Genomic DNA, 57,158 nt, shown 5'->3' on the forward strand with positions numbered 1-57,158 from the left:
GTTCGGCGATGAGCCGCGTATTCCCGGCAAGACCGTCGCCGCGCGTCTCACGACGCGCAAAAGCCGTCCCTCCGGGCGCGCCCCACGCGTCCGCCTTCGCCATAAATGGCACTCCCCGAATTTGCCTATGCTGCTTGGTGATCCGGCAAACGCCGCACATCCGAATCGTCAGTAAAGAATCAAAGGTGATTCGCCTTGTCCAGTGGTCCGGCCAAAAAAGATTAAAAATCGACTAAAATAATCGCTTTTACCGACGCTATGCCAGGCGCCGGTAGCTAGGAAAGGCTCCTACGCCAGCGTGCGCTCGACAATATCCCGCAGATCCGCCGACAGGTTTTCGGCGCCGGCGATCGACAGCAGCGCTTCCCTGGCCTTGGCCTGCCGCAAAGGTTCGAGCGAACGCCACGATCTGAGCGCCGTCGCCAGCCTGGCCGCCACTTGCGGGTTGCGCTTTTCAACCTCGAGCACAGTCTGAGCAAAGAACCAGTAGCCTTCGCCGTCAGCACGATGGAAGCCGGTCTGGTTGGCGCTGGAGAAGGTGCCGATCAGCGAGCGAACCCGGTTCGGATTGCCCATCGAGAAGGCCGGGTGGTTGGTCAGGGCCTTCACGGTGTCGACGGTTTGCGGCCCCGGAACGCTGGCCTGGATCTGGAACCATTTGTCCATGACCAGCGGGTCGGACCCATAGGTCGTCTCGAAAGCCGCCAGCGCCTCGACCGCCTCGGGCGAACCGTGGTGACGATGCGCGAGCACGGCAAGTGCTGCCGCGCGGTCGGTCATGTTGGTCGCCGACTGGAAATGCCTGGCGGCGAGTGCTGCTCCACCCGGCTGCAGCGACAGATAATCCAGCAAGGTGTTGCGCAAGGCGCGTCGTCCGGCGCTCGCCGCGTCGGGGCTGAACGCTGCTTTGTCGGCAAGGCTGCGGTAAAGGCCCGAAAAAACGTCCCGGTTCGCAGTGCCGATCGCCAACGCCAGTGCCTCGCGAGCCGCATAGATAGCATCGGGGTCGATGTTCCGGCCGATGTCGCGGGCGATGTCGGCTTCGCTGGGCAATGCCAGCGCCAGTGCTCGATAGGCCGGCTCCAGCGTCTCGTCGCCGGCGATGCTGCCGGCGAGTTCGATCAGCCGCGGTGCAAAGGCCGGCTGCTTGCCGCCGAGGGTCTCGCGGAAGGCGGTGATCAGTGCATCAGTCAGCAATGTATTGAAGGCCTGCCAGCGCGAAAAGGCGTCGCTGTCATGGCGGGCGAGAAAGAATTGGTCGTCGGCTTTCTGCTCGACGGACAATGTCACCGGCGCCGAAAAGCCGCGGTTGAGCGACACGGCCGGGCGCTCGGTGACGCCTGAAAACCGCACCATGTGGCGACGCTTGCGGATATGGATGACGCCGTCCTCGACGCTGGCGCCTTCGACGCCGCTATACGGCACAGGCTTGCCGCCGGCGCCGATCAGGCCGAAAGCCAGCGGGATGTGCATCAGCCGCTTGCGGCTTTCGGACGGTGTCGGCGGCACCGACTGCTCGATTTCGAGCGTGAATTCCTGCGCGGCCGGATTGTGCGTCGAACTGATCGTCAGGTTCGGCGTGCCTGCCTGATGATACCAGAGCGCGAACTGCGACAGGTCGCGGCCGGACGCATCCTCGAACACCTTGATGAAATCCTCGATCGTCGCCGCGTCACCGTCGTGTCGCTCGAAATAGAGGTCCATGCCGGCGCGAAAGACGTCGGCACCGAGAATTGTGCGGATCATCCGCACCACTTCGGAGCCTTTCTCGTAGACCGTCGCGGTGTAGAAATTGTTGATCTCGCGGTAGCGGCGCGGCCGCACTGGATGCGCCAGTGGGCCCTGGTCCTCGGGAAACTGGTGGGCGCGCAAGGTGCGCACTTCGGCGATGCGCTTGACCGCGCGCGAGCGCTGGTCGGCGGAGAATTCGTGGTCGCGGAAAACCGTCAGGCCTTCCTTCAGGCAGAGCTGGAACCAGTCGCGGCAAGTGATTCTGTTGCCTGTCCAATTGTGGAAATACTCATGCGCGATGATCGCCTCGATATTGGCGAAATCGGCGTCCGTCGCGGTCTCCCGATCGGCCAGCACATATTTGTCGTTGAAGATGTTGAGGCCCTTGTTCTCCATCGCTCCCATGTTGAAGTCTGACACGGCGACGATGTTGAAGACGTCGAGATCGTATTCGCGGCCGAATGCCTCTTCGTCCCATTTCATCGACCGCTTCAGGGCATCCATCGCGTAGCCGGCCAGCTTCTCCTTGCCGGGCTCGACATAGATGCCGAGTTCGACCGTGCGGCCCGACAGCGTGACGAAACTGTCCGCAAGCTGGCCGAGATTGCCGGCCACCAGCGCGAACAAATAGGATGGCTTGGGGAAGGGGTCGTGCCACACTGCATAGTGCCAGCCGTCGCCGAGGTCGCCCCTGTCGACCAGGTTGCCGTTGGACAGGAGCAGCGGCGCTTCGTCACGCATTGCTTCTATGCGCACCGTGTAGACGGACAGGATGTCGGGACGATCGAGGAAATAGGTGATGCGGCGAAAGCCCTCGGCTTCGCATTGCGTGCAGTAGACATGGCTCGAGCGGTAGAGGCCCATCAGGGCTTCGTTGCCGGCCGGCGCCACCTCGGTCTCTATGAGCAACTGGAAGCGACGTGCCGCCGGAGGCTTGAGGATTGTCAACCGGTCAGGCGTCGCCAGCAGATCCGCCGGTTTTACCTTCTTGCCGTCGATCTCGATGCGCTTGAGCGTCAGCCCGTCGCCGTCGAGCACCAACGGTGCCGACAGGGAGACGTCGTCACGACGCTCTATCGTGAGGACGGCGGTGACACGCGTTGCGTCTGGCGAAAGGCGGAAGGTAAGGTCGGTTTTCGGAATGAGGTAGTCGTTGGGGCGATAGTCTTCGAGTTTGAAGACCTGGCCGGTGTCCGTGCGCATTCCGTGGGTTTTCCTGTCGATTGCGTTGGCGGCGGATTGTGTCCGCTGGTCCAAGAAATTTGAAGTCCGCGCTCTTTACACGAAACGGCCCCTCGACAAAACTGAGGCAATGCCTATTTCAGGCGTTCCTTCTCCTGTCATCATCACGAGGCACCCATGACCGTCGTCACACCGAAATTCGGCATGGGCGCATCCGTGCTGCGGCGCGAGGATGCCGCCTTCATCCAGGGCCAGGGCCGCTATACCGACGACATCCAGCCGGCTGGCGTCCTGCATGGCTATCTCCTGCGCTCGCCGGTCGCCAAGGCCAGCTTCACCATCGGTTCGACCGAGGCGGCGAAGACGGCACCTGGCGTCCATCTGGTGCTGACCGGCAAGGATCTTGCCCATCTCGGCGATCTGAAATCCGGCGTCATGCAGGAACAGCCGGACGGCACCAAGGCTCCGACGCGCGACATCCCGATCCTGTGCGGCGACCGCGTCAACTATGTCGGCGATGCCGTTGCCTTCGTCGTCGCCGACAGCCGAGCCTTGGCGCAGGATGCCGCCGAACTGATCGATGTCGACTATGACGGCGAAGATGCGGCCTCCGGGACGGCAACGGCATTGGCCGAAGGCACGCCGCTGGTCTGGCCGGAGCTTGGTTCCAACCGCGCCTTCAGCTACCACATGGGCGACAAGAAAAAGAGCGAAGCGGCTTTCGCCAAAGCCGCCCATGTCACCCGCATCGAGTTCGTCAACAACCGGCTGGTGTGCAACTACATGGAGCCGCGCTCCGCGATCGGCGAATGGAACGTCGAGGAGAAGCGCTTCGTGCTGACCACCGGGTCGCAAGGCGTGCACTCCATGCAGTATATCCTGGCCAGCGTGTTCAAGATCAAGAAGGACCAGCTGCGCGTCATCACGCCTGATGTCGGCGGTGGTTTCGGGCCGAAGAGCTTCGTCTACCGCGAATATCCGCTGGTGCTGGAAGCGGCAAAGCGGCTTGGCCGCCCGGTGAAATGGGCCGGTGACCGCACGGAGCACTTCCTGACCGACGCGCAAGGCCGCGACAATTTCGTCACGGCTGAGATGGCGCTGGACAAGGACGGCCGCTTTCTCGGCATGAAGGTGGACCTGCTCGCCAACATCGGCGCCTATATCTCGCAATACGGCCCGTTCATCCCCTATATCGGCGTCACCATGTCGACCGGTGTCTACGATATCCAGGCGCTCGACGTCTCGGTGACCGGCCTCTACACCAACACCTGCCCGGTCGATGCCTATCGCGGTGCCGGCCGTCCGGAAGCAGCCTTCCTGCTGGAAAAGCTGGTCGATGCCTGCGCCCATGATCTCGGCCTGCCTGTCGAGGAGATCCGCCGCCGCAACTTCATCCGGCCGGAGCAATTTCCCTACCGGACGCAAACCGGCCGCCTCTACGACACCGGTGAATTCGAAGGCCATATGGAGCGTGCTATTGAGCAATCCGAATGGAAAGCGTTTCCCGAGCGGCTGGCGCAATCGAAGGCCGGCGGAAAAATCCGCGGCCTCGGCATGGCGACCTATATCGAGGCCTGTGCCTTTCCGGGCTCCGAACCGGCCTTCGTCGAACTCAACGGCGATGGCACGGTGACGCTGAAGATCGGCACCCAGACCAACGGACAGGGGCACGCCACCGCCTATGCCCAGTTCCTGTCGGAAAAGCTCAATCTCGACATCGACAAGATCCATGTCCGCCAGGGCGATACCGATGAATTGAAAGCCGGCGGCGGCACCGGCGGCTCGCGCTCCATACCGCTGGGGGGTGTATCGGCTTCCCGCGCGGGCGAGGATCTGGCCAACAAGATCAAGCGCATCGCCGCCGACGAGCTTGAAGCCTCGGCCGGCGACATTGAGCTGTCTGATGGTGTTGCCCGCATCGTCGGCACCGATCGCTCGATCGATTTTTCCGCCATCGCCAAGGCCGCCAAGACGCCGGATGATCTCAAGGGCTTTGGCGAGTTCGTGCAGGACGAATGCACCTATCCCAACGGCACTCATATCTGCGAGGTCGAGATCGATCCCGACACCGGCGCGACCGAGATCGTCCGCTACACCATCGTCGACGATTTCGGCGTCACCGTGAACCCGATCCTGCTCGCCGGCCAGGTGCATGGCGGCGTCGTGCAAGGTATCGGCCAGGCACTGACCGAGGACACCATCTATGGCGAGGACGGACAGCTTTTGACGGCGAGCTTCATGGATTACGCCATGCCGCGCGCCGACAATTTCCCGTTCTTCCATTTCGAGACCCGTAACGTGCCTTCGACCACCAATGCACTCGGCATCAAGGGCGCGGGCGAGGCCGGCACCATCGGCTCGACGCCGGCGGCACTCAATGCGGTGACTGACGCGATCTGGCGCGCCTATGGCGTCAAGCACATCGACATGCCGGCAACGCCGGCGCGTATCTGGGCGACCATCCGAGAAGCGTCGGGAGCGTGACAGCAGGCCCCGGCAGCCCCCCGGCCACAGCCAGCGGTGATGCCGGCGGGCACGACACGCTAACCGGCATCATGTTCAAGATCGTGTCGGTGGCGGTCTTCGTCGGCATGCAGACCTGCATCAAAGCCGCAGGCACGGTTCCGGCCGGCCAGATTGTCTTCTTCCGCTCTTTCTTCGCTATCTTCCCGATCATCGCCTTCCTGGCCTTCAGGAAAGAACTCGGCACTGCCTTCACCACCAACCGTCCGTTCAACCACATCGCCCGCGGCCTGGTCGGCGTCTGCGCCATGGGGCTCGGCTTTTTTGCGTTGACCCGGCTGCCGCTGCCGGAAGCGATCACGCTGAATTACGCGCAGCCGCTGCTGGTGGTGGTGTTCAGCTCCATCTTCCTCGGCGAGGCCATCCGTGTCTATCGCTGGAGTGCGGTCGCGGTCGGCCTGGTCGGCGTGCTGATCATCTCCTGGCCGGAACTGACGCTGCTGAGTTCCGACGAGGCGCTCGACGATCAGGAAGTGCTTGGCGTCATCGCCGCTCTTGTCGCCGCGGCGATCTCGGCCGTCGCCATGCTCTTGGTGCGCAATCTCGTGCAAAGCGAGCGCACAGCGACCATCGTGCTGTGGTTTTCGGTGACGGCGAGCGTCATGTCGCTGCTGTCGCTGCCATTCGGCTGGCAGGCGCTGACGCCGCTCCAGGCGGCTCTTCTTGTTGCCGCCGGCTTCTGCGGCGGCCTCGGCCAGATCCTGATGACGGCAGCCTATCGCCATGCCGAAGCCTCGGTCGTGGCGCCGTTCGAATATACGTCGATGATCCTCGGCGTCGTCGTCGGCTATCTCGTCTTCGGCGACGTCGCCACGCTCCATATGCTTGTCGGCGGCCTGATCGTCGTCGCCGCCGGCATTTTCATCATCTGGCGCGAACGCCAGCTTGGCCTGGAGCGCACCCGCACGCGCAAGGCATCTTTGCCTGAAGGGTGATTACGACAGCTCGGCCCGCTCCTTCGCCAACCGCACCAACACCGTTCTCGTCTGCTCGTCGGCTGGAAAAAACGATTCGATCGCCAGTTCCGACAGGGTCACGTCGAGCGGCGTGCCGAAGACGGTGATGGTGCTGATGAACGACAGCACCTGGTCGCCGTGCGCAAGCCTGAGCGGGTGCACGATGGGGTTCGGCTCTACCGACACCGGCCGACTGCCTTTCAAGCCGGACGGATAAGTCCTCAGCTCACGCTCGAGTTCGATCAGCACCGCGTCGCCGCTCGCGTCATTCTGGTGTTTCAGGCGCTCGAGCAGATGCGTCCGCCATTCCTGGAGATTGACGATGCGTGGCGCGATGCCGCCGGGATGAAGGCTGAGGCGAAGTACGTTGACCGGCGGCGTCAGCAGCGAAGCCTCGCTGACATCGGCAAGGAAGGGGGCAATGGCGGCATTGGCCGAAATTAGGTTCCAGTGGCGGTCGACGGCGAGTGCCGGGAACGGCTCGTGGCCTTTGAGGACGATCTCGACCGCCGCCATCGCCGGCGCCATCGTGGTGTCGGTCAATGAGCGCTCGCCGAAGCTCGGCGCAAAGCCGGCGGCGAGCAGCAACTGGTTGCGCTGCCTCAGCGGCATCGACAATTGCTCGGCCAGATGCAGCACCATGTCGCGTGAGGGCGCGGCGCGGCCGCTTTCGACGAAGCTCAGATGCCGCTGCGAGATTTCGGCCTCCATGGCGAGGTCGAGTTGAGACATGCGGCGGCGGGTGCGCCACTCGCGAATGAGGCTGCCAGCGGAGGTTTGGGCTGTTGTCATGAGGGCATGGTTAGACCGGGGGAAGGGGCATTTCAATTACGTCTGAGGTCATAGTTCTTGCCGGCGTTCGCCTATCCACATTGGAGATTGGCGAAAGCGGAGATGACAGCCAATTTCCCCCCCCTCGTGGAGGAGATTGGCCAATCACCCAAGTGCGCGCAGCTTCGCCTTGACTTCGAGAAAATCCCGCCACGCCAGCTTCTTGTGCGACGGGGTTCGCAGGAGATAGGCCGGATGCAGCGTCGGCATGGCCGGGATGGCGATGCCGGACGCCGTCGTGTGGGCGCGCCAGTTGCCGCGCAGCCGCAATATGCCTTCCGAGGTGTTGAGCAAGGTCTTGGCTGACGGGCCGCCAAGGTTGATCAGCACCTTCGGATTGACCAGTTCGATCTGCCGCTCGATGAACGGCCGGCAGATCTCGGTTTCGTGCGGCGTCGGCGTGCGATTGCCCGGCGGCCGCCAGGGAATGACATTGGCGATATAGACTGAAGTACGGTCGAGCCCGATCGCCGCCAGCATGCGGTCGAGCAGCCGGCCCGATCGGCCGACGAAGGGCAGGCCCTCGATGTCCTCGTCGCGGCCGGGTGCCTCGCCGACCAGCATCACGGCGGCTTCCGGGTTGCCGTCGGCGAACACCAGGCTCTTGGCGGTGGCCTTGAGATTGCAGCCTTCGAATGCCGCCATGTGCTGGCGAAGCTCGTCCAGCGTCGTTGCTGTGGTCGCCAATTGGCGGGCAAGTGCCGCCTGCGCTTCGTCGGGAACGGTGGCCGACGTTGGGCGCGCAACCGGCGGCGCACTTGATCTGTCACCTGGTTCGGGGCGAGACATATTCGTCGAACGCTGCGGTGCGGCGATATCGCCCGAAGACGCCGCCGCGCGCTCCATGGGCTTTGGCGCAACCTCGGCAAACCGGTTCACGGGCTGGTCTTCAAGCGCCTCGTCGACGCCCACGCTGGCATAAAAGGCCAGCAAGTCGGCGATGTCAGGTCTGTTGTTTGGGAAAGCGGCAGTCATGCCGGCACATTCATCCGCGCGAGCACGATTTGCAAGTTTGTGATTGGCGAAAGCGGTGATGACAGCCAATCTCCCTCCTTGAGGGGGAGATGGCCGGCAGGCCAGAGGGGGTCGTCGCGCGTAGAGCGTCAACCTCCTCTGTCGGCGAAGGGGAGTCGCGTCCGGTCGTGCCGCCCCTCGAGGGGGGAGAGCGCGCCCCGCATCCGCGCCTCATCCCGTCGGTATGCGTGGATCCTGCACGAGGTAAAACGTCCAGCGCGGCGTGTAATCAGTCATCAGGAATTCGAACCTGGCGGTTTTCAGCGGGTCGACCTTGCCATTCCTGAACAGCAGCCGGTCATAGGGTTCGAAATCGCGATCGAAATCGGCGAAATTGCTCGACAAGATATTGTCTGGCGTCTTGTTGCGCTGGTCGAAGGAAAGCCCGTCGCCGAACACGCTCGGCCGATTCAGGATCTCCTGCAATTCGAACTGGAATTCGACCCAGGCCTGGCCGCTGTTGTTGAGCACCTCGATGCGCATATACATCATACCGTTGGCGAATTCGCCGGCCTTGCCGAAGGCCTGGATCGGCTTTGTCGTGCGGATCGTCAGCGTCACCGGTGTTGACGAATTCAGCTCTTCGGTGATGACGAACGGATCGTCCTTCGTTCCGATGCCCGAGGCGCCGGTGATTTGGAAGCCGCCAAGCTCGTCGGAGAAGGAGTAGGCGCCTGCCGCCCAGACCTTCACTTCGTCAGCGGCAGCGTGATGCGGCGCCAGCATCAGAAGGGTCAAAAGGAGCGCCCGGCGGATCCGGCCGGGCGGGAAAAGAAAGCGCGTCGATGAAAAGCCGGCTGGCCCAGGAATGCGCATGGCGTGAAGTATGGCCGATAAGCAAGCCGTCGAACAATTAAAAACGCGCGCCTCGCAGGCAATGCCGGGCGAAAAGCAGTCTTCCAGCCTCGCAATGCGCGACTTTTTGGCCAAAACGGCATTGTCACGTATGCGCCGGTTTCCTGTCGTCAATTGATGCGCTATGCAGCGCGGGAGCCAGCAAGATACCCGAATGGGATAAGCCAGTGCGGAGGGGTTGATGAGCGACATCGAACGCGAAAGCATGGAATTCGACGTGGTTATCGTCGGCGCCGGCCCTGCCGGCCTCGCCGCAGCCATCCGCCTCAAGCAGGTCAATCCCGAGCTTTCGGTCGTCGTCCTGGAGAAGGGCGGTGAGGTCGGCGCCCATATTCTCTCCGGCGCCGTTGTCGATCCGATCGGCATCGACCGGCTCTTGCCGGGCTGGCGCGACGAGGACGGCCATCCCTTCAAGACGCCGGTCACATCAGACCATTTCCTGGTCCTTGGTCCCGCCGGCTCGTTTCGCCTGCCCAACATTTTCATGCCGCCGCTGATGAACAATCACGGCAACTACATCGTCTCGCTCGGCAATGTCTGCCGCTGGCTGGCGACCAAGGCCGAAGCGCTCGGCGTCGAGATCTATCCGGGCTTTGCCGCTGCCGGCCTGCTCTACAATGAGCAAGGCGCCGTCACCGGCGTCGTCACCGGCGACATGGGCATCGAGAAGGACGGAACGCACGGTCCGGGTTTCGCACCCGGCATGGCGCTGATGGGCAAATATGTGCTGATCGGGGAGGGCGCTCGCGGCTCGCTCGCCAAGCAGTTGATCGCCAGATACAAGCTTTCCGATGGCCGCGAACCGGGCAAATACGGCATCGGCCTGAAGGAACTCTGGCAGGTCAAGCCGGAGAACCACCGTCCGGGCCTGGTCCAGCATTCCTTCGGCTGGCCGCTTGACTTGAAGACCGGCGGCGGCTCGTTCCTCTACCATCTCGAGGACAATCAGGTGGCGGTCGGCTTCGTCCTCCACCTCAATTACAAGAACCCCTGGCTGTCGCCCTTCGAGGAATTCCAGCGCTTCAAGACCCATCCGGCGATCAGCGGGACTTTCGACGGCGCCAAGCGCCTCGGCTATGGCGCGCGCGCCATCACCGAGGGCGGCTGGCAGTCAGTGCCGAAACTCTCCTTCCCCGGTGGTGCGCTAATGGGATGTGCGGCGGGCTTCGTCAACGTGCCGCGCATCAAGGGCTCGCACAATGCCGTGCTGTCCGGCATGCTGGCGGCCGAGCATGTCGCAGAGGCGATCGGTGCCGGGCGCGCCAACGACGAACTCGCTTCCTACGAGGAAGCCTGGCGCGCGACCGACATCGGCAAGGATTTGAAGAAGGTGCGCAACGTCAAGCCGCTGTGGTCGCGCTTCGGCACGATCGTCGGTGTCGGCCTCGGCGGCCTCGACATGTGGCTGAACACGCTGTTCGGTGTCTCGCCCTTCGGCACGCTGAAGCATGGCAAGGCCGACTATGCGACGCTCGAGCCTGCCGCCCGGCACAAGAAGATCGCCTATCCGAAGCCCGATGGCGTGCTGACCTTCGACAGGCTGTCCTCGGTGTTCCTGTCCAACACCAATCACGAGGAAAACGAGCCGGTCCACCTGCTTGTCGGCGACATGGAACTGCAGAAGCGGTCCGAGCACGATGTCTTTGCGGGGCCCTCGACGCGTTACTGTCCGGCCGGGGTTTACGAGTGGGTCGACAAGGACGGCAATGCCGCCGCCGATCCCACGGCCAAGGATGTGCGCTTCGTCATCAACGCGCAGAACTGCGTCCACTGCAAGACATGCGACATCAAGGACCCGAACCAGAACATCAACTGGGTGCCGCCGCAAGGCGGAGAAGGCCCGGTCTACCAGGGCATGTAGGCCCGCGCCGGCCACAGCGTGCAAAGGACCCGACGACGGCTCGGGTCTCCCGTCGCATGTGAAACATTAGGACTGTTGAAACTGCCGCGCGCTTATGGTTCCATTCCTTGACGATAAGGAGATGGCCAATGCGCCTGGCGGTTCTGGCATGCCTTGTGACGATCGCTGCGCTGTTCGGTTCGGCTTCGGCGGCCTCGGCCGGCACCAGGGTGGTGGTCAAGACGCGGACCTACGACATCACCGGGAATACGGGGCTGGCGCTGATGCAGGCTATGGACCGCAAGGGGCCGAAGCACGGCTTCATGACGCACGCCATCGCGTTGACCGGCTACGCAGTGGATTGGGACCTTGACACCAGCCAGGACAATGGCGTTTGCCGCTTGCGGCGCGCCAACGGCACGCTCAATCTCTTCTATACGTTTCCGCGTGTCGCCTCGGCCACCACGCCGACGCTCCGGAAGCGATGGACGCGGTTCTTCGCCGGCGTCCGCGCCCATGAGGAAACCCATGGCCGCATCGCCAGGGAGATGATGCGGGCCACGGAAAGATCGATCTCCGGCCTCAGGATTGCCGACGACCGGTTCTGCTACAAGACACGTCGCGAGGCACAGCGACGTATCAAGGCCACCAATGCCGCATATGAGGCCAAGCAACTCGCTTTCGATGCGCGCGAGCATCGCGATGGCGGCCATGTCCAGCATCTCGTCATCGCTTTGGTCAGGCCCTGATCCTTCAGCCTGGCGTCTTGCCGGTCTGGCTTATGGCCGCGGTCGCGGTTTCATGTTCGTCGAGCGGCTTTTGCTGGTTCAGCCTGAGTGAGAACTCCACCACGACCGGAAGGTGATCCGAGCCGGTGTCTTCCAGCCGTGTCGCGGAATGGATGGTCACGCCGCCCTTGCTGAAAACCTGGTCGATCGGCAGGCCGGCGAAGCGCCGCAGGAAGTCCGGCAGCTTGATGTGGATCCAGGTCGGGCCGGCGGACGGCATCACGGTCAGCCCGCCAAGCGCCGCGACCCGCCGCACGGCGGCACTCCATGGCGCGGCATTGCAGTCGCCCGCCATGATGGCCGTCTCGCCGAGCGCGGAAAGCGGCTCCGTCAACTCGCCGATCTGCCAGTACTGCTCGCGTGGCCACGGCCAACTGAGGTGGATCGCCGCGACATCGACGTCGATCCCGCCGAAGTCGACGGTCGCTGTCGCCATGGCGCCGCGCCTTTCGCAACGCGCCTCGGTGCCCGCGGCAAAGGGCCTCCGCGAGAGCAGCGCGACGCCGAATATGCCGTTGGGATAGGGACAGAGGATCCGGTATGGATAGGCGCTGCTGATATAGCCAAGCTCGGTCGTCCACATCGCCGATACCTCGTCGAGGGTGATCACGTCGGGATTGGTCCGGCCGATCAGCGACAGCACCTTCTTCGGCGTCGGATTGTCGTAGCGCAGGTTCATCTGCAGCAGCTTGTAGATCGCGCGGTCTTCGTTCTTGGCTTCATAGGCGGCCTGAACCGGCCACAGGCGGGAGAAGGACAGCGACCCGGAAGTGGTGGCGAAGGCCGCCACGGCAAAAAGCAGTGCCACGGCCGCCTGCAGGCGAAATGTCGTGGCCAGCAGCGGCAGCGCGCAAAGCGCCATCAGCACGGCAAGGTGGACGCGGAAATGCGAGAAGGAATCGAAGGCGGGATGCAGCGTTCCGAAAAACCCGGTCACCAGAGCGATCGAACAGGCCAGCATTGCCAGGAATGCAACCGAAATCAGCAATGTCCCGAGGCTCGCTCTCTCCATGCCGCCTGCTTATCGGCAGAAATGCGGCCCAATCAAGATGAGAAATGCCGCCGCGATGCGTGGCATCGGCCTACTGGAACGCCGTTTCCGAAAAACTTCTGAGCTTGCGCGAATGCAACCGCTCCATCGGCATTTCCGCGAGCTTCTCCATCGCCCTGATGCCGATGGTCAGGTGCTGCGCCACCTGGCGCTTGTAGAATTCGGTCGCCATACCGGGCAGCTTCAACTCGCCATGCAGCGGTTTGTCCGAAACGCACAGCAGCGTGCCGTAGGGAACGCGAAAGCGGAAGCCATTGGCGGCGATGGTCGCCGATTCCATGTCGAGTGCGATGGCGCGAGATTGCGACAGACGCTGTACCGGGCCACGCTGGTCGCGCAATTCCCAGTTGCGATTGTCGATGGTGGCGACGGTGCCGGTGCGCATGATGCGCTTCAGGTCGTAGCCGGAAAGGCCGGTGACTTCGGCGACGGCTTCCTGCAACGCCACCTGGATCTCGGCCAGCGGCGGGATCGGCACCCAGACCGGAAGATCGTCGTCCAGCACATGGTCCTCGCGCACATAGGCATGCGCCAGCACATAGTCGCCCAGCGCCTGGGTATTGCGCAGGCCGGCGCAGTGGCCGAGCATCACCCAGGCATGCGGCCTCAGCACCGCAATATGGTCGGTGATGGTCTTGGCGTTGGAGGGCCCGACGCCGATATTGACCATGGTGATGCCGCCATGTCCCGATTTCTTCAGGTGATAGGCCGGCATCTGCGGCAGGCGCGGCGGTGCAACACCTTCGCTGGGCGCGCTTTGCCCGCTCTTGGTGATGACATTGCCCGGCTCGACGAACTCCGTGTATCCGCCGCCGCCATTGGCCATCAGGTCGCGGGCGCGGGCGACGAACTCGTCGATGTAGAACTGATAATTGGTGAACAGCACGAAGTTCTGGAACTGCTGCGGCGTGGTCGCCGTATAGTGCGACAGCCGGTGCAGCGAATAATCGATGCGCTGCGCCGTGAAGGGCGCCAGAGGCCTCGGCTCGCCAAAGGCGACTTCGAAGGTGCCGTTAGCGATCTGGTCGTCGGTGCCATCGAGATCCGGCACGTCGAACAGGTCGCGGATCGGCCGCTTGATGCGCTCTGCCGTCGCGCCGTCGACATGGGTGCCTTCAAGGAAGGCGAAATGCAGCGGGATGGGTGTGGTCGATTCCGACACCGTGACCGCAACCCCATGATTGCGCATGATCAGGCGCAACTGCTCTACGAGGTAGCTTTCGAACAGGCCCGGCTGGGTGATGGTGGTGGAAAAATGCCCGGGCGTCGGCATATGGCCATAGGCCTGGCGCGAGTCGATCTGGGTGAACGAGTTGGTGGTGACACCGATCTCCGGATAAAAGGCCCGGTAGCGCTTGCCATTGTCGCCGCCTGCTGCCGCTAGCTCTGCAAAGGAGTCGCGCAGGAACTTGGTGTTGCGGTCGTAAAGCGCCTGCAGTGCCTTGACGGCTTTCTCGGCGCTATCAAAGCTTTGCCGGCCAAAAGGCTCCGGCATGACGACAGATTCGATGGCTTGTGGGTAGATTCGCTTTTCCATGGCTCAATATAGAGACTTGGATCGGCACTTGGGAGGGGTGTCGCGACCGAAGGCGACCAAAGCGCTGTTTTTCTTCAACCGCGCTGCAGGCTGACCAGGAGCACAAAGCCGACGCCGGACTTCTTCAAGGCTGGTGCGTCGATCGTCGAGCCGGCGTCAGTGCGCATCATCGGCACGGCCAGAACCGGAGCGGCCAGAACCGTCAGGATAAGCGCCGCCCGCGGCAGAAGCCGAAGGGTCTTGAGAGTGTTGGCGGCGATGCGGTTCATGGCGTTCAGCTTTTCTTTCGAGGTCTGGGTTCTTTGATCAGTTGCGAAGATGGGTGGGGCAGGCGAGGCGGCAGGTTCTGGAACTGGCTTCGTCCCAGGCGCGGGCCGGACGGCCCGCTTCGGCGACGAGGATGGCGAAGAACATTCCAAACAGGCTCACCAGCAGGCAGACGATGGTGAAGCGGCGAGCAAGCATTGGGTCGGTCTCCTTCAACACGCCGGAGAATGCCCTGATGCAACTGAACCGGCTCTGATGCCGGCGTTCATCTGCCGTTCAAGATGATTGACGGGGTTTCGACGGCGCCGGCGTCGGTTTGGATAGCCGCCGGCGGGTATCGAGCATCACCGGCGCAGGATGTGTCGACAAAACGAAAACGGGGCCCGTCGAGGCCCCGTCATCATGTCGTAAGGGTGTGGTCGATCAGAGCTTGTGCCAGGTCTGGCTCTTGCAGATCAGCCCGCCGAGCACGCAGCCGCTCATCTTGAGAGAGCTGCCCGACAATGTCGCCTTGCCCGAATAGGTCTTGTCGTTTGCCGGATCGGTGATGTTGCCGGCATATTTGTTGTCGCCTGTCGCTTTGAGCGAGCCGATGGTCTTGCCGGCATATTTCCCGGACTTGAGCGTGATGGAAAACGAGCTGCCGCCGGCGATGGCCGCGGTTTCGCCGGCCTGCGTCTTCCAATTGCCTTCGATCGGATCGGCCCATGCCGCACCCGCCACGATCAATGTGGCCGCAAGGGCCAGGCTCAGTTTTCGAAACATGTCTTCCTCCCTGTGGATGTCCGGCCGGATGCTCCGCCTCGCCGGTCTGCCGCTTACGCAAACGTAAGCTAATCCAGCTCCCGGCAAAACAAAAGCGGTGCCGTAGCGGAACACTTTGGGATTTTGCAGCCGCCTGAAAGCGCCTCCTCGACGATGAAATGAAACGATCGGCGCATCGCCTTTGTCTGCCGTGGTTAGCGAAGTCTTGCCCCCGCGCGAGAAAACTTTCGTCAAATTTGAGGCAAGCAGGCTGAATTGCTGGGTTTGTATCCTTAACGAATTTCGGCGTTTACCTCTTGTTTTAGCTTTGTTTTCCTCAAATTAAGCACGCCATTTAACGACGGATTCAAGCCTGCACGGCATTCTCGAAAGCATCGGAAGAGCAGCCGGCAAGACGAAAGAAGGCAGCTCTCGGGAGCCTGACAGGGGCCGGAAAACAGGGGATTGAAATGGCACGTTTTGAAATGCTTGAAGCAGGTTTCGGCGCCATGGGAGCAACTGCCCAGGCCGACATCCTTTTCGAATTGGGCATGATGTATGCGACCGGCCGCGATTGCGAGACCGATGTCGTTGCCGCCCACAAATGGTTCAACATCGCCGCAATCAAGGGCTCGGCCCGCGCCGCCGAGCTGCGCTCGGAACTTTCGGCCGCCATGTCGAAGGTCGAGATCGCCACGGCGCTGCGCGAAGCCCGCGAATGGATGACCATGCACTGATCTGCCAATCGCAGACAGGTCCATCGAAGACAGGGAAGCTCCGGGATCAAGGCCGCACAGACGGCCAGACCCGGCGAAATTGAAGGCCGCGCAAGACGGTCACGAAGGCGAGGGAAAGAACGCGGCATGCCGCAAGGCCCAGTCGTGCGCGACACAGGGAAGCTGAGCGGATTTTTAGGCGCGGGGGCGCCTGGAGATTGCTCGACGGGCAAAAAAGCCGCGACCAGCCGGAACAAGGCTGGCGTGGCTTTTTGCGTGGATGACGTCTTGCAGGCCCAATCGAGCGGCGCCAATGCGCCTAGACAGGCTCAATGAAGGGTGAAATTGTCCGGCCTCTCTGGAAGAAGCGCGGCCGGGGCGGCCGCGCGTGAGTGGAGGAGTTCTACCATCATGAAAAAATTGAGTATTTTGAACGCGGCCATATTCGGCCTGATGTTGAGCACGCCGGTCGCATTCGCAGACGACATCACCTTTGCGGTGGTGGGCCCGATGACAGGACAGCTCGCCACCATCGGCGATCAGTTCAAGCAGGGCGCACAGGCTGCCGCCGATGCGATCAACGCCGCGGGCGGTGTCGACGGTCGTCAGATCAAGCTGAGCATCGAAGACGACCAATGCGATCCCAAGCAGGCCGTGTCGGTTGCCAACCGCGTCGTCGCCGATGGCGTCAAGTTCATCGACGGCCATGCCTGCTCGGGTTCCAGCATTCCGGCATCAGCTGTCTATGCCGAAGCCGGCGCCTTGATGATGAGCCCGGCCTCGTCAAACCCGGTGCTGACCGATGCGGCAGCCAAGGCCGGCTGGCCGACGATCATGCGCCTTTATACGCGAGACGACGCGCAGGGCGCCTTCATCGGCCCATGGATCGCCAAGAAGTTTGCCGGCAAGAATGTCGTCGTCCTGCATGACAAGAGCGCCTACGGACAGGGCGTGGCTGACGCCGTCAGGGCAACGATGAATGCCGGCGGCCTCAAGGAGGTCTATTATGACGGCATCAACGCTGGCGAGAAGGACTATTCGGCTCTCGTCACCAAGCTCAAGGATTTGAAAGCCGACGTTGTTTATTTCGGCGGCTACCATCCTGAAGCCGGCCTGATCCTGCGTCAGTCGGCGGAACAGAACCTGAAGTTCCAGCTGATCATGCCGGACTCCATCGCCTCGCCGGAATTCTGGCAGGTTGCCGGCCCGGCCGGCGAGGGCACCATGTTCGTCTTCCCGTCGGATCCGCAGGCAAAGCCGGAAGCCAAGGCAGCCGTCGAGAAGATCAAGGCCGGCGGTTTCGTGCCGGAGGGTTTCACGCTGTTCTCTTACGCCACCATCCAGGCTTTCGCCGAAGGCATCAAGCGTGCCGGCAGCGACGACCCGGCCAAGGTTGCCGAAGCGTTGAAGAACGGTACGCCGATCAGCACCGTTGTCGGTGATGTCACCTTCGACGAGAAGGGCGACCTCAAGAATGCCAGCTACGACATCAACCAGTGGCATGACGGCAAATACGCGCCGATCGCGCAGTAATCGCCACCCTGGCGACTGGATAGCATAGAGAAATGGCCGGGTTCATCCCGGCCATTTTCTTGTTTGCCCTGTCGCTGGCCTTCCGAACCGTCAGCTCACTGCTGTGGTCGCGGCGTTGTGCTCCTCGACGAACCGCACCAGCACCGTTCCGTCGGTGACCTGTGCGCCCTCTGTGGCGATCTCGGCGATCACGCCGTCATGCGGCGCGGCGATGGTGTGCTCCATCTTCATCGCCTCGAGGATCAGCAGCGGCTGGCCCTTGATCACCGTATCGCCTTTTCCCACGCGCACCAGCTTGACCAATCCCGGCATCGGCGCACGCAGGCTGCCGGTGCTTGCCGCCGCCTCATCGGCCCGTGCCAACGGGTCCGGCACGGCGAAGGTGTAGCCAACGGCGCCTTCGAACACGGTGATATGGCCTGGCCAGCGGGCGAGGCGCGGCGTGGCGCGAAAATCATGCGAATTGGTGTCGCCATAGGGCTTGTCCAGCGCGACCTGGAATCGTCCGTCCGCCCGCACCGAAACCTTCGCCGCGATATCGTCTTCGCCGAACTTCAGCCATGTGCGTCGCGCCACGCTGTGGAAATGGGCATAGCCGACAAGCGACGACCACGGATCGTCGGATGACGGGGTTGCGCCGGCACCGGAGGCCGCAAGAGCGGCGGCAGCAATGGTTTCGTCGCTCGGCGGCGGGACGGTCGTCAAGGTCCCCTGGTGTCTGCCAATCAGGCTGGTGTCGACATCGCCTGCAGCGAAATCCGGATCGGCGGCGAGAGCGGCAAGAAAGGCGGTGTTGACGGTCGAGCCGGCGATCTCGGTCCGGGATAGCGCCGCGCCAAGCGCTTCCAGAGCCGCCAGCCTGCCCTTTGCGTGGACGACCAGCTTGGCGATCATCGGGTCGTGATAAGGCGAGATGGCGTCACCCGCCCGCACGCCGGTCTCTATGCGCATCGTGGCGCCTTCGGAGGCCGCGTCTGGAAATTTCAGATGGTGCAGCGTGCCCGTTGCCGGCAGAAAACCTTTCGTCGCGTCCTCGGCATAAATGCGCGCCTCGAAGGCATGGCCGACGAGCGCGATCTCGCTTTGCGTCTTCGGCAGCTTTTCGCCGCTGGCGACCCGCAGCTGCCACTCGACCAGATCGGTGCCGGTCACCATTTCGGTGACCGGATGTTCGACCTGCAGGCGGGTGTTCATCTCCATGAACCAGAAGCGGTCGGCTTTCAGGCCCTGCGAGGCATCGACGATGAACTCGATGGTGCCGGCGCCTGAATAATTGATCGCCTTGGCGGCCTTCACCGCCGCATCCGTCATCGCCTTGCGCAAAGCCTCGGTCATGCCGGGCGCGGGCGATTCCTCGATCACTTTCTGGTGGCGGCGCTGCGCCGAGCAGTCGCGTTCATAAAAGTGCACTGCATTGCCGAAATTGTCGCCGAACACCTGCACCTCGATATGGCGCGGCTTGTCGACATATTTTTCGACCAGCACGCGGTCGTCGCCGAAAGCGGCTTTCGCCTCGCGCCGTGCGCTGGACAACGCTTCGGAAAACTCATCTGGATGCTCGACCCGGCGCATGCCCTTGCCGCCGCCGCCGGCGCGCGCCTTGATCAGCACGGGATAGCCGATCTCGCGTGCCTTGGACGCAAGCAGCACGATTTCCTGTGCCTCGCCATGGTAGCCCGGCACGACCGGCACGCCGGCCTTTTCCATCAGCCGCTTGGCGGCGTCCTTCAGCCCCATGGCACGGATCGAGGCCGCCGACGGGCCGATGAAAATGAGCCCCGCCGCCACCACCTGGTCGACGAAATCGGGATTTTCCGACAGGAAGCCGTAGCCGGGGTGAATGGCTTGTGCGCCCGTTGCCAGGGCCGCGGCGATGATCTTGTCACCGCGCAGATAGCTTTCGCTGACGGGCGAGGGGCCGATATGCACCGCCTCGTCGGCCATCTCGACATGCAGGGATCTCGCGTCTGCATCCGAATAGACGGCGACAGTGCGCACACCCATCTTGCGCGCCGTCCGGATGACACGGCAAGCGATCTCGCCGCGATTGGCGATCAGGATCTTGGCGAACATGGAGCCTCCGCATGTAAGGTTCGAAGTCCATGGGAAGCAGGGCGCTTGAACACCCCCCTCTGTCCTGCCGGACATCTCCCCCGCAAGGGGGGAGATTGGCAGCTTTGCCCTCGCTGCGAACTTTCAGTGTTGGAATTTGGCGAAAGCGATAGCGACCGTCGATCTCCCCCCACGTGGGGGAGATGTCCGGCAGGGCAGAGGGGGGTACTGTCCCGTGAGCCATTCCAGCCCTCGGCGTAGAGCACTCCCTTACCAAGGGAGTGCTCTACCTTGCGGTCGGTAGTATCTATTTCGATGACGAGATTGCGCAGCCGCCACTCGCGGTCTTGAGCTTCCACCGTGTCAAGCCGGCTTGGCAATTGCGCAGCGCCGTCTCTTCCGCCGCCTTCTGGGACGGCGCGTTGAGCTTCGTCCCGCAGACAATGTAGAGGTCGACGACACGCGAATAAAAGGTTGTAGCGTAGGCCGAATGGCCGCTCGCCGCGACGTAGCCCTTGTAGGCAACGTTGCATTCGCCCGAACCCAAGGTCGGCGGAAAACGCACGTCTCCCTTGCGTCCTGCGAGCGATTCCGCCGAGCCGGCGTCGGTCGCTGTTAATATTAGAAATACAGAAAGTATCGAAGCAGCCGTTCCCTGGCAATATTTCAGTTTCATTTCCAGCCCGTCCCCATTGCCCCATGCTGGATAAGCAGTAGCGAATATTTTTCCCTGCCGCCAGTTCGCAGTTTGAGATTCGAAGCCGCCTATGCTGATGAATCGATTGGTCCATACAGTTCAGCCTATTCGCACGGCAGCAACGGTCTGCCGGTATAGTTCCGCCGTTTGGCCGTCGAAGTTGACCGTCCATTCTCACATCCGAAACACGCCAAAGCGCGTGTCCTCGATTTCGGCGTTGAGCGCAGCCGACAGGCTGAGCGCCAGCACGTCGCGGGTCTTCGCAGGGTCGATGATGCCGTCGTCCCAGAGGCGTGCGGACGAATAGAGCGGATGGCCTTCATGCTCGTATTTCATCAGGATCGGCTTCTTGAATTTCGCCTCTTCCTCGGCGCTCCATTCTCCGCCCTTGCGCTCGATGCCTTCGCGCTTGACCATGGCAAGCACCGTTGCCGCCTGCTCGCCGCCCATCACCGAGATGCGGGCGTTCGGCCATATCCACAGGAAGCGCGGCGAATAGGCGCGGCCGCACATGCCGTAATTGCCGGCGCCGAACGAACCGCCGATGATGATCGTCACCTTTGGCACGCGGGCGGTAGCGACCGCCATCACCAGCTTGGCGCCGTCCTTGGCGATGCCGCCCGCCTCGTATTTTCTGCCGACCATGAAGCCGGTAATGTTCTGCAGGAACACAAGCGGGATCTTACGCTGGCAGCATAGCTCGATGAAGTGCGCGCCCTTCACAGCGCTTTCGGAAAACAGCACGCCGTTGTTGGCGATGATGCCGACCGGCATGCCATGCAGATGGGCAAAGCCGGTGATCAGCGTGGTGCCGTAATTCTGCTTGAACTCGTCGAATTCGGAACCGTCGACGATGCGCGCGATCACCTCGCGGACGTCATAGGGCTGGCGCAGGTCGGTAGGCACGATGCCGTACAGTTCATCCGCGGGATGAAGCGGCGGAATCGATTTCTGTAAGTTCAGACTTACAGTCTTGTTCCGATTCAGGGTTTTGACGATGCGTCGGCAAATGGCGAGCGCATGGTCGTCGTCGAGTGCATAGTGGTCGGCAACACCGGAAAGCCGCGTGTGCACATCGGCGCCGCCGAGATCCTCGGCGCTGACGTCTTCACCAGTGGCCGCCTTCACCAGCGGCGGACCGCCGAGGAAGATGGTCGCCTGGTTGCGCACCATGATCGTCTCGTCGGACATCGCCGGCACATACGCTCCGCCCGCCGTGCAGGAACCCATGACGCAGGCGATCTGCGGAATGCCTGCGGCGGACATGTTGGCCTGGTTGTAGAAGATGCGGCCGAAATGCTCACGGTCGGGAAACACCTCGTCCTGGTTGGGCAGGTTGGCGCCGCCGCTGTCGACGAGGTAGATGCAAGGCAGATTGTTCTGCAGCGCGATCTCCTGCGCCCGCAAATGCTTCTTCACTGTCAGCGGATAATACGTGCCGCCCTTCACCGTGGCATCGTTGACGACGACCATGACCTCGGTGCCTTCGACGCGGCCGATGCCGGCGATCATGCCGGCCGAAGAGATCTCCTCGCCATACATCGACCATGCCGCGAACTGGCCGATCTCGAGGAAGGGCGAGCCGGTGTCGAGCAACTGGGCGAGACGCTCCCGCGGCAACAGCTTGCCGCGCGAAACATGCCGCTCGCGCGCTTCCTCCGAGCCGCCGCGCTCGACGGTTGCAGCCTTCTCCGCAATGTCGGCGACCAGCGCCCGCATGCGCTCGGCATTGGCACGGAAGGTTTCGGAGGAGGGGGAGATCTGGGTTTGCAGCGTTGCCATCTTGTCGTCGTTTCCTCACACCTCTTGATGCCGCGAGGGAACCAGTGTATCAGCCCGCCCCCGAACGTTGCGTGTCAAACTCGGCATTCTGCGTTCTTGTTTGGATGGCACCTTCAGGAGGCGAAGATGAAAGGCATGGATATGCATTTCACAAGATGTCTCCCTTCGGCTCTCGGCTAACGCCGCCGAAGGGCGGCTTTTCACACCCCGAATTTGAGCAAGAGAAACATGGCGCCTGCGCGCGCCGTGGGTGTCGTCATGTATGTGCGATTCGTTACGCCGCTGGTCCATCCGAACAGCGGGGTGGAGACCGGCTTCTTCCGGGCGTCCTGGTATTTGCACCAGAACGGCTGCCCGGACTGGATTCGAAGTGAACTGGGAGACCAGTTCGACTGGTTCAACCAGTATTTGCCCATTCCTGGCCGGGTTGGCCGGCATTTCAAGCGCCGGAATCCGATCTGGGGCATCTGCTGGTTCCATCCGGACGCCAAGGAAGCGATCAGCCGCGCGCGCTATTGCGCCTGGTTGATCGAGGAGGGCGGCTTGCCCGTGCGGTCGATTACGTCGGCGCACGAGCGCGAGGTTCTGTGGCGCGATGCACACCAGATCGTTGCCAAGCCAACCGAGGACTTGCCGAAGGCGTTCGGATGACGCGGCGGAGGGGGCCATCACACTCCCTCCGCCATGATTTCCCGCCCGATCAGCCAGCGGCGGATTTCGCTGGTGCCGGCGCCGATCTCGTAGAGCTTGGCGTCGCGCAACAGGCGGCCGGTCGGATAGTCGTTGATGTAGCCATTGCCGCCAAGCAGTTGGATGGCGTCGAGCGCCATCAGCGTCGCCTTCTCGGCGGCGAACAGCACGCAGCCGGCGGCATCCTTGCGTGTCGTCTGGCCGCGGTCGCAGGCGGCAGCAACGGCATAGACATAGGCGCGCGCGGCGTTCATCACCGTGTACATGTCGGCCAGCTTGCCCTGCACCAGCTGAAACTCGCCGATCGCCTGGCCGAACTGCTTGCGCTCATGCACATAGGGGATCGCCACGTCGAGGCATGCCGCCATCAGGCCGATCGGGCCGCCGGCAAGCACGGTGCGTTCATAGTCAAGGCCCGACATCAGCACCTCGACGCCGCGCCCTTCCTCATGCAGCACGTTTTCGAACGGCACTTCGACATCCGAAAAAACCAGTTCGCCGGTGTTGGAGCCGCGCATGCCGAGCTTGTCGAGCTTTTGCGCCACGGAAAACCCGGCCATCGCTTTCTCGACGATGAAGGCGGTGATGCCGCGCGATTTCAGGTCCGGGTCGGTCTTGGCGTAGACGACCAGGGTCTCGGCGTCAGGCCCGTTGGTGATCCACATCTTGGTGCCGTTGAGCACGTAGCGGTCGTTGCGCTTTTCGGCACGCAGTTTGAGCGAGACGACGTCCGAGCCGGCGCCGGGTTCCGACATCGCCAGCGCGCCGACCCGCTCACCCGAGCACAGTGGCGGCAGGAATTTTTCCTTCTGCGCCGTTGTCGCCCAGCGGTTGATCTGGTTGACGCAGAGATTGGAATGAGCACCATAGGAGAGGCCGACCGAGGCCGAAGCGCGCGAGATTTCCTCGACGGCGATCACATGCGCGAGATAGCCCATGCCGCTGCCGCCGAAATCGGGATCGGCCGTGATGCCGAGCAGGCCGAGCGCACCGAGTTCACCCCACAGATGCGCCGGAAATTCGTTCGAGCGATCGATGTCGGCGGCGATCGGAGCGATCCGGTCCTGGGCGAAGCGCCGCACCAAGTCGCGCAGCGCCTCGATCTCCTCGTCATGCCCGAAGCTGAGTGTGTTCGTGTACATGCCGTTCCTCCCTGCGCATGACCCCGAAAATCGACTTTGATTTTCGGAAAGGGATCATGCGCAAAATCAAAATGCTACAGCGTCCTTTGCGCGTCCGAAGGGACGCGCGGCGCTGTAGGTGCCGATCCTCGCGCCAACCAGGCGCATTGTCATTGAAAGATATGTCGCCGTGACTTCGGCGATCGATAGCCGCTCGCCCGGCCGAAACCAGACGATGACGCCAGTCATCATCTGGATCAGTGCCATGGCGGTCAGCCCGGTGTCGTCGATGCTGAAGGTGCCCGTCTCGGCGCCATCGCGTAAAATAGTGCGCAGTTCCTTTTCGTAGGCAGTGCGCATGCGCAGGATCTGCGTCAGCCGTTCGGGCGACAGGCTGCGCAATTCCATGTTCGACACATGCGTGGCGTGCCGTCGCTCGATATGAAAGGCGATGTGATTGCGCACATAGGCCGAGAGCAGTTGCGCCGAATCTGCGTCCGCCGGGCGGGCTGCTTCCCATGCTGTGGCCAGACCCTCCATGTGCTCGCGCATCAGCGTGAACAGAAGCTCTTCCTTGGTTGGAAAATAGCGGTAGAGCGCGGCCGCCTGGACGCCGACCTCGGCGGCAAGCTGGCGCATCGACATTGCTTCGTAGCCAAACCGCGCGATGAGGTTGACCGCCGCCCCACGGATGGTCGCTTCGGTCTTTTCGCCATCGGATCCGGTCGTGCGCGCCATGTCAGCTCCTCTGTGGAGTGATAATAAAACGAACGTTCGATTAATTCAAGGCGGCGCGCTCAGGCAATGATCCTGAACCCGACAAGAGCGTGTTGTGTTGCCAGGTCCTCGACGTCGACCCTGGAAACCGAAGCCCCGGACGGCCCTTTCCAGAGGCGCTCGATCATTGTCGAGACCGCCTCATCGAGCCCAGCGATCTGGGCCGTTACAGACCCATCCGCCTCATTGCGGACCCAGCCCGCAAGGCCAAGGCTCGTGGCCTGATCCCGAGCCCAGGCCCTGAAGCCGACGCCTTGCACATTGCCGTAGACCCGCGTCAGCACTTCCCTGCGACGATCAGCCATGAATCTCTCCAAAGCCTGTCTCGTTTTGAATCTGGCGCATGGCGTGAGGAATGCAACCTGGGAAGGGCGCGGGCGCAATGGCTGGGCTCTCTGGCTCGAAATTTATTTGACTCCGTCCACTAATTTTGGAAAATACGGCTGCCTTAGGAGTGGCTGCGGATGTTGGACGAACGCAACGCATTGGTGGCCGATGTCAGGCGCTTCAATCGCTTCTACACGCGCACCGTCGGCCTTCTCGACGAGACGCTGACACAAAGTGCATTCACTTTGACCGAGGCGCGCGTGCTGTTCGAACTGGGTCACCGCAGCAACCCGGCTTCCGCCGAAATCGCCGGGGAGCGAGGTTTCCTAGCTGGTGCTTTTCGGCTGGAGAATGGCCCGGCGGCCTCCGAAATAGCAAGACAGTTGCGTGTCGATGCCGCCTATCTGACGCGGATCCTGCGCAAGTTCGCGGGCCAGGGGCTGACCGAGGCCAGAACGGACCCGGCTGACCGGCGCCGAAGGGTCCTCTCGCTGACCTCACGAGGCGAGGCAGCGCTTGCCAGACTGCAGGCGGCGGCCGATCGGGACACGGCGCGGCTGATCGAAAGCGTCCCCGACGACAGGTTGCATGAACTGCGCAGCGCCTTGCGCAAGGCGGGGGAATTGCTGGGTGATCCCACCAGTGACAGCAGCGAGGTGACGTTGCGGCCGCATCGCGTCGGCGATGTCGGCTGGGTCGTGCAGCGCCAGGCCCAACTCTATGCCGAGGAATATGGCTGGACGATCGAGTTCGAGGCCATGCTCGCCGAGATCGGCGCCGATTTCATTCGCAATTTCGTGCCCGGCCGCGATTTCTGCTGGATCGCAGAGCGCGGTGGTGAGCCGGTTGGCGCGGTGTTCCTGGTTCATCAGGACGACGAAGTGGCCAAGCTGAGAATGCTGCATGTCGAGGCGTCGGCGCGCGGCCTCGGCATCGGCAAACGACTGGTCGCGGAATGCGTGAACCAGGCCCGGGCTTGCGGCTACACCAAGCTGGTGCTGTGGACCAACGACATCCTCGTTGCGGCGCGCGCGATCTACGAACGTGCCGGCTTCAGGCTGGTCTCGCAGGAGCACCACAACAGCTTCGGCAAGGATCTGACCGGCCAGACCTGGGAGATGGATTTGTAGGCAGCTTTTGCTGCCGGTTTGCTTGCAGACGCGATCCTAGTTTCCCCGCGCTGTTGCCAGCGCGCCAGGCAACTCCTCGGCAAAGATGTCGAGTTCATGGTCGAGGCCGACGCTGACGCGGATGCAGCGGTCGAGCACCGGCACCATCGGCTTGCGAATGAAGACGTCGCGTGACAGCAGGCCCTGCAGCACTTTCAGCGCGAAGGCGCCATCGCCGCAGCAATCGATGGTGATGAAATTGGTCGCCGACGCCAGTGGCTTCAGCCCGTTCGCTTCGGCAATGCCGGCGATGCGTCGGCGGCCGGCCGCGACCCGCGCCACCACGCTTTGCAGATAGTCCTGGTCCGCAAGCGCCTCGACGCCGGCGATCTGCGCCATGCGGCTGACGCCATAATGGTTGCGGATCTTCTCGAAGTCGCGGATCACCTGGGCTTCGGCCAGCGCATAGCCGCAGCGTATGCCCGCCAGCCCGTAAGCCTTCGAGAAGGTGCGCATGCGGATGACGTTTGGCCTGGAGATATCGATCGGCGGCAGCGCCGAGGCCGGTCCGAGTTCGCCATAGGCCTCGTCGAGCACCAGCATGGTGGTTTGCGGCAGCGCCTCGATGAAGCCGATGATCTCGCTCGCCTCCCACCAGCTACCCATCGGATTGTCGGGATTGGAGAGATAGACCAGCGGCGCCTTGTCCCTGCGCACCGCCGCCAGCAGGCCGTCCAGGCTTTCCCTGTCGTTGTCGTAAGCGACCGTCACCAGGCGCCCGCCGACACCGGCAATATGGAAGTTGAAGGTTGGATAAGCGCCGAGCGAGGTGACCACAGCATCGCCAGGCGCGACATACATGCGTGCCACCAGGCTGAGCAGGCCATCTATGCCTTCGCCGACAACCACGTTCTCTGTCTTTACGCCGTGATGCGCGGCCACCGCCACCTTCAGATCGAAATTGTCGGGATCGCAATACATCCACATGTCGCCAGCGATCTCGGCCATGCGGGCGGTGACGCGCGGCGAGGGACCAAAGCTGCTCTCATTGGCGCCGATGCGGGCGCGAAAAGCGCGGCCACGCTCGCGCTCCTGCGCTTCGGGGCCGACAAACGGCACCGTCGAGGGAAGCGCTGCGATGAGCGGCATGAGGGGAGGGCGCTGGTGCATGGCGGAAGCTCGCTTGAAAAAGGGCCTTCTTGCTAGCGTGGCCGACTTGGCCGTGCAAGCACCCGGCGGTCCGCAATCGTAACGCTGGATTCCTGCGTATCTTTTTGCTAGCGAGACGCAATGAACAATCGTCTGCCGCCTGCCTGGTCCAAGCACCTGAAGGTCCAAACCGGACCGAAACCCAAATTCCCGCAACCGAATCTTCCGAAAGCGAATTCGCTTTCGCGTGCGCAGGCCGACGAGGCGTTGCTGCAGCAGGCATATCAGTTTCAGCAAGCCAAACGGCTCGGCGAAGCTCAGGACTTATGCCTGCAAGTTCTGGCCCGTACGCCCAACCATCCACTTGCCCTGTATATCTTGGGGACCGTGTGCCTGGGCTACGACGATGAGGCGGCCTTGCGATATTTCGCACGCGCGGTCGGCGAGGAGCCAAAAAACCCCTACTACCACCTTGGGCTGGCTTCGGCCTATGTGAAGGTCAGCGAATATTCGCCAGCAATCAGACATATGCAATACGCCTTGGAGTTGCAGCCAGATCTTATCGAAGCACTTTGTGCATTGGGGGACGCTTATATCGACTTTGACAAACCCGAGATGGCTTTGCCGCTTTATGAGAAGGCACTAAAAATAAACCGGGATCATCCAAAGGTGCGGATCGGACTGGCTCGCGCGCTCACCAGCGTGGGACGGATGGTTGAAGCTGCCGCCTATCTTCAGGAGGCAATCGAACGTCGTATCAAGGTGCCGGCGGCGTACAATGACCTGGTGCAGACACAAAAATTCACCGAAGAGCCTAAGGAACTCAAAGCCATTCTTGGCGAACTTGGAAATCCGAAGCTTGAACCGGATGGTGCCGAGAACCTTCATCTGGCGGCCGGCAAGGTGCTGAATGACCTCAAACGCTATAAGGATGCATTCGACCATTTCAACAAGTCGAAACAGGCATCAGGCCGCAACTTCGATATCGACCAATACCGTCGCTGGATAGACTCACTGATTGCGACCTTCACGCCTGAGATGCTGGCTGCCAAGGCGGATTACGGAAATCCTTCGGAAGTTCCCGTGTTCGTGGTCGGCATGCCTCGCTCAGGCACGACTCTTACGGAACAGATCTGCGCCAGTCATCCTAATGTACACGGCGCGGGCGAACTAATGAAGCTTAGGCGGGTGGCGAATGCGATTGAACTCAGAAGGTCGTCAGCCGGAGATTTGAACTCGGCGGTCGCTTCGATCACAAAAGGCTTGTCCCGAACATTGGCCGAGGAGCATTTGTCCTATCTGAAGGAGCGGGCGCCCGCGGCACTTAGGATCGTCGATAAGATGCCGCATAATTTTGAACTGATCGGTTTGATTGGCCTTCTCTTCCCCAACGCAAAGATCATCCATTGCCGCCGTGACGCCATCGACAATTGCGTCTCTTGCTATGTCTTGAAATTCGGCGAGGGGCACAGTTACAACACCGATCTGAAGACACTGGGTCTCTACTATCGCGAATATGACCGTCTGATGCAGCATTGGAACGAGGTTTTCCCGGGCCTGGTCTTCGAAAACCGCTACGAAACGCTCGTCGAGGATCAGGAGGCGCAGTCACGCCGCCTCATAGATTACGTTGGGCTGCCCTGGGATGACGCCTGCCTGCGTTTTTTCGACAGGGATGGTTCGGTCAACACGCCGAGCCGCTGGCAGGTCCGTCAACCGATCTACAAATCGTCCGTCAAGCGCTGGAAGAATTATGAAGGCGAGATCCAGCCGCTCATCGATGCTTTGGGCGACTTGGCGGAAACGTAATTCAAAGGAGTCTGGCGTGCCTCTCATGCGCGCACGCCTCCTCGATTTTGATTGGCACTGCTGAGTTGAAGAAGCGCAGGGATGCGCGTGATTTCGCACCCGATGGTACCAAACGCAATCGCTCGGTTGGTCAATTATTTTCTGCGGGTCGACGCTCGAAGCGCTTGATCGCGAAACCTCCGGCGCTGCCGGACTGGCTAATAGCCCTGGTTGCCGGAGCTGTCAGGGCTCCGCCTCGGCGGCTGGCTACCGTTGGCCGCAAACATTCAAGAAGTGCAGAGGCTCCGCTGCTGGCAGCACAGGTGCATTTTGACGAGTCCCTTGGAAATCCGGCATGAAAAAACCCGGCGGTTGCCCGCCGGGTTTCGATTTGGACAAGTCGAAATATATTAGAACGAGCGCTGGAAGCGGAGGAGGCCGCCGATGCTGTTCTTCTTGTCGGCCGGTGTGAACGATGGGTTGATATAGTTGACATCGCCAAATCGGCCTGCATGGAGGTAGTCGACTTCGGCCGTGACGGTGAAGCCCGGAACAACGTCATAAGCGATGTTCGCGGCAACACCGACGTTCTTCCAATCGTCAGCGGACACCTGGGCGTTGAACGAGGTTTTTTCGTTGAACTTGTAGGTACCACCGCCCCACACTGCCCAATTGCCACCCCACATCTTGTAGAAGCCGCGACCATTGGCGTCGACATGATTGCCGAGGTTGTCGTTGAGGTTATCGTCCGAGCCGTAGCCGCCCATGATGAACAGCGAGAGTTCGTTGGAGACGTTCACATCCAGGCGAACCTTGCCGGCCACTTCCTCATAGTTGCTGTCATAAGCGACCACACCGGTGATGGCGCCCCAGCCCTGCGTGTACTTCACGCCACCGACGACATGCGGAACATAGCTGTCGATCGTGTCATTGGCGTTACCTTCTTCCAGCGAGACCACTGCCGAGAAGCCGTTGCCGGCATCGAAGTAGTACTGGACGACGTTGGTGTCGAAATCGCCGTAGGGAACCAGCGTATCCTGGATGACGTTGCCGGCGTAGCCGACGAACGTGTCGAAGGCCGATTCGTCCTTACCGACGCGCAGGCCACCGAGCTGGATCCAGGCGAAGTTCAGCGAGACGTCCCGGTTATGGGCGGCGTTGACGTCCTCGAAAGCGTTGTCGTCGCCGAAGTTGAAGCGGGTCTCGGTGTAGGTCTTCAACGTGCCGAGTTCGGTTTCCTGGCCTGTCCAGGTCTTCAGCGTGAAGCGGGTATTCTTCAGCCAAGTATTGTGGTCATCACCATCCTGGTGATCCGCGGCTTTTGCACCATCGAACGAACCGAGGTCGCCACCGCCGATGTCGTAACGGATGTAGCCGCCGATGCGCAGGCAGGTTTCGGTGCCGGGGATGTAGAAGTAGCCAGCGCCGTAGACGTCGCAGATCTTGACGTATTCAGCGGGTTCCGGCTCGGCGACGACGACGGCGTCGGCGGCGCGCGCACCGGAAACTGCGATCAGGGCCGCAGCGGAGCCGAGGAGAAGGCTCTTGATGTTCATTTTCTGACCTCCAGTCAGAATCGAATGAAATTACGGGAGCCGCCGCCCGCTTCATCGGAGTAACGAGCTGTTATCGTTATCTCTTTTTGGAAAACCGTGGGATTTTTCGGTAGGCCTGCGGCCGTCACCAAAAGCGTTTGTTGGCGAAAGCGTGCCCTGAACCGGATTTGAGATAACCTCGAATGAAGCTGCCTTGGCCTGATTCGAGAAGGCCATATGGGTGACGATCCGCCATGGCAGGAATTTGGACGCATGGCTGGATTTCCCGAATTGTGCTCGGCAAGCCGTCGTTTCAGGTCCGACGTCATGCCGACATAACGCCCGCCTTCCGCAACCTCGCTCTCGAGAATACACATATCACATGAGCCAGCCCCTCCTTGCCAATGCGAGAGGGTACCCTGCTTGGCCGAAGGGCAGCTGCCAACCCTGTTTTTGCAAGAAATTCAGGCGCTTGAGCCCTCCTTCGCTACGGCTTCGGAGGGCATCTTGCTTCGCGCGGAGGTCGGGACTTGTCCTGCGAAGCGCGCAGCGCGAAGCAGGATGGCGGAGAGGATGGGATTCGAACCCACGAGAAGCTTTTGACCTCTACTCCCTTAGCAGGGGAGCGCCTTCGACCACTCGGCCACCTCTCCGTTGCGCCGGTGGATAAAGAAAAGCGCCGGCACAATCAACAAGCCCGCATCATTATATGGAAAAATAAGATGCACTGAACCGTGGCCTTCCATGGATGCGGCGGTTCTGCGGTTGTTTCCTGGCTAGCGACTCGGGAGCTTGCCATGATTCCGGCGGCCCTTCGCCGGATTCGGCGGCAAACAAGGGGTTGCGGCGGGCCTGATGGTTAACGAGAGCTTTCTGAGTGAGGCCAAATCGTGTCATTTGTGCAACAACGCCAGGGGATAGCAGCCAGGCAGCCCTTTCACCGGTACGATCGTGGTTGAACGCCGCCGTCTCATGGGTAATGTCGGTATCGAAGGAGCGGCGCGGTGCGCATCTTTTTCGGTAGTGGGGATGGGGCAGGGAACGCTGTCCTTCAGCAAAGAATACCCAGACCCGTTTTTTAACTTTTGACTGGAGGTCAGAAAATGAACATCAAGAGCCTTCTCCTCGGCTCCGCTGCGGCCCTGATCGCAGTTTCCGGTGCGCGCGCCGCCGACGCCGTCGTCGTCGCCGAGCCGGAACCCGCTGAATACGTCAAGATTTGCGACGTCTACGGCGCTGGCTACTTCTACATCCCCGGCACCGAAACCTGCCTGCGCATCGGCGGCTATGTCCGTTATGACATCGGCGCTGGCGATGTCGGCTCGTTCGATGGTGCCTGGGCCCGGGACAAAGAAGACGGTGAAGTCAACGATACTTGGCAGAAGAACGCCCGCTTCACGCTGAAGACCTGGACCGGTCAGGAAACCGAGCTCGGCACGTTGAAGACCTACACCGAAACCCGCTTCAACTTCGGCAACACGAGATTTAGCGGAGGAGACGGCAGCTACTCTGGCAACGCCTCCAACAAGGACGTCTCGCTGAACTTCGCCTGGATCCAGCTCGGTGGTCTCCGTGTCGGTAAAGACGAATCGGCCTTCGATACGTTCATCGGCTATGCCGGCAACGTCATCCAGGATACGCTGGTTCCCTACGGCGGCTTCGACACCAACGTCATCCAGTACTACTTCGATGCTGGCAACGGCTTCTCGGCCGTCGTCTCGCTGGAAGAAGGTTACGGCCCGTACTCGATCGACAGCTACGTTCCGCATGTCGTCGGCGGCGTGAAGTGGACGCAGGGCTGGGGCGCCATCAGCGGCGTCGTCGCTTATGACAGCGCTTACGAAGAAATCGCTGGCAAGGTTCGCTTGGACGTCAACGTTTCGAACGAACTGTCGCTGTGGATTATGGGCGGCTACGGCTCGGACGATAACTACAACGACAGCACCTGGGCTGTCCCGGCTGGTGGTGGTCTCGTGGCTAGTGGTCGCGGCATGTACAAGCTGTGGGGCGGTAACTGGGCAGTTTGGGGCGGTGGCACCTACAAGTTCAACGAGAAGACCTCGTTCAACGTCCAGGCGTCGTATGACGAAGACGAGAACCTCGGCATCGCGGCGAACATCGCTTACGATGTGGTTCCAGGCTTCACGATCACGGCCGAAGTCGACTACCTCAATGCCGGCAGCTACCCTGCGTCCAACTGGACCAGCGCCGACAAGGAAAGCAACATCGGCGGTATCCTCCGCTTCCAGCGCTCGTTCTAAGGGCTGGTTCCTTACAGGTGAAATCCAGCCCGGGCGCACAACGCCCGGGCTGTTTTTGTTTTCGTGACTGGATCAAGGCAAACAGAAGGATGGGGGTAACGGTAGCTGAATAAATCCGTGGAGTGGTTTCGTGGGATCCGCTGATGGGCGGATGAAATCACAACCGCGTGATTAAAATCTCTTGAAAGGACGCTTCCAAGCGGGTAGGGCTGACCTATCCCACTCGGGGGTGTGGCAAATGATGACGAACGAAGCGATTCAAGAGGGCGAGTCCTCTGATCATTTTTCGATGTTTTCTTCTCAAAGTCCGAAGATTCGATACACCTACAACAAGATTAGAGAAGTAAAGTCGCATCGGGTCGGAGATCTTTTTTCAGCATATCGGGACATATTGTGGGACGACGGGCGGCATAAGTATAATGTCAGCTCGTTCATCGGCGAAATAGACGAGATCCTCCTTGGGGAGCGTTTCAGCGCCTTTGACCAAAGTACCCTGGACAACCTTATCGGCACCTTGCGCCAGCGCGGCAACAGCAACGCAACCATCAATCGAAAGATGGCTGCCCTCAGCAAACTGCTGCGCAAGGCTCACAAGATGGGAGATATCCACAGCCTGCCCGAGTTCCGCCGCCAGAAGGAGCGGGCGGGTCGGATTCGCTTCCTCGAAAGGGATGAAGAGGCGCGCCTGTTCGCCGCCATTAAGAGCCGCAGCGAGGATGCCTACAGGCTTTCCGTCTTCCTGGTCGACACCGGATGCCGTCTCGGCGAGGCGCTTGGGCTGATCTGGAACGATATCCAGGAGCATCGCGTCAGTTTTTGGATCACCAAATCCGGCCGCAGCCGCACCATTCCGATGACCGAGCGGGTCAAGGAGGTCATCAAGCTGCCGCCCACCGAAGGCCGTCGGCCCAAGGGACCGTTCACAAAGCTTAGCCAGGCACAGTTTCGTGCCATCTGGAACGACGCGAAGGCCGAAGTCGGACTTGGCGCAGACGACCAGGTGGTGCCGCACATACTGCGCCATACCTGCGCCTCGCGCCTTGTCCAGGGCGGCATCGACATCCGGCGCGTGCAGATGTGGCTCGGCCACCAGACGTTGTCGATGACCATGCGCTACGCGCATCTGGCCACCAACGATCTCGATGGCTGTGTCATCGTGCTGGAAACACCTCGATCGACTCAGCCGGGCGGCAATCGCGCTGAAGGCTCCATGTTTTCTTCGCCTATGACGACGCCTTCGTCGCCGACGGCAGGGCGGAAAAAGAAGGACGAGGCAGCCGCCGCCGCAAAGGAGTCGCCGAAAGCGGCTCGGAAAAGTTCAAAGGCCAAGTAGGCTAAAGAATCTCCACCTACACTATATAGCTATCCCGTGACCTTGTTTGGTCATGGGATTTACTTCGGGATATTCTTCCGCTCGGCTTGGTCGAGAAAAGCGGCTATGTCGCCCGGTAGGCTGCCGGTCTCGAGGAATGGCGCATGGCCCTGGCCCTCGACAGTGATCGTCTCCATCATGGAATGGCGCTCTCTCATCTGCTTCAGCGTATCTATGGACAGCAATCTCGAATTGGCACCACGTATGGCGAGCAACGGGATGGCGGCCAACGCCTCGAATTGAGGCCATAGATCAGGCAGCTTCTGCGTCAGATCGAGACCGGCAACGGTATCCACCAGCTTCGGATCGAAATCCGGCATCAGCCCATCATCCGTTTCGCGGTAGAGAGCCCATACCATGCGATCCCAATCGGCGCCGGCAAGGGCGGGGAAGTCTTCGCCATGCACGCTGCGCTGGGCGGCAATTGCCTTTGGGCGGGTTTTCGGTGCCGGGTCGCGCTCGAGATAAGACTGGATATGGGCAAGTCCGGCCGTCTCGATCACCGGGCCGATGTCGTTGAAAGTAATGGCTTTCAGGACGGCTGGCCGCATCATCCCGAGCACATGGATGATCAGCCCGCCGCGCGAGGTGCCGATGAAGGCCGCTTCTCCGATGTTCAGCGCCGTCAGCCCGGCCAGGATGTCGCCGGCCTCCACGCCGACATTGTAATTTTTGACGTCGGGATCATAGGTTGACTGCCCGCGCCCACGGTAGTCGAAGGCGATCACCTTGCGCGGAGTTGCCGCATCCGTCGACAGATAGAGCGCCAGCTCGTGAAAATCCCTGGCGTTGCGGGTCAGGCCAGGCAGGCAGACAACCGGCCAGAGTCCGGTATTGGCCTCACCGTAGACGCGCGCATGAAGTTTTAGCCCATCCGGTGCACTGTAGAAGAAGTCGGAGAAATTTTGCTCGCTTGCCATCGGAATGTTCGATCTCGCTGTACCGATCTGGACAGCTACAGGCGAGGGCAGGGATGGTCAAATGAAAGGCGCTCTTGCCTTCTCCCACAAGGGGAGAAGGACAGAAAGCCTCAACTCCGCCCGTTCACCAGATCCCCGACAATGTCGTATTTGCCCGAAATACGCATCTTGTAGACTTCGTAATTCTCCATCACGCGCTGAACGTAACTCCTTGTTTCTGTGTAGGGAATCCGCTCGATCCAGTCGACGACCGCGTCGATGTCCTTGCCGCGCGGGTCGCCATATCTGGCCACCCACTGGCTGGCTCGGTTGGGGCCGGCATTGTAGCCGGCGAAGGTCAGCACGTAGGAGCCGTTGAAGCGATCGAGCTGTTCGCCGAGGAAGGCTGAGCCAAGCGTCGCATTGTAGCCGGCATCGGTGGTCAGCCGTGTTTGCGAAAACTGCAGCCCGGCCTTCTTCGCCAACTGCCTTGCGGTTCCCGGCATCAGCTGCAGCAGCCCGCGCGCGCCGGCGCTGGACACGGCGCCGATGTTGAATTCGCTTTCCTGACGGGCGATCGCATAGGCCAGGGCCTTGCCCGAGCCGGAAATGTCGGCCGAATCGGGAATGACGCCGAGCGGATGCGACAATGCGCCGACATCGATGCCACGCGCCCCGGCGATCTTGCCGATTTTCAGTGCCATGAAATGGTTCCCTTGCTTTTCCGCAAGGACAGCCAGCAGCGCCAGTTCGCCCGGACTGGTCAACTGCCCGGCAAGGTCGCGATAGAGCGTCTCGGCATAGCGGTCGTAGCCCGCCTCCTGCAGCCGCTTGATGGCGCTGACGGCCTCGCGGCCGGCAAAATTCTGCCGGTCGGCTGCACTTGGCGAGGGGTAGGCGATGTTCAGCGCCTGTCGACCCACGCGTTCGGCGGCAAGCTGACCGTAGAATGTCGTGCCATAGGCAGCGGCGCGCGCAAAATAGTCCTTTGCATTGCCCGGACCACCGACTTCCGCGGCACGGCCGAGCCAGTAATAGGCGCGCGACAGCGTCATCGGCCCCTGGGCGAGGTCCGCGATGCGAGCGAAGTGACTGGCCGCGGTTTTTGGGTCGTTCAGGCCGCGCAGCGCATACCAGCCAGCATGGAATTCGGCGTCTGCCGCATTGGCGGCACTTTCGGCGGCGTGTGTGGCGACGATCTTGTACGCGGTCTTCATGTCGCCCTGGTCTACCAGTTCGCGCGACAGCACCCGGCGCTCGACCCACCAGGCATCCGGATCGACGAGAGCGTCGCGATTGGTCGGCGCCTGCATCACAATGGCGGCGGCCCCGGCAAAATCCTCCTGCTTGCGCAGATATTCGGCCTGCGCGAAGAAGTAGCCGGCCGAACGTTGCATTGCCGGCACGGCCTTCAGCAGCTTTGGCGCGTTCTTGTCGCCTTTGTCGGCCGCCGCCCAGGCCTCGGCGAGATGCTGGGCGCCGGCCAGGCCGGCGACGCGCAAGGCGGAATTCGCGCGGTCGGCATAGAACATGCGCTCCATGCGAAAACGGTGGTCGGTGGCCGGGATCAAGCTGCCGAATTCCTTGATCAGCGCCGCCTCGTCCCTGGCCTCCAGGATCGCGGTGCGCCAGAAGGGCGACAGCACCGAACGTGCCGCCTTGATATTGCCTGACGCCACATAGGCGCGGGCAAGAACCATCACGCCTTCGAATGTCTGCGGCTGGCTGCCGTCGAACGCCCTGATAACGATGTCGGGGGCAGGGTTCTCGCGATAGAGTGCGCGCTCGCTGTTCCTGCGCAGGGCGACGGTGCCCGGCCAATTGGGCAGCATCTTGGCCGCAGCAGTGATATCGCCGCTCGGAACCTTGTCGCCGCCATAAAGCGCGATCGCCCAGGCAAGGATATGCTGGTCGAGCGACTGAGCGGGAAGGGCATCGCGCACACCACGAGCGCGGGGAGTATCGCCAGCCGCCAACGCATCCAGCCCGCTCTTCAGGGGGGCGACGTCGGGCAAGGGCGGCTGTGGCGTCCTGCCCTGCAGGTCAGGCAGCGCAATTGCCGCGCCCGGCATCGGAATGGCTGAGGTGACCCGTACGTCCACGCTACCGCTGATCGCCATGCCCGGCATCAGCGCGAGCGTGGCGCCAAGCAGCGCGAGAATATGAGGCCGACCGCCCGGCATGATCCTTAAGTCTTTCCTTGTCCTGGCATTCCCCAAGCAGGCGAAGATGCCTCGAAGCCTAAACTTAGGTCGTGAAGAGCTCGTAAACAAAGGGTTAGCGAGGCCGTTCGAATTGCGCTTGCTGGCACCATGGCAATGCTTGCCGCGCAACCATGTCGAGACTATGGTGCGCCGCTTCGCTTTCGGCTAGAAGGCGCGCACGATAAAGCACCGATGCATGTCTTCCCAAAGTGAATACCGGTTTTGGGGCAACGGCATGCATGAACAAACAAGTCCCAAGGAGTTGGACGATATGCTGAGAGGCTCGCTTACTGCGCTCGTGACACCGTTCGAAAAGAGCGGGCGTTTCGACGAGAAAGCCTTTCGCGCGTTCGTCGAATGGCAACTCTCAGAGGGCACGACGGGCCTGGTGCCGGTCGGCACCACCGGCGAGTCGCCGACGCTGTCGCACGACGAGCACCGCCAGGTCGTCAAGGTGTGTATCGAGGTGGCCAAGGGCCGCGTTCCGGTCGTCGCCGGCGCCGGCTCCAACAACACCGAGGAAGCAGTCGGCCTCGTGCAGTATGCCGAGAAGGCCGGCGCCGATGCCGCCCTCGTCGTCACGCCCTACTACAACAGGCCGACACAGCGCGGTCTTTACGAGCATTTCGCGGCGGTCGCCAAGGCGACCAAGCTGCCGATCATCATCTACAATATCCCGCCGCGCTCGGTCATCGACATGATGCCGGACACGATGGGCCGGCTCGTGCACGACTTCAAGAACATTGTCGGCGTCAAGGATGCCACCGGCAAGGTCGAAAGGGTCTCCGAGCAGCGCGCCACGTGCGGCAAGGATTTCATCCAGCTTTCGGGCGAGGACGCTTCGGCGCTCGGCTTCAACGCCCATGGCGGCGTCGGCTGCATTTCGGTGACGTCGAATGTCGCGCCGCGGCTGTGCGCCGAATTCCAGGAGGCAACGCTTGCCGGCGACAGCGTCAGGGCGCTGGATCTGCAGGATCGCCTGCTGCCGCTGCACAAGGCGATCTTCATCGAGCCTGGCGTTTCCGGCGCCAAATATGCGCTGTCGAAGCTAGGCAAGGTCGAAAACGTGCTGCGCTCGCCGCTGGTGACGATCGAACAGTCGACTGCCGACAAGATCGATGCGGCTATGAAGCACGCCGGCTTGATTAATTAGGGATGAGGCGCCACCTCTCCACATCATGAATCAAGTCAGAAAAGCCGATCCCAACAACAAGACCGTTTCGGAAAACCGTAAGGCGCGGTTTTCCTATGAGGTGCTTGACACGGTCGAGGCCGGTCTGGTGCTGACCGGCACCGAGGTCAAGTCGCTGCGCCAGGGCCAGGCCAACATCCAGGACAGCTATGCCTCGGTCGAAGGTGGCGAGATCTGGCTGATCAATTCCTATCTGCCGGAATATCTGCAGGCCAACCGCTTCAACCATGAGCCGCGCCGGCGCCGCAAGCTGCTGCTCAACAAGCGCGAGATGGCGAAACTGTCACAGAGTGTCGACCGCGAAGGCATGACACTGGTGCCGCTGAAAATCTATTTCAACGACCAGGGCCGCGCCAAGCTGCTGCTCGCTGTCGGCCGCGGCAAGAAACTGCACGACAAGCGCGAATCCGAGAAGCAGCGCGATTGGTCGCGCGAGAAGGGCCGGCTGTTAAAAGAGCGTGGGTAGGCGGGGCCATTCGCTTGAAGAACCGGATTGTCCTCTTTGGTTTGGCCAGCCTGGTCTTGTTGTGTTTCCTTGCAGCAGGCGGCTATCTCTATTTCCGGTCATTCTCGCCGGATCGCGATAAATATCCGGTCAGGGGCATCGACGTCTCCCATCATCAGGGCCAGATCGATTGGCGGCGCGTAGCCGCCGACGATGTCGCCTTTGCCGTCATCAAGGCGACCGAAGGCGGCGATCATGTCGATGATGCTTTCGCACGGAATCTGGAAGAGGCCCGGGCCGCCGGTCTCGCCGTCGGCGCCTATCACTTTTTCATCTTTTGCCGGCCGGGTGCGGACCAGGCGAAGAATTTCATCTCGGTGGTGCCGCACGATCAGTCCCTGCTGCCACCCGTGGTCGATATCGAATTCGGCGGCAACTGCCCGCAGCGGCCGACGCCCGAACAATTGAACGCCGAACTGGCCGCGTTCCTCGCTCCAGTCGAGGCGGCGTTCGGCAAGCCTGCGATTGTCTATCTGACCGACGACGCAGCGGAAGCGTATGCAGGGCGCATTGCTGCCCGTCCGCTCTGGCTCCGCTCATTGCTCCTGGAGCCGGATCGCGACGACTGGGTCTACTGGCAGTACCACAACAGGGGTCGCGTTGACGGCATCAATGGCGATGTCGACCTGAATGTGCTGCAGGGTGGGCCCGGTGCGTTGAGTGCACTGTTTGCGCCGCCAAGCTGATCCGCTGGCACCCGGCTCTATTTCTGCAAGAATTCCGCTATCTGGCTGAAAACGCTAACGAACATCGCTTCGGTCAGCACGCCGGTATTGGTGTTGTAGCGTGAGCAGTGATAGCTCGAAAACAGCGTGACGCCACCGGCCGGCAGCTGCCCGCCATGCTTGAACGGGTAGGCGGCGACGCGCCCACCCAGCGCCCGCACCGTCGACTGATGCGCGATCGATCCCAGTGCCAGCACGGCGCGCAAATTAGGGAACCGGGCGATCGTCGGCACCAGGAATGTCCGGCAGGTGGCAATCTCGGCGCCCACCGGCTTGTTCTCAGGCGGCACGCAGCGCACGGCATTGGTGATCGCCGTGCCGACAAGCTCCAATCCGTCGTCGGGTCTGGCCTTGAATTCGCCGCGTGCAAAACCGTGCGAAATCAGTGTCGAGTAGAGCAGGTCGCCGGCATAGTCGCCGGTGAACGGGCGGCCCGTTCGGTTGGCACCGCGAAGGCCGGGCGCCAGCCCGACGATCAGCAGTTGGACCGTCGCGTCACCTTCCGAGGGCAGGAAAGTCGGCACCGGCGCATTGAACCAGGATGGTTCGCGCTGCCGCCACTCGGCGATGAAGTCGTGCAGCCGCGGGCAGAGCGGGCAGTCGCGGCTGGGCTCGGAGGCGGAAGAGGCGGTCAAGGCGACCGGCCTCAGTAATCATCCTCGTCGACTTCGGCCGGCTCGGGCCTGCGCACCGGCCGCTCGGACGGATCGCGGCCAACGTCGTTCTTCAAGGTCGTCAGGTCGATGAAATGGTCGGCCTGGCGGCGCAGATCGTCGGAGATCATCGGCGGCTGCGAGGCCATGGTCGAGACGATCGACACCTTGCGGCCGCGCCGCTGCAGCGCCTCGACCAGCGTGCGGAAATCGCCGTCGCCGGAAAAGATGACATAGTGGTCGACGACATCGGCGAGCTCCAGCGCATCGACCGTCAGCTCGATGTCCATATTGCCCTTGATCTTGCGGCGGCCGGTCGAGTCGGTGAATTCCTTGGCCGGCTTGGTGACCACCTTGAAGCCGTTATAGTCGAGCCAGTCGATCAGCGGACGGATCGAGGAGTATTCCTGATCCTCGACCAGCGCCGTGTAATAATAGGCGCGCAGAAGATAGCCACGTTTCTGGAAGCTCGACAGGAGCTTGCGATAGTCGATGTCGAAGCCGAGTGCGCGCGACGTCGCATAGAGATTGGCGCCGTCGATGAATAGGGCGATTTTTTCACGAGGGTCGAACATGGAAAATATTCCTTCTCGAAATAAACGGCCGTCTAAACGAAATGCGATAGCGACGTTCGGTCAGGCTCATAATAAACCGGCTGACCTCTATGTATCCGAGATAGCGCCAGATTCACGGCAATCCAAGGGCGCGTGCGGCACTGCAAGCAATTGTGATCGGGACACCGAACACATAGGCACAGCCAGTTTTGCCGAATCGGGTGTTTGAACGAAGGATTGGGCGCCCTGCAGCCCGGCCATTGCCATGATGCTTGTATTTTGGCGGCGTTCGGGTTATGGACCGCGCCTGTTTTCCATCAAATCCATCGCATGAAAGGGGCAAACCATGGCCCGCGTAACCGTTGAAGATTGCATCGACAAGGTCGACAACCGCTTCGAACTGGTGCTGCTTGCCGGCCACCGTGCCCGGCAGATCAGCCAGGGCGCGCCGATCACCGTGCCGCGTGACAACGACAAGAACCCGGTCGTGGCGCTGCGCGAGATCGCCGATGAGACGCTGTCGCCCGACGACCTCAAGGAAGATCTGATCCATTCGCTGCAGAAGCATGTCGAGGTCGACGAGCCCGAGGCCGATGGCGAGGCGATTGCCGATCAGACCGGCACCGCCGTTGCTGCCACCGACGCCGATGACGCCGAGGAGAACATCACCTTCGACCGCATGACCGAGGAAGATCTCCTGGCCGGCATCGAGGGTCTGGTGCCACCGGAAAAAAGCGACGACTACTAAGAGCCTGGATCAAGCATCCGGCACTTCCGTCCTGGCAGTTTCGTGGCTATCTATGACATGCGCCGTACAGCAGTGCGGCGCATGATTCATTTCACCGCTGCGAGATCCCGCCCATGATGCGTCAGTATGAGCTTGTCGAGCGCGTCCAGCGCTACAAGCCTGACGTCAACGAGGCGTTGCTCAACAAGGCCTATGTCTATGCCATGCAGAAGCATGGCCACCAGAAGCGCGCTTCCGGCGACCCGTATTTCTCGCACCCGCTCGAAGTCGCCGCCATCCTCACCGAGATGCATATGGACGAGGCGACGATCGCGGTCGCCCTGCTGCACGACACGATCGAGGACACGACCGCCACACGGGCCGAGATCGACGATCTGTTCGGCCCCGAAATGGGCAAGCTGGTCGAGGGCCTGACCAAGCTGAAGAAGCTCGATCTCGTCTCGAAGAAGGCCGAGCAGGCGGAAAACCTGAGAAAGCTTCTGCTGGCGATTTCAGAAGATGTCCGCGTGCTGCTGGTCAAGCTCGCCGACCGCCTGCACAATATGCGCACCCTCGACCACATGCCGGAGGCCAAGCGCCTGCGCATCGCCGAGGAGACGATGGATATCTACGCGCCGCTGGCCGGCCGCATGGGCATGCAAGGCATGCGCGAGGAGCTGGAGGAGATCGCCTTCCGCTTCATCAATCCGGAAGCCTATCGCGCCGTCACCGCACGGCTTGCCGAAATCTTCGAGCGCAACAAGGGCGTGCTGACGGACATCGAAAAGGCTTTGTCCACGCTGTTCGAGAAGCATGCGATCAACGCCGGCGTGAAGAGCCGGCAGAAGAAGCCGTGGTCGGTGTTCCGCAAGATGGAGGCCAAGGCGCTGTCCTTCGAGCAGTTGTCCGACATTTTCGGCTTCCGCGTCGTCGTCGATACGGTCGAGGATTGTTACAGGGCGCTTGGCGCCATCCACACCGCGTGGTCGATGGTGCCGGGCCGCTTCAAGGACTACATCTCGACGCCGAAGCAGAACGATTATCGGTCGATCCACACCACCATTGTCGGCCCGTCGCGCCAGCGTGTCGAGCTGCAAATCCGCACCCGAGAGATGAACAAGATCGCCGAATACGGCGTCGCCGCCCATTCGATCTACAAGGACACCGGCGGCAAGACGAATGGCGCCGCCCACGCGATTTCGAAGGAAACCAACGCCTACGCCTGGCTGCGGCGCACCATCGAGCAGCTTGCCGAGGGCGACAATCCCGAGGATTTCCTCGAAAATACCAAGCTGGAGCTGTTCCAGGACCAGGTGTTCTGCTTCACCCCGAAAGGCATGTTGATTGCGCTGCCGCGCGGCGCGACACCGATCGATTTCGCCTACGCGGTGCACACCGATGTCGGCGACACCTGCGTCGGTGCCAAGGTCAACGGCCGCATCATGCCGCTGATGACGGAACTGAAGAACGGCGATGAGGTCGAGATCATCCGCTCCAAGGCGCAGGTGCCGCCGGCGGCGTGGGAATCGGTCGTCGTCACCGGCAAGGCGCGCTCGGCCATCCGCCGTGCCACCAAGAACGCCATCCGCAAGCAATATTCGGGTCTCGGCATCCGCATCCTGGAACGCGCCTTCGAGCGTGCCGGCAAGACCTTCACCAAGGAGAGCCTGAAGCAGGTGCTGCACAGGCTGGCGCGCAAGGACATCGAGGATGTGCTGGCCTCCGTCGGGCGCGGCGAGCTCGCCTCCACCGACGTCATGAAGGCGGTATTCCCCGACTACAAGGATGAGCGCGTCACTACGGCCGTCCCCAAGCCGCGCGAGGAGGGCTGGTCGAAGATCCGCAATGCGGCCGGTATGTTGTTCCAGATTCCGGGTCGCGCCGCGCGCAAGGACAAGGACCAGCCACGCGATGGCGCCGTGCCGATCCGCGGCGTGCGCGGTGATCTGCCGGTGCGCTTCGCGCCGGAGGGGGCAGTGCCTGGCGATCGCATCGTCGGCATCGTCCAGCCGGGCACCGGCATCACCATCTATCCGATCCAGTCGCCGGCGCTGCAGGCGTTCGACGACCAGCCCGAGCGCTGGATAGACGTGCGCTGGGACATCGACGAGCGCACCAAGGAACGCTTTCCGGCGCGTGTCTCGGTCACCGCCATCAACGCGCCGGGGTCACTCGCCGATATAGCGCAGGTGGTTGCCTCGAACGACGCCAATATCCATACGCTGTCGATGGTGCGCACTGCGCCCGACTTCACCGAAATGCTGATCGATCTCGAAGTCTGGGATCTCAAGCACCTCAACCGGCTGCTGTCGCAGCTCAAGGACAATTCGAGCGTCAGCGACGCAAGACGCGTCAATGGCTAGATCATGCTCCGGTTTCGGACAAAGTCATGGTCAATCAAAAAGAGGCAGACATGAACACCGATGAAGTGCTGGGCATTTTCCGCGAGGCGGGTGCTGTTCTGGAAGGGCATTTCATTTTGACCTCGGGCCTGCGCAGTCCGGTCTTCCTGCAGAAGGCGCGCGTGTTCATGCATGCCGACAAGACCGAGCTACTGTGCAAGGCGCTGGCGGAGAAAATCCGCGCAGGCGTGCCCGGCAAGATCGACTATGTCGTAGGCCCGGCGATCGGCGGGCTGATCCCAGCCTACGAGACCTCGCGCCATCTCCGCGTGCCGGCGATCTGGGTCGAGCGGGAAGGCGGCGAGTTCCGCTTGCGCCGCTTCGAGATAGCCAGGGGTTCGCGTGTCGTCATCGTCGAGGACATCGTCACCACTGGCCTGTCGATCCGAGAGACCATCGAGTGCCTGCGCGATCTTGGCGCCGAGGTAGTGGCCGCGGCCTGCATCATCGACCGTTCGGCTGGCAAGACCGATGTCGGTGTGCCGCTCATCGCGCTGGCCGAGTATGAGGTCCCGGCCTATCCGGCCGACCGGCTGCCGCCGGAGCTTGCCGCCATCCCGGCGATCAAGCCCGGCAGCCGCAACATCTGACGGGGCATTTTTTTCGCCCAACAGTGTGCGGCGGTTTTGTGGAAAGCGACATGCGTGAAGACAGATTGGAAATGATCACCGGCATCGATCATTTCGTGCTGACGGTCGCTTCGCTGGAAGTGACCTGTGAGTTTTACCAGCGCGTGCTGGGTTTTGAGCGCATCGACGCGGCGGATCGGCCGACGGCGCTGGCTTTCGGTATCCATAAGATCAATGTGCATGAGGTCGGCCGCACTTTCGAGCCGAAGGCGAAGTCGCCGGCTCCGGGCTCGAGCGATTTCTGCCTGGTCACGGACGGGCCACTGGATGAGGTCCGTGCCCGGCTCGCGGCCAATGGTGTGGCGGTGGAACTCGGTCCGGTTGAACGTATCGGGGCCCGCGGTCCGATGATGTCGGTCTATCTCCGCGACCCGGACGGCAATCTGGTCGAGGTCAGCGAATACCTGCCGTAGCGCTGGTGCTCTTCGAAAAAGCGACTGCCAGTTTTCCTTAAATTCGCCGCGATTGTCCAATGTTCGAAGCATGAACCACCCCGAGGGGCGGCGACGAGTGCGCATCGGACAGACGGTGCTTGGTTGTTCTTCTGTCAGCGCGTCGTTATATCATGCTTGCGATTGCCATTGGGTGATCGTCAAGCGCAAGATGTGGCTGCCACGCCCGGCTAAGGTGCCGTTGCGGGAGCCGTGGAACGGGAACAGAGTGCTTTTTCGACGCCGCAAGCCTGATGGCCTTTACGAGCGGGTGCGTACCTACCTTTGGCCGCGCCGCTCATTTTCGCGCTCGCTTCAGTATTTTTCCAAGCGCATCCTGCGGCTGAAGGCCACACCGCATGCGGTGGCGGCCGGCGTTGCAGCCGGGGTCTTCGCTTCATTCTTTCCCGTCGGTTTCCATTTCATCATCGCTGCCCTCCTGTGCTGGGTGATCGCCGGCAATCTGGTGGCGGCCGCTCTCGGCGCGGTTTTTTTCGGCAACCCCCTGACCTTCCCGTTGCTATGGGGGGCGTCGTGGGAAACGGGCAAGCTCATCCTGCATGACCGCTTGCCGACGCATGGGCCGCCGGCACATCTGGGCGAGATGTTGCACAACCTCTCCTTCGCGCAATTGTGGAAACCGGTCCTTGAACCGATGCTGATAGGCGCGGTTCCGCTCGGGCTCGCCTTCGGGCTGCTGTTCTACGCCCTCACGCGCTGGGGCATGAACGCTTTCCGCGAACAGCGGCGCAAACGTCTGGCCGAGCGCGCAAGCCGGCATGCGCAATCGTCCCATCCCGGCGCAAGCATCGGTTCCACCGCGCGATGATCATCGGCATCGGCAGCGACCTTATCGACATCAGACGCATCGAGAAATCGCTGGAGCGTCACGGTCAGCGCTTCATTCAGAGAATCTACACCGAGATCGAACAGGCGCGTTCCGACAATCGACGCGCCCGCGCGGCCTCTTATGCCAAACGCTTCGCCGCCAAGGAGGCCTGCGCCAAGGCGCTGGGCACCGGTATGGCGCAGGGCGTGTTCTGGCGCGACATGGGTGTCGTCAACCTGCCCAGTGGCGCGCCGACCATGGCTCTGACGGGAGGAGCGCAGGCCAGGCTGGACAAGATCCTGCCAAACGGCCATCGGGCGGCAATCCACCTCACCATCACGGATGATTTCCCGCTCGCTCAAGCCTTTGTGATCATCGAGGCGCTGCCCGTCGAAGAAGCGCCACATTGATTGCCTCTGACGACCGGCATTGACGTTGCCCAGCGCGCGCCGAGACTCTATACCATCCAACGCACAATCGAGGACGACATGAGCGTGGCTGAAAAATCCGAGAAGAAATCCGGCGGGCTTGGCGAGACCGTCAGCGTCATCGTCCAGGCGCTTTTGCTCGCCCTGGTCATCCGCACGCTGCTGTTCCAGCCTTTTTCGATCCCGTCGGGATCAATGCGGCCGACGCTTCTTGAAGGCGACTATCTGTTCGTCACCAAATGGTCCTATGGCTATTCGCGGTACTCGCTGCCTTTCGGCCCCGACATCTTTTCGGGCCGCATCTGGGGCGCCGAGCCGAAGCGTGGCGACGTGGCGGTGTTCAAGTTCCCGCCTGATCCGTCCGTCGACTACATTAAGCGCGTTGTCGGCCTGCCGGGTGACAAGATCCAGGTCAAGGACGGCCAGCTGTTCATCAACGGCGTCGGCGTGCCGCGCGTGAAAACAGGCCAGATCGACAATCCCGACATCACCGAGGAATCGCGACCGATCGATGTCTATCGTGAGACCTTGCCCAACGGCGTCAGCTACGACACGCTCGACCTGAATTCGAACTCGATCGGCGACAACACCCGCGAATTCGATGTGCCGCCCGGCCACTATTTCATGATGGGCGACAACCGGGACAATTCCGCCGACAGCCGTTTCACCGTCGGCTACGTTCCCGCGGAAAATCTGGTTGGCCGTGCCAATCTTGTTTTCTTCTCGATCGCCGGCAAGGCGAGCCCTCTCGAAATCTGGAAATGGCCGTCGCTGATGCGCGCTTCGCGCCTGTTCCACTTCGTCAATTGATGGCTTTGAAGCGTCCGACAGGCGAAACTCTGGCCGGTTTGGTAAAAGCCAAGACCGGCCACGTCTTCAAGGATATCCGCTTGCTCGAGACCGCCTTGACGCATTCCAGTGCGGTCAAGGCCGCCACCAACAACCAGCGTCTTGAATTTCTTGGCGACCGCGTGCTCGGGCTTGTCGTCGCCGATATGCTTTTCGAAAAATTTCCCGATGCGCCGGAAGGTGAAATCGCGCCGCGCTTCAATGCGCTGGTCGATGCACGGACATGCTCCGAGATCGGCATCGAAATGCAGCTGGAGGATCTGGTCCGCGCCGATTCTGCCTTGAAGATGCGGTCGCGTGGCTCGGGCGGAAACTATCTGGCGGATGCGGTCGAAGCCCTGATCGCGGCGGTTTACGTTGACGGTGGCATCGAGGCCGCGCGGCGGTTTGTCCTGCGCTACTGGGAACCGCGCTCGAATACGGTGATCACAAAGCCGCTCAATCCGAAATCCGATCTGCAGGAATGGATTGCCAAGACCAGCGATGCGCGCCCTGAATATGTGATCGAAAAACGAGAAGGCCCGGATCACCAGCCCGTCTTCACCGTGTCCTTGCAGGTCCGCGGCTTTGCGCCGATAAGCGGTACTGGCGGCTCCCGCAGGGTTGCCGAAGAAGCGGCGGCTTCGGCATTTCTTTTGCGCGAAGGCGTCTGGGCCACCACATCGGCCCAAAAATCGGAGCGCGCGCGCTCAAGTGAAGGGAGTGCGGCATGACCGCCACCGAAGAGCCGGCGACCGCAGCCGCCACGCATTCCGGTTTTGTCGCGCTGATCGGCGCGCCCAATGCGGGCAAGTCGACGCTGGTCAACCAGTTGGTCGGCGCCAAGGTGTCGATCGTCACCCACAAGGTGCAGACGACCCGCGCCATCGTGCGCGGCATCGCCACGCATGACAATGCGCAGATCGTTTTTGTCGACACGCCCGGCATCTTCAAGCCGAAGCGGAGGCTCGACACGGCGATGGTGACCACCGCCTGGGGCGGGGCCAAGGACGCCGACATCGTGCTGCTTTTGATCGATGCCGAACGCGGCATCAGGGGCGACGCCGACGCCATCCTCGAACGGCTGAAGGATGTGCGCCAGCCGATGGTGCTGATCCTCAACAAGGTCGACCGCGTCAAGCACGAAGCGCTGCTCGCTCTGTCGGCGGCAGCGAACGAAAGGGTGCCGTTCAAGCGCACCTTCATGGTGTCGGCGCTGACCGGTTCCGGCTGCAAGGACGTGCTCGATTATCTGGCCGAGGCTCTGCCGGTCGGCCCCTGGTACTATCCGGAAGACCAGATCTCGGACCTGCCGATGCGCCAGCTCGCGGCCGAGATCACGCGCGAGAAGCTGTATCTAAGGCTGCATCAGGAACTGCCCTATTCCTCGCATATCGAGACCGAGAAATGGGAAGAGAAGCCGGATGGCTCGGTGCGCATCGACCAGACCATCTATGTCGAGCGCGACAGCCAGAAGAAGATCGTTCTTGGCCACAAGGGCGAGACAATCCGCGCCATCGGCCAGGCGGCACGCATGGAGATAGCGGGCATCCTCGAACAGAAGGTGCACCTGTTCCTGTTCGTCAAGGTGCGCGAGAACTGGGGCGACGACCCTGAGCGCTATCGCGAGATGGGGCTCGAGTTTCCGCGCTAGGGTCGATGGACAACAAGCCTCCGATTGACACAGCTTTGGTCCGCCGGTTGGTGGCCACGCAATTCCCCTGGTGGAAAGATCTTGCGGTCAGGCCGGTCGAATTTGGCGGATGGGACAACAGGACCTTTCATCTCGGCGACGAGATGACCGTGCGGCTGCCAAGCGCCGCGGCCTATTCCCTGCAGGTGGAAAAGGAGCATCGCTGGCTACCGAGGCTCGCACCTCTGTTGCCGCTGCCGATCCCGGTGCCGCTGGCGATGGGAGTTCCGGCCGAAAGCTATCCCTGGCACTGGTCCGTTTACCGCTGGATCGAAGGCGAGACGGCAGAGCGCGAGCGTATCGCCAGCTTGCCGCGATTCGCGACCGACCTGGCCGCGTTCCTGGTCGCCTTGCAAAGGATCGATGCCACTGGCGGACCGGCGCCGGGACAACACAACTTCTTTCGCGGCGGAGCACTCAGCGTCTACGATGGCGAAACCCGGCAAGCGATTGCAGCCCTCGACGGCAAGATCGATACGGTCGCAGCCCGCGCGGTGTGGGAGGCAGCACTTGCCGCGCCATGGCACGGTGCGCCGGTCTGGTTCCACGGCGACGTCAGTTGCGGAAACCTGCTGGTCAGGCAAGGCCGGTTGGGCGCGGTGATCGACTTCGGAACCTCTGGCGTTGGCGATCCCGCCTGCGATCTGGCGATTGCCTGGACATTGTTTGAAGGCAAAAGCCGGGAGGCGTTTCGCGCCGGCCTTCCAGCCGATGAGGCGATGTGGGCGCGTGGTCGTGGCTGGACGCTTTGGAAGGCGCTGATCACGGTAGCTTGACAGATCGACGTCTACCCTGTCGAGGTTGAAAAATCCCGTCATGTGATCGATGAGGTGCTTGCCGATCATGCGCGGCGGGGGTGAGGTGCCAAACGTTCAAGGCGCTCTCGCCCACCAGATCCTGATCCTGTCGCCGATCCATCCGCCCCCGTATGGCGCGACCAGGGACATTCTGGCCGAGGCGATGCTTTCCCGGACCTATGCGTGCCCACCCGCCTGATCGAGGCGGGGGGGAGCGCATCGCCTGCGTCGTTCAGGTCGACTGAGAGGGCGTCACGGAGGAATCGTTTTTCAACGGCTGGCTGCTGTCACAATCGGCGACACGACGGCACTCCAGGAAGTTTCGACCGCCTTGGAGGGGGCAGACACCCTTGGAAGCGTCATCCCGCTTTTCGCCTCGGTATCAGAGCGGGATTTGCAGATGGGCGTTATCTGGCAACAGAAGGGGAGGCGGCAAGAATCGGATAAATTTCGACGGAATTGAGGTATACTTTGCGTAGTATGCCGCCATATTGGAAATATAACACGTTATCAGTATAGTTAGTCGCGAAAGTATCCGTATATATATTTAATAAATGACATTGTGCCATTTGTGCCGCTCGTCGGATTATCAAGTGTTATTTGTGCAACACGGCATTAATCTGTTTGTGGAATTGTCATTATTCCGGAAATCGTCATTGAAGGCAGATGATCGATGGGTATGTTCGCCGCTGAAAAGGGCGAGCGGTGTGAGCCTTTTTCGTTGTGGGGGTGAGGCGGGAAAACATTGCCGCCAGCCACAAATCCGAAGCCATTTATAACTATGACTGGAGAGGTCAGAAAATGAACATCAAGAGCCTCCTTCTCGGCTCAGCCGCGGCCCTGATCGCGGTCAGCGGCGCGCGCGCCGCCGACGCTGTCGTCGTCGCCGAACCGGAACCGGCCGAATACGTCAAGATCTGCGACGTCTACGGCGCCGGTTACTTCTACATTCCGGGCACCGAGACCTGCCTGCGCATCGGCGGCTATCTCCGCTACGACATGGGCGTCGGCGATTCCGGCGCGCTGGATGGCGCCAATAACGTTGCCGATCACATGGACGGCGATAGGAACGACACCTACTACAAGAACATGCGCTTCACGCTGAGGACTTATACCGGCCAGGAAACCGAGCTCGGCACATTGAAGACCTTCACCGAGACCCGCTTCCAGTTCGGCAACTCTTCCGGCGACTATACCGGTGACGGCACCGGCTGGCAGGCCGGCAACAAGGCCACCACCCTCAACTTCGCCTGGATCCAGCTCGGTGGCCTGCGCGTCGGTAAGGATGAAACGGTATACGACCAGTTCATCGGCTATGCCGGCAACGTCATCCAGGACACGCTCATCCCGTATGGTGTCAAGGATACCAATCTCATCAGCTACTACTTCGACGCAGGCAGCGGCTTCACGGGCGTGGTCTCGCTCGAAGAAGGCACCGGCGTCAACACGATCGACAGCTATGTTCCGCATGTCGTCGGCGGTTTGAAGTACAAGGGCGACTGGGGTGCGATCACCGGCGTCGTGGCCTATGACAGCAATTATGAGGAAGTGTCCGGCAAGGTCCGTTTGGACGTCAACGTCAGCAAGGAACTGACGCTGTTCGTCATGGGCGGCTACGGCACCAACGACAACATCAACGACTTCGGGACAGGCCGTACCCAATATAAGCCATGGGGCGGAAACTGGGCGATCTGGGGCGGCGGCACCTACAAGTTCAACGACAAGACCTCGATCAACGCCCAGGTCTCCTATGACGACTGGAAGAACCTCGGCGTCGCGGCCAACGTGGCCTATACCATTGTGCCGGGCTTTACGATCACGACTGAAGTCGATTACCTCAATGCAGGAAAATTCGACGACTTGGACTTCAACAACTGGACGAAGGCCGACAAGAAGAGCAGCGTCGGCGGCATCGTTCGCTTCCAGCGCAATTTCTAACGGATCGACTGACCTCACCAGCCCGCCCGCAGCACATCGCTGCGGGCGGTTTTTTGATGCATTGGCATGAGAGTTACCCGGGGCCAAGCCCATACCTTGATTTCGCCACCCGATCGGTGAAAAGCTCCTGAAATGGAATGGCGCGACGAGGGAATCATTCTCGGCACCCGCAAGCATGGCGAAACCAGCGCCATTCTCGAGGTGTTGACGCGAGCGCATGGCCGTCATCTCGGCCTTGTTCGTGGCGGCCGTTCGCGCAAGCAGCAGCCTGTGCTCCAGCCCGGCAATCGCGTGGACCTGTTGTGGCGTGCGCGGCTTGATGAACATCTCGGCACGTTCCAGGCCGAGGCGATCGAGATGAACGCGGCCCGGTTGATGGACAGTGCCGTCGCCGTCTACGGATTGCAGACCATGGCCGCGCATCTGCGCCTGCTGCCCGAGCGCGACGCGCATGAAGGTCTCTACGAAACGCTTGCCGTGATGATCGTCCATCTCGACGACGCCGACGTTGCCGGCGAACTGGTGGCGCGCTTCGAGCTTCTGGTGCTGGACGAACTCGGCTTCGGCCTCGATCTCAGTCAATGTGCCGCCACCGGCACGCGACAGGATCTGGCCTATGTCTCACCGAAGTCGGGACGTGCGGTATCGCGCGAAGCCGGTTTGCCGTGGCGCGACAAGATGCTGGCTCTGCCGGCCTTCCTGCAGCGCGGCTCCGGCCTGCGCGCCGATGCGGCTGATGTCGACGACGCCTTCCGGCTCACCGGCTTCTTCTTCAACCGCCACGTCTATGAGCCGCGCGGCATCGAGCCGCCGGACGCTCGTACCGGCTTCCTCGCCGCCTTGCGCAAACATCACGCGCGCGGCAAGGCCATAGCTGGCGAAGATGCAGCCAGAGAAATCATCACATGAGCGAGGTCGAACTTTATCCTGGCCGGGTCTCACCGCTCGGCCTCGGCACCATTCCGCACGCCGACATCCTGAAATACACCGGTTTGGAATTGCTGCAGCGCATCGTCGACGGCAAGTATCCGGCGCCGCCGATTTCCTTCCAGCTGAATTTCACTCTCACCGAAGTCTCGGAAGGGCGCGCTGTCTTTCGTGGCATGCCGAGCGAGCGCCATCTCAATCCGCTGGGCAGCGTGCATGGCGGCTGGGCGGCGACGCTGCTCGATTCGGCACTGGCCTGTGCCGTGCAGACGCTGCTCGAAAAGGGCGAGGCCTATACCACGGCGGAGTTCAAGGTGAATTTGACGCGTCCCATCACGCCGAAGACCGGCGAGGTGGTGTGCGAGGGCAGGGTTGTTCACAAGGGCCGCACGTTGGCGGTGTCGGAAGCGACGCTGAAGGATGCCGGCGGCAAGCTGCTGGCTTTCGGCACCGAAACATGCTCGATCTTTCCGGCCGCCAATCTGGCGGCGCGTTGACTGGCGGCGCATTGAGTTTTCCGAGCTTGGATTTTCTGGCCGTTTGGCCGCCGCATTTGAATGTCAGTAAGACGAATGTCAGTGAAAACTGGCCTGGTTTGGGGGAACCGCCATGTTTGAAAGCCTGATCGGCCTTGTCGCCATCATCGCCTTGTTCGTCATCATTTCGCGCCAGCAGAGCCGCATCGGCCTTGTCGAGCGCGAGCTTGGCGCACTGCGCAGCCTTGTGCTCTCGGGAGCCGTTCCGCCTGCGGCCAGGCCGTCCGAACAGGCGGTGGCCGACAACGCGCCCGCCGATATGGCTCCGGACGCAGCGGCCGCGGCCGATATCGTTCCGCCGGAGGTAAGCGCAGCGGTCACCGTCCCGGCGCCAGCCACGGACACGGAAGACTCGACCGGCGAGATCGTCTCCGGGCCGTGGACCGCTCCAGAACCGGCACCGAAGGCAGTGGAACCTGCGGAGCTTCCCGCAGCGGCGAAAGCCGCCCGCCAATCCGATGTCGAAACCGCGCTCGGTACCCGCTGGGCGGTCTGGGTTGGCGGCATCGCGCTGGCGTTGGGCGGCCTGTTCCTGATCCGCTACACCATCGAGGCAGGTATTTTCGGTCCCGGCGTGCGGCTGACCATGGCCGGCGTGCTCGGCCTGGTGCTGGTGGCCGGCGGCGAGTTCATCCGGCGCACCGGCTTCAAGGTGCCGGTGCAAGGGGCCGCCGGCGCTTATATTCCAGCGATCCTGACTGCTGCCGGTGCCTTCATCCTGTTCGGCACCGTCTATGCCGCGCATGGCATTTACGGCTTCATCGGCCCGGCACTCGCCTTCACGCTGCTCGGCGTCATCGGTGTGGCGACGATCGCGGCAGCTCTTGTCCATGGCCAGGCGCTGGCCGGCATCGGCCTTGTCGGCGCCATGGTGACGCCGGTGCTGGTCGCTTCGCAGGCACCCAATCCCTGGGCGCTTTTCGGCTATCTCGCGATCGTGCTCGCCGCGACCGGCGTCATCGCCCGCATGCGAGACTGGAAATTACTGGTGGCGGCCGCCTTTTTCGGCACCGGTGTCTGGACCATCCTCTATATGACCGATGCGCCGGGGGCGAACCTCTCTGCCATCCTGTTCATCGACGCCGTCACGCTGGCCGTGCTCGCCCTTGTCTGGCTCGCTCGCCGTGACGACGAACCTGGACCAGCCAGGGCTTTCGACTGGCCGTCCATCGTGCCTGGCCTGTTCGTCGCATTCTCGGCGCTGGGCCTGTCGGTCGACCCGGCCTTCGCTGCCGCCGGCTACGCCTTGCCAGGCGCGGTGGTGATCGCCGCGATGGTGGGGGTCGCGCTTTATCGTCCGCTGGCGCTGCCGCTCCTCTATGCCGCGGGACTGGTCACGGTGCTGATCTATCTCGGCATCATCCCGCCAACCTCGATCGCTTCCGATTTTTCCAGCGGCGCCTTGGGCGTCGACGGACTGCCGGTGGCCACGTCCAACGCGCTGACCTTGCGCATCGGCATCGTACTCGGCCTGGTCTTCATCGGCGCCGGCTTCTGGGCCGCACGCCGGTTCGCCGCCGGCACACAGATCCGCGCGGCCTCATGGGCAGCGTGGGGCGTCATCGTCCCGCTTGTCGTCCTGCTGGCGCTCTGGTTCACATTCGGCAATCTCGACCGTGATCTTGTCTACGCCGCCGCAACGGCACTGCTGGTCGTCATTTTCGCCGCCGGCGGCGAGTGGATCGCGCGGGCCGAGGAGCCGCCGCTCAAGGGCGGTGTCGCGGTGTCGTTTGCCCTGGGCGGCGCGGCCATCGCCGGGCTGCTGCTGATGCATATGGCTTTCGATTCCGGCTGGACCACCATCCTGCTCGGTGCGGCGGCCATCGTGCCGGCGCTGACTACGCGCTGGCGCGCCTATCCGGTGCTCGGCTGGATTTCGGTCGGCGCGGTGATCGCGGTGCTTGGCCGCGTCGCTTTCGACCCGACCATCGTCGGTGCCGGGTTCCTGTCGACGACGCCGGTGTTCAACTGGCTGCTGCCAGGCTACGGCGTGCCGGCACTGGCCTTCGGCTTTGCCGCCTGGCAGCTTGCGCGCACCACGAATGGCCGGCCGCGCCTTGCCATGGAGGCGGCTGCGGCGCTGTTTGCGCTACTCACGCTCGCTATGCTGGTGCGCCACGCCATGCACGGCGGCGTCATCGACACGGGTGCCATGACGCTCGCCGAACAGTCGATCTACACCCTGATCGCCATCGGCGCCGGCGCCATCCTGGTCGCCATCGACATGCGCTCGCCAAGCTCGGTGCTGCGCTATGGTTCGATGGCCGCCGGTGTGGCCTCGGTCGCCTTCATCGTTGTCAGGCACTTCGTCGTGCTGAATCCGCTGTTGTCAGACGAATCGACAGGCCGGATCCCGGTGTTCAACCTGTTGTTCCTCGCCTATCTCCTGCCTGCGGTCGCCGCCGGGGGACTGGCGCTCTACGCCATGGACAAGCGGCCGAAATGGTATGCGCAGATGCTGGCCGTGGTGGCTGCCGTGCTTGCCTTCGCCTATGCCACGCTGTCGGTGAGGCGCCTGTTCAAGGGCGAGTTCATCGGCTTGTGGAGCGGCCTCGGCCAGTTGGAAACCTATACCTACTCGGCGCTTTGGCTGGTGATTGGCGTTGCGCTCCTCACAGCCGGTGTCTGGTTGAAATCGCAGGTGCTGCGCGTCGCCTCGGCCGCGCTGATCGCGATCGCCGTGCTGAAGGTCTTCATCTTCGACATGTCGGAGCTGGAAGGTGTGCTGAGGGCGTTGTCGTTCATCGGCCTTGGCGCCGTGCTGATCGGCATCGGCCTGTTTTATCAGCGGCTTTTGACGCGGGCGGCGCGGGAAAACGGATAAAGGCAAGCAAGAACAATAAGATTTCACCCCGACCGGGAATAAATCGGCACTAGCCAGCGTTATTGCATTGCTTGGGTGACCGGGGCGGGAGACCGCTTCGCGCTGGCCGCTTGCGCCGTGCCCGGAAGGCGCGTTCAATTGGGATCAATAAGGGCGACCTCGAAACCAGCGGTCATGGACGAAAAGAAGGCAGCAATCCTTGGCGAAATACCGCGCCTGCGCCGCTACGCACGCTCGCTTTTGCGCGACCGCGACGCTGCCGACGACCTTGTCCAGGATTGCCTCGAGCGGGCGCTTGTGCGGCTCGACAACTGGCAGACGGGAGAAAGCCCCCGGAGGTGGCTGTTTACGATCATGCATCATTTGTTCATCGACCAGATGCGCAAGGTGAACCGCCGCGGCGAGGCGGCGATGCTGCCGCTGGAGGCGGGCGAGGCCGTTGCCCAGCCGGCCGAGCAGATGGAGAGCATTGCCTCGCGCGAGATCGTCGACGCATTGCAGGCGATCAGCCCCGACCGTCGCGCAGCCCTTGTCATGGTTGCCATCGAAGGTTTTTCCTATGCCGAAGCCGCCAACATTCTGGGCGTGCCTGCGGGCACGCTGATGTCGCGCATTGCGCGCGGGCGTGAGGAATTGCGCGGGTTGCTGGACGACACGGCGCGCCGCCGCGCGATAAGGATCGTCGAGAAATGATCCGCCGCGACTTTTCCGAACGTGACATCCATATGGCGCTCGATGGCGAGCTGCCCGGCGATGAGCGCGCGGCCTACGATGCCTGGCTCGACGCCAATCCCGAGATGAAGGCCAGGAGCGCCCGTTTCACCGCCGACCGGGCGGCGCTGCGTGCCGCCTTCGCCGACGTGCTGGACGAAGCCGTGCCTGGGCACTTGCACAAGGTCGTGCTTGGCGAGGTGCCGGTCAAGGCAGCTGTGCCACGCTCACGCTGGTGGCTTGCCGCTGCTGCCGCCGTGCTTCTGGCCGTAGGCGGACTTGGTGGCTATTTTGCCGGCATCGATGGCATCGGCCAGGAGGACCCGGCCGAAGATCGGCTGGCCGAGCAGGCAATCGCGGCTCATGTCATCTATGCCGCCGAAAAGCGGCATGCCGTCGAGGTGCCGGCCAGCGACAAGGACCATCTGCAGACATGGCTGTCCAACCGGATAGGGCTGAATCTGGTGGCGCCGGACCTGACCGCCGACGGATTCCAGC

The 57,158-nt window shown here is 62.0% G+C and carries 51 protein-coding genes, 1 tRNA gene and 2 pseudogenes (1 of these 54 only partly in view); 31 read left to right on the top strand and 23 right to left on the bottom strand.

Features of this window, described 5'->3' with window-relative positions; genetic code table 11:
• Positions 1-288 precede the first annotated feature (288 nt).
• Positions 289-2,934 carry an aminopeptidase N gene (pepN, locus tag EOB80_RS07555; RefSeq protein WP_127327207.1) on the bottom strand — a complete coding sequence of 882 codons (2,646 nt, stop codon included), beginning with the start codon at positions 2,932-2,934 and terminating at the stop codon, positions 289-291.
• Positions 2,935-3,090: 156 nt separating this feature from the next.
• Here pepN and EOB80_RS07560 point away from each other — a divergent pair, with 156 nt between their 5' ends.
• Both EOB80_RS07560 and EOB80_RS07565 read left to right on the top strand, forming a co-directional pair.
• Positions 3,091-5,397 (top strand): xanthine dehydrogenase family protein molybdopterin-binding subunit, encoded by a 2,307-nt coding sequence (locus tag EOB80_RS07560; RefSeq protein ID WP_127327208.1) that lies wholly within the window; start codon positions 3,091-3,093, stop codon positions 5,395-5,397.
• Positions 5,394-6,371 (top strand): DMT family transporter, encoded by a 978-nt coding sequence (locus EOB80_RS07565; RefSeq protein WP_127327209.1) that lies wholly within the window; start codon positions 5,394-5,396, stop codon positions 6,369-6,371. The genes EOB80_RS07560 and EOB80_RS07565 overlap by 4 nt, the downstream gene beginning before the upstream one ends.
• Here EOB80_RS07565 and EOB80_RS07570 read toward each other — a convergent pair whose 3' ends face one another.
• The 3 genes from EOB80_RS07570 to EOB80_RS07580 form a co-directional block, all read right to left on the bottom strand.
• Positions 6,372-7,184, bottom strand: coding sequence for a helix-turn-helix transcriptional regulator (locus EOB80_RS07570; RefSeq protein ID WP_127323083.1), 813 nt, complete (start codon positions 7,182-7,184; stop codon positions 6,372-6,374).
• 144 nt (positions 7,185-7,328) lie between these two features.
• The gene (locus EOB80_RS07575; RefSeq protein WP_127327210.1) at positions 7,329-8,198 is read right to left on the bottom strand and encodes a uracil-DNA glycosylase; all 870 of its coding nucleotides are present in this window, start codon (positions 8,196-8,198) and stop codon (positions 7,329-7,331) included.
• Between the two features lie 210 nt (positions 8,199-8,408).
• A complete protein-coding gene (locus EOB80_RS07580) occupies positions 8,409-9,053 on the bottom strand; it encodes a hypothetical protein (protein WP_127327211.1) in 645 nt (214 codons plus the stop codon).
• A 10-nt stretch (positions 9,054-9,063) separates the two neighbouring features.
• Here EOB80_RS07580 and EOB80_RS34455 point away from each other — a divergent pair, with 10 nt between their 5' ends.
• The 3 genes from EOB80_RS34455 to EOB80_RS07590 all read left to right on the top strand — a co-directional run bounded on the left by EOB80_RS34455 (position 9,064) and on the right by EOB80_RS07590 (position 11,681).
• Positions 9,064-9,210 carry a hypothetical protein gene (locus EOB80_RS34455; RefSeq protein ID WP_155930595.1) on the top strand — a complete coding sequence of 49 codons (147 nt, stop codon included), beginning with the start codon at positions 9,064-9,066 and terminating at the stop codon, positions 9,208-9,210.
• Between the two features lie 63 nt (positions 9,211-9,273).
• The gene (locus tag EOB80_RS07585; RefSeq protein ID WP_127327212.1) at positions 9,274-10,953 is read left to right on the top strand and encodes an electron transfer flavoprotein-ubiquinone oxidoreductase; all 1,680 of its coding nucleotides are present in this window, start codon (positions 9,274-9,276) and stop codon (positions 10,951-10,953) included.
• Between the two features lie 128 nt (positions 10,954-11,081).
• Complete coding sequence (locus EOB80_RS07590; protein WP_127327213.1) at positions 11,082-11,681, top strand: DUF922 domain-containing protein; 600 nt, start codon at positions 11,082-11,084, stop codon at positions 11,679-11,681.
• Positions 11,682-11,685: 4 nt separating this feature from the next.
• Here EOB80_RS07590 and EOB80_RS07595 read toward each other — a convergent pair whose 3' ends face one another.
• The 5 genes from EOB80_RS07595 to EOB80_RS07610 all read right to left on the bottom strand — a co-directional run bounded on the left by EOB80_RS07595 (position 11,686) and on the right by EOB80_RS07610 (position 15,340).
• Positions 11,686-12,732, bottom strand: coding sequence for an endonuclease/exonuclease/phosphatase family protein (locus EOB80_RS07595; protein ID WP_127327214.1), 1,047 nt, complete (start codon positions 12,730-12,732; stop codon positions 11,686-11,688).
• 70 nt (positions 12,733-12,802) lie between these two features.
• Positions 12,803-14,266, bottom strand: a complete 1,464-nt coding sequence (locus EOB80_RS07600; protein ID WP_245466279.1) for an AMP nucleosidase — start codon at positions 14,264-14,266, stop codon at positions 12,803-12,805.
• 116 nt (positions 14,267-14,382) lie between these two features.
• Positions 14,383-14,577, bottom strand: coding sequence for a hypothetical protein (locus EOB80_RS07605; protein WP_127270986.1), 195 nt, complete (start codon positions 14,575-14,577; stop codon positions 14,383-14,385).
• 37 nt (positions 14,578-14,614) lie between these two features.
• Positions 14,615-14,773: a hypothetical protein gene (locus EOB80_RS34460; RefSeq protein ID WP_023812838.1), complete on the bottom strand. Its 159-nt coding sequence runs from the start codon at positions 14,771-14,773 to the stop codon at positions 14,615-14,617.
• Between the two features lie 225 nt (positions 14,774-14,998).
• Complete coding sequence (locus tag EOB80_RS07610) at positions 14,999-15,340, bottom strand: DUF2147 domain-containing protein (RefSeq protein WP_127327216.1); 342 nt, start codon at positions 15,338-15,340, stop codon at positions 14,999-15,001.
• Between the two features lie 449 nt (positions 15,341-15,789).
• On the opposite strand from EOB80_RS07610, the gene EOB80_RS07615 reads away from it, so the two are divergent.
• Positions 15,790-16,056, top strand: a complete 267-nt coding sequence (locus EOB80_RS07615; protein WP_013532614.1) for a sel1 repeat family protein — start codon at positions 15,790-15,792, stop codon at positions 16,054-16,056.
• Between the two features lie 390 nt (positions 16,057-16,446).
• Positions 16,447-17,568, top strand: coding sequence for an ABC transporter substrate-binding protein (locus EOB80_RS07620; RefSeq protein ID WP_127270990.1), 1,122 nt, complete (start codon positions 16,447-16,449; stop codon positions 17,566-17,568).
• Positions 17,569-17,658: 90 nt separating this feature from the next.
• Here EOB80_RS07620 and EOB80_RS07625 read toward each other — a convergent pair whose 3' ends face one another.
• From EOB80_RS07625 to EOB80_RS07640, 3 genes are all read right to left on the bottom strand, one after another.
• Entirely contained in the window at positions 17,659-19,641 is a 1,983-nt protein-coding gene (locus EOB80_RS07625) for an acetyl/propionyl/methylcrotonyl-CoA carboxylase subunit alpha (RefSeq protein ID WP_127327217.1), read from the bottom strand.
• A gap of 286 nt (positions 19,642-19,927) precedes the next feature.
• Positions 19,928-20,296, bottom strand: a complete 369-nt coding sequence (locus EOB80_RS07635; RefSeq protein WP_127269365.1) for a hypothetical protein — start codon at positions 20,294-20,296, stop codon at positions 19,928-19,930.
• A gap of 195 nt (positions 20,297-20,491) precedes the next feature.
• Entirely contained in the window at positions 20,492-22,099 is a 1,608-nt protein-coding gene (locus EOB80_RS07640; protein WP_127327218.1) for a carboxyl transferase domain-containing protein, read from the bottom strand.
• A 228-nt stretch (positions 22,100-22,327) separates the two neighbouring features.
• Between EOB80_RS07640 and EOB80_RS07645 the strand changes: the two genes are divergently transcribed.
• The gene (locus tag EOB80_RS07645) at positions 22,328-22,750 is read left to right on the top strand and encodes a hypothetical protein (protein WP_206516795.1); all 423 of its coding nucleotides are present in this window, start codon (positions 22,328-22,330) and stop codon (positions 22,748-22,750) included.
• Positions 22,751-22,767: 17 nt separating this feature from the next.
• Here the strand turns inward: EOB80_RS07645 and EOB80_RS07650 are convergent, their stop codons facing one another.
• From EOB80_RS07650 to EOB80_RS07660, 3 genes are all read right to left on the bottom strand, one after another.
• Positions 22,768-23,931, bottom strand: coding sequence for an isovaleryl-CoA dehydrogenase (locus EOB80_RS07650; RefSeq protein ID WP_127327219.1), 1,164 nt, complete (start codon positions 23,929-23,931; stop codon positions 22,768-22,770).
• Positions 23,932-23,997: 66 nt separating this feature from the next.
• Positions 23,998-24,648, bottom strand: a complete 651-nt coding sequence (locus tag EOB80_RS07655) for a TetR/AcrR family transcriptional regulator (protein WP_127321262.1) — start codon at positions 24,646-24,648, stop codon at positions 23,998-24,000.
• A 59-nt stretch (positions 24,649-24,707) separates the two neighbouring features.
• Positions 24,708-24,992 carry an acylphosphatase gene (locus EOB80_RS07660; protein WP_127321261.1) on the bottom strand — a complete coding sequence of 95 codons (285 nt, stop codon included), beginning with the start codon at positions 24,990-24,992 and terminating at the stop codon, positions 24,708-24,710.
• 159 nt (positions 24,993-25,151) lie between these two features.
• Here EOB80_RS07660 and EOB80_RS07665 point away from each other — a divergent pair, with 159 nt between their 5' ends.
• Positions 25,152-26,144, top strand: coding sequence for a bifunctional helix-turn-helix transcriptional regulator/GNAT family N-acetyltransferase (locus EOB80_RS07665; RefSeq protein ID WP_127327220.1), 993 nt, complete (start codon positions 25,152-25,154; stop codon positions 26,142-26,144).
• A 36-nt stretch (positions 26,145-26,180) separates the two neighbouring features.
• Here the strand turns inward: EOB80_RS07665 and EOB80_RS07670 are convergent, their stop codons facing one another.
• A complete protein-coding gene (locus EOB80_RS07670) occupies positions 26,181-27,293 on the bottom strand; it encodes a pyridoxal phosphate-dependent aminotransferase (RefSeq protein WP_127327221.1) in 1,113 nt (370 codons plus the stop codon).
• 120 nt (positions 27,294-27,413) lie between these two features.
• On the opposite strand from EOB80_RS07670, the gene EOB80_RS07675 reads away from it, so the two are divergent.
• Positions 27,414-29,081 carry a sulfotransferase gene (locus EOB80_RS07675; protein WP_127327222.1) on the top strand — a complete coding sequence of 556 codons (1,668 nt, stop codon included), beginning with the start codon at positions 27,414-27,416 and terminating at the stop codon, positions 29,079-29,081.
• 389 nt (positions 29,082-29,470) lie between these two features.
• Here the strand turns inward: EOB80_RS07675 and EOB80_RS07680 are convergent, their stop codons facing one another.
• From EOB80_RS07680 to EOB80_RS07690, 3 genes and pseudogenes are all read right to left on the bottom strand, one after another.
• Positions 29,471-30,616, bottom strand: a complete 1,146-nt coding sequence (locus EOB80_RS07680) for a porin (protein ID WP_127327223.1) — start codon at positions 30,614-30,616, stop codon at positions 29,471-29,473.
• A 124-nt stretch (positions 30,617-30,740) separates the two neighbouring features.
• A pseudogene (locus EOB80_RS35095) lies at positions 30,741-30,972 on the bottom strand (GIY-YIG nuclease family protein).
• A 185-nt stretch (positions 30,973-31,157) separates the two neighbouring features.
• Positions 31,158-31,248 (bottom strand) — tRNA-Ser (locus tag EOB80_RS07690).
• A gap of 450 nt (positions 31,249-31,698) precedes the next feature.
• On the opposite strand from EOB80_RS07690, the gene EOB80_RS07695 reads away from it, so the two are divergent.
• Together EOB80_RS07695 and EOB80_RS07700 are read left to right on the top strand one after the other, a co-directional pair.
• Complete coding sequence (locus EOB80_RS07695; RefSeq protein WP_127327224.1) at positions 31,699-32,856, top strand: porin; 1,158 nt, start codon at positions 31,699-31,701, stop codon at positions 32,854-32,856.
• A gap of 238 nt (positions 32,857-33,094) precedes the next feature.
• The gene (locus EOB80_RS07700; protein ID WP_127327225.1) at positions 33,095-34,189 is read left to right on the top strand and encodes a site-specific integrase; all 1,095 of its coding nucleotides are present in this window, start codon (positions 33,095-33,097) and stop codon (positions 34,187-34,189) included.
• Positions 34,190-34,248: 59 nt separating this feature from the next.
• Here the strand turns inward: EOB80_RS07700 and EOB80_RS07705 are convergent, their stop codons facing one another.
• A complete protein-coding gene (locus tag EOB80_RS07705; RefSeq protein WP_127327226.1) occupies positions 34,249-35,148 on the bottom strand; it encodes an alpha/beta hydrolase in 900 nt (299 codons plus the stop codon).
• Between the two features lie 110 nt (positions 35,149-35,258).
• The gene (locus EOB80_RS07710) at positions 35,259-37,310 is read right to left on the bottom strand and encodes a lytic transglycosylase domain-containing protein (protein ID WP_127327227.1); all 2,052 of its coding nucleotides are present in this window, start codon (positions 37,308-37,310) and stop codon (positions 35,259-35,261) included.
• Between the two features lie 292 nt (positions 37,311-37,602).
• Between EOB80_RS07710 and dapA the strand changes: the two genes are divergently transcribed.
• From dapA to EOB80_RS07725, 3 genes are read left to right on the top strand one after another with little or no spacing between them, the layout of a single operon-like run.
• Positions 37,603-38,484: a 4-hydroxy-tetrahydrodipicolinate synthase gene (gene dapA, locus EOB80_RS07715; RefSeq protein WP_127327264.1), complete on the top strand. Its 882-nt coding sequence runs from the start codon at positions 37,603-37,605 to the stop codon at positions 38,482-38,484.
• A gap of 25 nt (positions 38,485-38,509) precedes the next feature.
• Entirely contained in the window at positions 38,510-38,989 is a 480-nt protein-coding gene (smpB, locus tag EOB80_RS07720; protein ID WP_013532594.1) for an SsrA-binding protein SmpB, read from the top strand.
• A 14-nt stretch (positions 38,990-39,003) separates the two neighbouring features.
• Positions 39,004-39,714 (top strand): GH25 family lysozyme, encoded by a 711-nt coding sequence (locus EOB80_RS07725; RefSeq protein WP_127327228.1) that lies wholly within the window; start codon positions 39,004-39,006, stop codon positions 39,712-39,714.
• A 17-nt stretch (positions 39,715-39,731) separates the two neighbouring features.
• On the opposite strand, the gene EOB80_RS07730 is transcribed toward EOB80_RS07725, so the two are convergent.
• A complete protein-coding gene (locus EOB80_RS07730) occupies positions 39,732-40,388 on the bottom strand; it encodes a uracil-DNA glycosylase (protein WP_127327229.1) in 657 nt (218 codons plus the stop codon).
• Positions 40,389-40,399: 11 nt separating this feature from the next.
• Positions 40,400-40,981, bottom strand: a complete 582-nt coding sequence (locus EOB80_RS07735) for an NYN domain-containing protein (RefSeq protein WP_127267156.1) — start codon at positions 40,979-40,981, stop codon at positions 40,400-40,402.
• Between the two features lie 325 nt (positions 40,982-41,306).
• On the opposite strand from EOB80_RS07735, the gene rpoZ reads away from it, so the two are divergent.
• The 16 genes and pseudogenes from rpoZ to EOB80_RS07815 all read left to right on the top strand — a co-directional run.
• Positions 41,307-41,708, top strand: coding sequence for a DNA-directed RNA polymerase subunit omega (gene rpoZ, locus EOB80_RS07740; protein WP_013532591.1), 402 nt, complete (start codon positions 41,307-41,309; stop codon positions 41,706-41,708).
• 113 nt (positions 41,709-41,821) lie between these two features.
• Positions 41,822-44,050, top strand: coding sequence for a bifunctional (p)ppGpp synthetase/guanosine-3',5'-bis(diphosphate) 3'-pyrophosphohydrolase (locus EOB80_RS07745; protein ID WP_023812864.1), 2,229 nt, complete (start codon positions 41,822-41,824; stop codon positions 44,048-44,050).
• A gap of 50 nt (positions 44,051-44,100) precedes the next feature.
• Entirely contained in the window at positions 44,101-44,679 is a 579-nt protein-coding gene (pyrE, locus tag EOB80_RS07750) for an orotate phosphoribosyltransferase (protein WP_127267157.1), read from the top strand.
• Between the two features lie 50 nt (positions 44,680-44,729).
• Positions 44,730-45,131 carry a VOC family protein gene (locus EOB80_RS07755; RefSeq protein ID WP_127327230.1) on the top strand — a complete coding sequence of 134 codons (402 nt, stop codon included), beginning with the start codon at positions 44,730-44,732 and terminating at the stop codon, positions 45,129-45,131.
• Between the two features lie 247 nt (positions 45,132-45,378).
• A complete protein-coding gene (locus tag EOB80_RS07760; RefSeq protein WP_127322859.1) occupies positions 45,379-45,978 on the top strand; it encodes a DUF2062 domain-containing protein in 600 nt (199 codons plus the stop codon).
• A complete protein-coding gene (gene acpS / locus EOB80_RS07765; protein ID WP_127327231.1) occupies positions 45,975-46,388 on the top strand; it encodes a holo-ACP synthase in 414 nt (137 codons plus the stop codon). Before EOB80_RS07760 ends, acpS begins: the two co-directional genes overlap by 4 nt.
• A 78-nt stretch (positions 46,389-46,466) precedes the next feature.
• The gene (lepB, locus tag EOB80_RS07770; RefSeq protein WP_127267160.1) at positions 46,467-47,216 is read left to right on the top strand and encodes a signal peptidase I; all 750 of its coding nucleotides are present in this window, start codon (positions 46,467-46,469) and stop codon (positions 47,214-47,216) included.
• On the top strand, positions 47,216-47,968 hold the full coding sequence (rnc, locus tag EOB80_RS07775; protein ID WP_127327265.1) for a ribonuclease III: 753 nt from the start codon (positions 47,216-47,218) through the stop codon (positions 47,966-47,968). The genes lepB and rnc overlap by 1 nt, the downstream gene beginning before the upstream one ends.
• Positions 47,965-48,888: a GTPase Era gene (gene era, locus EOB80_RS07780; protein ID WP_023812871.1), complete on the top strand. Its 924-nt coding sequence runs from the start codon at positions 47,965-47,967 to the stop codon at positions 48,886-48,888. The genes rnc and era overlap by 4 nt, the downstream gene beginning before the upstream one ends.
• Before the next feature lie 5 nt (positions 48,889-48,893).
• Positions 48,894-49,787 (top strand): annotated as a pseudogene (locus tag EOB80_RS07785) (aminoglycoside phosphotransferase family protein).
• 738 nt (positions 49,788-50,525) lie between these two features.
• Positions 50,526-51,662, top strand: a complete 1,137-nt coding sequence (locus tag EOB80_RS07790; RefSeq protein ID WP_127327232.1) for a porin — start codon at positions 50,526-50,528, stop codon at positions 51,660-51,662.
• 132 nt (positions 51,663-51,794) lie between these two features.
• Complete coding sequence (gene recO / locus EOB80_RS07795) at positions 51,795-52,571, top strand: DNA repair protein RecO (RefSeq protein ID WP_127321915.1); 777 nt, start codon at positions 51,795-51,797, stop codon at positions 52,569-52,571.
• Entirely contained in the window at positions 52,568-53,086 is a 519-nt protein-coding gene (locus EOB80_RS07800) for a PaaI family thioesterase (RefSeq protein WP_027162667.1), read from the top strand. The genes recO and EOB80_RS07800 overlap by 4 nt, the downstream gene beginning before the upstream one ends.
• Before the next feature lie 112 nt (positions 53,087-53,198).
• Positions 53,199-55,949 (top strand): DUF2339 domain-containing protein, encoded by a 2,751-nt coding sequence (locus tag EOB80_RS07805; protein WP_127327233.1) that lies wholly within the window; start codon positions 53,199-53,201, stop codon positions 55,947-55,949.
• Positions 55,950-56,123: 174 nt separating this feature from the next.
• Complete coding sequence (locus EOB80_RS07810; protein ID WP_127327234.1) at positions 56,124-56,642, top strand: RNA polymerase sigma factor; 519 nt, start codon at positions 56,124-56,126, stop codon at positions 56,640-56,642.
• Positions 56,639-57,158 carry the 5' portion of an anti-sigma factor gene (locus EOB80_RS07815; RefSeq protein WP_127321389.1) on the top strand. The gene runs 272 nt beyond the window's last position, so 520 of the gene's 792 nt are visible here — the first part of the coding sequence; it begins with the start codon at positions 56,639-56,641; its stop codon lies off the right edge, out of view. Before EOB80_RS07810 ends, EOB80_RS07815 begins: the two co-directional genes overlap by 4 nt.

It is taken from the genome of Mesorhizobium sp. M7A.F.Ca.MR.245.00.0.0, from assembly GCF_003997415.1.
Classification (GTDB): Bacteria; Pseudomonadota; Alphaproteobacteria; order Rhizobiales; family Rhizobiaceae; genus Mesorhizobium.

Coding starts and splice junctions, on each gene's coding strand:
- pepN (WP_127327207.1), bottom strand. CDS start 2,934: ATGCGCACGGACACCGGCCAGGTCTTCAAACTCGAAGACTATCGCCCC.
- EOB80_RS07560 (WP_127327208.1), top strand. CDS start 3,091: ATGACCGTCGTCACACCGAAATTCGGCATGGGCGCATCCGTGCTGCGG.
- EOB80_RS07570 (WP_127323083.1), bottom strand. CDS start 7,184: ATGACAACAGCCCAAACCTCCGCTGGCAGCCTCATTCGCGAGTGGCGC.
- EOB80_RS07575 (WP_127327210.1), bottom strand. CDS start 8,198: ATGACTGCCGCTTTCCCAAACAACAGACCTGACATCGCCGACTTGCTG.
- EOB80_RS07580 (WP_127327211.1), bottom strand. CDS start 9,053: ATGCGCATTCCTGGGCCAGCCGGCTTTTCATCGACGCGCTTTCTTTTC.
- EOB80_RS34455 (WP_155930595.1), top strand. CDS start 9,064: ATGGCCGATAAGCAAGCCGTCGAACAATTAAAAACGCGCGCCTCGCAG.
- EOB80_RS07585 (WP_127327212.1), top strand. CDS start 9,274: ATGAGCGACATCGAACGCGAAAGCATGGAATTCGACGTGGTTATCGTC.
- EOB80_RS07590 (WP_127327213.1), top strand. CDS start 11,082: ATGCGCCTGGCGGTTCTGGCATGCCTTGTGACGATCGCTGCGCTGTTC.
- EOB80_RS07595 (WP_127327214.1), bottom strand. CDS start 12,732: ATGGAGAGAGCGAGCCTCGGGACATTGCTGATTTCGGTTGCATTCCTG.
- EOB80_RS07600 (WP_245466279.1), bottom strand. CDS start 14,266: ATGCCGGAGCCTTTTGGCCGGCAAAGCTTTGATAGCGCCGAGAAAGCC.
- EOB80_RS07605 (WP_127270986.1), bottom strand. CDS start 14,577: ATGAACCGCATCGCCGCCAACACTCTCAAGACCCTTCGGCTTCTGCCG.
- EOB80_RS34460 (WP_023812838.1), bottom strand. CDS start 14,773: ATGCTTGCTCGCCGCTTCACCATCGTCTGCCTGCTGGTGAGCCTGTTT.
- EOB80_RS07610 (WP_127327216.1), bottom strand. CDS start 15,340: ATGTTTCGAAAACTGAGCCTGGCCCTTGCGGCCACATTGATCGTGGCG.
- EOB80_RS07615 (WP_013532614.1), top strand. CDS start 15,790: ATGGCACGTTTTGAAATGCTTGAAGCAGGTTTCGGCGCCATGGGAGCA.
- EOB80_RS07620 (WP_127270990.1), top strand. CDS start 16,447: ATGAAAAAATTGAGTATTTTGAACGCGGCCATATTCGGCCTGATGTTG.
- EOB80_RS07625 (WP_127327217.1), bottom strand. CDS start 19,641: ATGTTCGCCAAGATCCTGATCGCCAATCGCGGCGAGATCGCTTGCCGT.
- EOB80_RS07635 (WP_127269365.1), bottom strand. CDS start 20,296: ATGAAACTGAAATATTGCCAGGGAACGGCTGCTTCGATACTTTCTGTA.
- EOB80_RS07640 (WP_127327218.1), bottom strand. CDS start 22,099: ATGGCAACGCTGCAAACCCAGATCTCCCCCTCCTCCGAAACCTTCCGT.
- EOB80_RS07645 (WP_206516795.1), top strand. CDS start 22,328: ATGGCGCCTGCGCGCGCCGTGGGTGTCGTCATGTATGTGCGATTCGTT.
- EOB80_RS07650 (WP_127327219.1), bottom strand. CDS start 23,931: ATGTACACGAACACACTCAGCTTCGGGCATGACGAGGAGATCGAGGCG.
- EOB80_RS07655 (WP_127321262.1), bottom strand. CDS start 24,648: ATGGCGCGCACGACCGGATCCGATGGCGAAAAGACCGAAGCGACCATC.
- EOB80_RS07660 (WP_127321261.1), bottom strand. CDS start 24,992: ATGGCTGATCGTCGCAGGGAAGTGCTGACGCGGGTCTACGGCAATGTG.
- EOB80_RS07665 (WP_127327220.1), top strand. CDS start 25,152: ATGTTGGACGAACGCAACGCATTGGTGGCCGATGTCAGGCGCTTCAAT.
- EOB80_RS07670 (WP_127327221.1), bottom strand. CDS start 27,293: ATGCACCAGCGCCCTCCCCTCATGCCGCTCATCGCAGCGCTTCCCTCG.
- EOB80_RS07675 (WP_127327222.1), top strand. CDS start 27,414: ATGAACAATCGTCTGCCGCCTGCCTGGTCCAAGCACCTGAAGGTCCAA.
- EOB80_RS07680 (WP_127327223.1), bottom strand. CDS start 30,616: ATGAACATCAAGAGCCTTCTCCTCGGCTCCGCTGCGGCCCTGATCGCA.
- EOB80_RS07695 (WP_127327224.1), top strand. CDS start 31,699: ATGAACATCAAGAGCCTTCTCCTCGGCTCCGCTGCGGCCCTGATCGCA.
- EOB80_RS07700 (WP_127327225.1), top strand. CDS start 33,095: ATGATGACGAACGAAGCGATTCAAGAGGGCGAGTCCTCTGATCATTTT.
- EOB80_RS07705 (WP_127327226.1), bottom strand. CDS start 35,148: ATGGCAAGCGAGCAAAATTTCTCCGACTTCTTCTACAGTGCACCGGAT.
- EOB80_RS07710 (WP_127327227.1), bottom strand. CDS start 37,310: ATGCCGGGCGGTCGGCCTCATATTCTCGCGCTGCTTGGCGCCACGCTC.
- dapA (WP_127327264.1), top strand. CDS start 37,603: ATGCTGAGAGGCTCGCTTACTGCGCTCGTGACACCGTTCGAAAAGAGC.
- smpB (WP_013532594.1), top strand. CDS start 38,510: ATGAATCAAGTCAGAAAAGCCGATCCCAACAACAAGACCGTTTCGGAA.
- EOB80_RS07735 (WP_127267156.1), bottom strand. CDS start 40,981: ATGTTCGACCCTCGTGAAAAAATCGCCCTATTCATCGACGGCGCCAAT.
- rpoZ (WP_013532591.1), top strand. CDS start 41,307: ATGGCCCGCGTAACCGTTGAAGATTGCATCGACAAGGTCGACAACCGC.
- EOB80_RS07745 (WP_023812864.1), top strand. CDS start 41,822: ATGATGCGTCAGTATGAGCTTGTCGAGCGCGTCCAGCGCTACAAGCCT.
- pyrE (WP_127267157.1), top strand. CDS start 44,101: ATGAACACCGATGAAGTGCTGGGCATTTTCCGCGAGGCGGGTGCTGTT.
- EOB80_RS07755 (WP_127327230.1), top strand. CDS start 44,730: ATGCGTGAAGACAGATTGGAAATGATCACCGGCATCGATCATTTCGTG.
- acpS (WP_127327231.1), top strand. CDS start 45,975: ATGATCATCGGCATCGGCAGCGACCTTATCGACATCAGACGCATCGAG.
- lepB (WP_127267160.1), top strand. CDS start 46,467: ATGAGCGTGGCTGAAAAATCCGAGAAGAAATCCGGCGGGCTTGGCGAG.
- rnc (WP_127327265.1), top strand. CDS start 47,216: ATGGCTTTGAAGCGTCCGACAGGCGAAACTCTGGCCGGTTTGGTAAAA.
- era (WP_023812871.1), top strand. CDS start 47,965: ATGACCGCCACCGAAGAGCCGGCGACCGCAGCCGCCACGCATTCCGGT.
- EOB80_RS07790 (WP_127327232.1), top strand. CDS start 50,526: ATGAACATCAAGAGCCTCCTTCTCGGCTCAGCCGCGGCCCTGATCGCG.
- recO (WP_127321915.1), top strand. CDS start 51,795: ATGGAATGGCGCGACGAGGGAATCATTCTCGGCACCCGCAAGCATGGC.
- EOB80_RS07800 (WP_027162667.1), top strand. CDS start 52,568: ATGAGCGAGGTCGAACTTTATCCTGGCCGGGTCTCACCGCTCGGCCTC.
- EOB80_RS07805 (WP_127327233.1), top strand. CDS start 53,199: ATGTTTGAAAGCCTGATCGGCCTTGTCGCCATCATCGCCTTGTTCGTC.
- EOB80_RS07810 (WP_127327234.1), top strand. CDS start 56,124: ATGGACGAAAAGAAGGCAGCAATCCTTGGCGAAATACCGCGCCTGCGC.